Origin of the sequence: Nocardia anaemiae NBRC 100462 (genome assembly GCF_001612725.1) — a bacterium.
Classification (GTDB): Bacteria; Actinomycetota; Actinomycetes; order Mycobacteriales; family Mycobacteriaceae; genus Nocardia; species Nocardia anaemiae.
This window is the reverse complement of record NZ_BDAZ01000041.1, coordinates 57,672-113,971: the sequence shown is the minus strand read 5'-3', so window position 1 is coordinate 113,971 and position 56,300 is coordinate 57,672. Positions and strand designations below refer to the sequence as shown.

Here is a 56,300-nt window from a genome sequence, read left to right as displayed (position 1 = left end):
CCGCGGCCGGACCAGCGTGCCCGCGCTCGCGCCCGCCGCATTCGAGGTCAGCGGAATGCCCGCGGTTTCGTCATCGATCCGATTCGGCGAACCGGTCGCGGTGGCCGCGACCACCGCCCGGTCCGCCTCGGCGACCGCATCCCTTGCCTCGGTTCGCTTGCGCTGCTTCAGCTTCTTGAACATATGGCCGACGGCGCGCTGCACCGTGACCGACGCCGGATCGTCCTTGTCCAACTGCCCGGCCTGCTCCAGCACCCGCAGGCAGATCGCCAGCTCATCGGGGTCGATGGCGGTGCCGCTCGGCGCTGGTGCGGTAGACGTCGACGCGGTTTTCTCGACCATCGGAATGCGGGTTTGTCCTTCGTGAACTGGAGGTTGACCCAGTAATTGTCGCATTCGAGTGTGGGCCGGTCGGCGCGGGCCGTCCGGCACCGATCGAATGCCACCTATTTGCGCAGCTTGCTCATCGTCGAGGTGGCCGTCTTCTTCAGCAGATCGGTGACCTCGGACGCGCTGAGGATCTTGCTCGAGGACTTCGACGAACTGGACGAATACTGCGACCAGCTGATGTGGTAGGTGGTCCAGCCGTCGCGCATGGCCAGTGAGACATCTGCCGTCGGATCGTCCGACTTGTGCTTACCGGTGATCACATACGCCTCGTCGCCGAGTCCGGAGATCTTGTCGACCTTCGCGTCCTTGCCGTATTCGCTCTGGGTCCAGGTCTCGTACGACGCGGTGAATTCCGGTCCCGGATTGGTCTGCTTGTGCACCTGCGCGCTGGTGTAAATGGCGGCGTAGTCGTACTTCTCGGTCGAACCGGGCGGGGTGAGGCGGACGTCGCACCCCATCGTATCGACGGCGGCGTGCTTGGAACCGTCGTGCTTCGGATAGGTCTTGCCCGAGGAATCGGTTTTCGACAGCGTGAAGCCCGCGCTGGTGTAGGGCGAGGTGTCGGTGAGGTCGCAGAGGTTGTCGACATACTTGTAGCCGCGCAGATCGGCATCCTTGCTGATATCGGCCTTGCCCGCGTCGAAGGCGCCGATCGCGAACATCGCGCCCGCCCACACCGCGGAGGTGACCACAACCGCGCCGAGCGCCCAAAGCCAACCTTTGCCACCGGATCTGGGCGGTTGCTGGTACCCGGGCGCAGGTTGGAATCCGCCGGGCTGCTGGTATCCGGGCTGTTGGAAACCCGGTGCGCCCTGCGGGAATCCGGGTGCGGGCTGCTCGAATCCGGGTTGCTGGAACCCAGGCTGCGAGAATCCCGGTGCTGATGCTCCGGCCTGCTGGAATCCGGGTGCGGCTTGTGGTGCTCCGGCCTGCTGGAATCCGGGTGCGGCTTGTGGTGCTCCGGCCTGCTGGAATCCGGGTGCGGCCTGCGGTTGCACCGGCTGTGGATATCCCGGCGAGGACTGGTGATGTCCCGGTTGCTGATATCCGGTCCCGGACGCGGTGGGCGCGGCCCCCGGCTGATCGAACGGCTGCCGCACCATCGTGGGATCGGCGGGCTGCTGCTCCGCCGGGCCTTGCGGTTCCACCACCGGAACCGAGGGCTGCGATGGCAGCTGATAACCCGGCTGTCCGACCATCGTCGGATCCGATTGCGAATACTGCGGTCCCTGCTGAGGCTGTTGCTGGGCCCACCATGCGTCGTTGGGCTGATTCTGTTGTTCCCCCGGTCCGGTCATGCGCGCAAAGTACCACCCCGTCGGATTTCCCTGCCACCCAACGCTGGTGGGACCTACGCGGTCATTGCGGGATGCTGGTGTTCGCCGCGCGCAGATCCTCGACGAAGTTCGCGATGGCCTCGGCGACGAGCAGCGGCTCGGTCACCGGCAGCCAGTGATCGGCGGGAATCGGGCAGCGCCACAACCGATCCACCCACCGTGCGCTGCCGTAGTAGAGGAATGGTGGCACCAGCACATCGGTGGTGTCCACGACGAGCTGCACCGGCACCGCGGTGCTGCGCACACGCGGCCACAGCAGATGATGCGGCAGATTGGCCACGGCGATCCGTGCGCCAGCGGCCAGATCCGTGCGCCAGGTCGGGGCGATCGGCGCGTATGCGCGGGCGACGCCGCCGAGCTGTTCGATCAACCAGGTACGCACCCGCGGCGGATAGGCGATCCGTCGCGCTGCGGTCTGGGCCGTTCCGACCCCGTGCCGCCAGAATTTCCGGTCGGCGATCAGCTCCAGCGCTCGGCGCGGTCGGCCCGCCAATTCGCGCAGTGTCATGCCGACGTGATCGAGATTCGGCCCCGCGACGGCGGTGAACGAGGCGATCCGGGTATTGGCGCGCGGATCACAGACCGCCTCCCATGCTTGCACCGCACCCCAGCCGTGTCCGCAGACGTGCACCGGCCGCTTCGGGCTGATCGCATCGATGAGCGCGAAGAAATCATCGGCCAGGTGATCGAGTCGATAGTCCTGCGGCACATCGGCTTTCGTCGATTCGCCATGTCCGCGCACGTCGTAGGCAATGACACGGAAGCCGTCGGCGAGCAGCGTCGCCACCGCGGACCAGACCAGATGGGTATCGGACAGGCCGTGCACCAAGACGAGCGGCTCGGCACCGCGCTCGCCCCATTCGAACACGGCCAACTCGCCATTCGCGCCAGCCACCGTGGACCGGCGGTGTGGGCGCTGGATGCCGGTCGGGTCGGGGGAATCGAGCTGTTCGGTCATCTGCTTGCCTCGATCGATGCGCTGGGTGCTGCGTGTACCGCCGGTACGTGATCCGATACTGACAGTACGTATTACCCGAATCAATGGGTCGAAACCGCCACCAGCTATGAGGTCGGTCACCCATATTCCGGCGAAGTCTCGGCTGAACATGGCGTACCGCCGGTACGTGTATGCTCCGCACCATGCCCCGTTCGGACAGATCTCCCAGATCGGCGCCGCGGACGATCACCCGGGAGGGGATCGTCGACGCCGCCATTCGGGTGATCGACCGGGACGGTCCGCGCCCGAGCATGGACGACATCGCCCGCGAGGCCGGGATCACCAAACCGCGCCTGTACCGCCAGTTCGCCGATAAGGCCGATCTCTACACCGAAATCGGTGACCGGATGGCCGGATCGGTTGCGGCCGGTGCGGGCAACGATCTGACGCTGATGCTGCAACCGCCGCGGGTCGCGCTGCGCCGCGTGCTCACCGGTTATGCCGACAGTATTGTCCAGCATCCCAATGTTTTTCGCTTCCTCGGGCAGGCGCACCTCACCCAGCAAGCGGACAGTTCGGTACCGCAGATCGATCTCGGCCGCGCGGCCGCCCGGCGAGTCGCCGGGCAGGCGCGTGAGATCGCCGAATCCATTCCGATCGATGCCACCGGCATCGATTACCTGGCTAGCGCGGTCGTCGGCGTCGTCGTCGCGATCACCGACCTCTGGCTGGGTGACGCGGATCCCCGCCATCCCGATGGCACGGCCGAATTCGTCGGCCAGGCAACCGAATTCGTCTGGGGTCTGATCGACGGATTCCTGCGCCGCCAGGGCATCTCGGCCGATCCGGACACCCCGATCTTCACCTCGCTCGCGGCCGTGAACCAGGCCCGGCGGCCGACCGGCTGATCCAGGTTCCATCCGGTACCGCCTCGTCCCGGAGCCATACCTGCACGTCGCTGCCCGCAACCACCGCAACCGTCGCACCGCACTGATGGCCGAAGTACGCCGACCGGCATGGAATCCCATCCATGCCGGTCGACGTGCGAGTCGTATGCCGCGAGGTGTCGATCGGTCACCGCGGTGGCACTGTGCGGATCACCCACCGTTGGGTGTCATCGGTCCATAGCAGAACGTCGCGGGTGACCGCGGCGAAGTCGTGCGACGACGATGTGTAGGCATCGACGAAGCGGCCGCTGTTCAGCTGTTGGATCGTGAAGGTGTCGTTGCTGAGCGGCCGGACCAGCCACCGCTGACTATCGTTGGCCTGCCGGGAACGGGTCACCAGCGCGAAATCCTGCTCCGCTGTGGTATACGCGTCGAGGAATCGGTCGTTGTGCTGATGTTGGATCGTGTACACGACGCCCACCTGGTCGAGGACCCAGCGCTGCGTGTCGTTGTTCTGGGCGGGCCGGGTGACCGCCGCGAAGTCCCCGGCGGTCTGCGCATCCAGAAAACGGCCGGTGCTCTTCTGCTGCAAAGAGTACGAGCCCCCGGCATGAGCGCGCAGGGTCCAGCGCTGGCTGTTGTCGGCCTGCTCCGGCCGGGTCACCGCCGCGAAGTCGTGCGTCGACTCGTAGGCGTCGAGGAAGCGACCGCTGCTCACCTGCTGGATAGTCACGGCGTCGGCATCGTCGGGGGTCCGCCAGAACACCCAGCATTGGGTGTCATTGAATTCCTTATTTCGGGTAAATGCCGCGAAGTTGTTCGCCGACGATTCGTGGGCGTCCAGGAAACGGTTGCCGCTCTTCTGCCGCACGGTGTACACCGTGCCGATCGGAGTCAGAACCCAGCGTTGGCTGTCGTCGTCCTGGACGGTGCGGGTCACGACGGCGTAGTTCTTGTCCCCGGAGGTGTAGGCGTCCAAGAAGCGGCGGTTGTACTTCTGCTGGATCGTGCAGGTCCCCCGCGGCGCGGTGCTGCCCCGGTTGGTGTCGTAACTGGGCGGGTAGACGACGGAGGGGTGCTTGTAGGTGAATGGAACTCCCTCCCGTTCCGGCGCGTACCACGGCCGTGTGAAGTGTTCCTGGTGGAGCGTGTCGACCGAGCGACCGGTCGACCATGGCTCGACGTGCTGGTCGGCGAAGCCCGCCGTCTCCGAGCCGTACACCTTGCCGGGTTCCAGTCGCTCTCGGTGCGCCGGGTCGGTCTGCCAGCCCGCGAACAGGCGATCGACATTGGAGTGCAGCAGAAATACGAACGGGTCGCGGAACGAGATATGGAAGCCGCCCATGGAGACGAACCCGTGCATTTCATCGTGGGTTCGCTCGAGCATCTCGCACATGTTCGGGTAATTCGGAGCGGCAAGGACATCCGCGTCCCGGCGCGCCGAAGCATGCGAGCCGAAGATCCGCCGGTTCAACGCCCGCGGCGGATCGGCTGGATTGTTATTTTGCGCGTCCACGCTGTCGTCGCGGAAGTGCACCGCATCCGGATCGTAGAAACCCGCCTCCCGCCACGGCTTGCCGACGGGTGCATAAGTTGAGCCCCCGTAGCCCATGAAATCGCTGGTGAACAGGTTGAGCGTCCCGGTCGATCCATTGCCGAGATTCGCGTTCGGGATCGCGCGCGGATCCTGTGTCCAATCCCAGTAGTGCAGCGACAGCAGGGGATTTATCTGTCGAAGCATTTTCTCCATTTCGTTGACGATCACGCGGTGCCACGGAAGGAATTCCGGGCCACCGTGCACATGTGTCGCCTGATGGATTTCATCCTGCTTGAACCACCAGCTCACCCCGCCGGGCGCCGGTGTATCCGTGCGGCTGCCCGCGAACTTGCGTTTGTTGAGTTCGATGAGCGCGTCGCGAAGCATTGCCCGTTCGGCGGGATCGACCGATGCGATATTGCGGCGGATGCCGTCTCCGAGTGCCACTGTGTCTCCTAGCGGTAGAAATGTGATGTCGGGAATCCGCCGATTTTCGGATACCCCGTTCGGGTGAATGCCGTTCGAATTGTCGAATCGACACCATTGATCCTCGTTTTTCGATAGCTGTCGCGACATCATCCGCGGGTGCGGACTCGGCGGCACGCAGGTGGCGCAGTATCAACCCCGACAGCTGATGAATCAGACGCTCACTTGTGCGCTGGTGTCGAAAATGTGGCGTGGACCAAGCCGTCCCGCAGCGCCCGTTCGGCAAGCCGCGCCCGCTTCAGTCGATTGGGCGCGTCATCGACGCCCAGCCTGCGAAATAGTTCCCGAAGATGCGATCTGACGGTTGCCTCGGTGAGCTGGAGTTCGTCGGCTATCTGTCGATTGGACGCCGGAACGGCGTGCGTGGCGGTCTCGAAATAGGGTCGGCACAGTGCCTGCACTACCCGCAGCTGCGCCGCTGTGATGGTTTCGGTAGCCGGCTCGGGGCCCGGCGCCTTCGTTGCGGGCTGGCAGACACCACCGGGGCATCGGAACCTCAGCACGGTATCGCCGACCGCGATGAGATCGTCATTGCGCAGCCGATGTCGTACGGACACGCGTCTGCCATTGACGAAGGTTCCATTGCGCGACAGCCCGTTGTCTTCGACCGTCCAGCAGATATCCATCCAGCGGATTACCGCGTGCAGTTTCGACACCGACTGATCCCATGTCAGCGCGAGGTCCGCGGCGGCAGCGCGCCCGATGACGATCAGCGATGCGTCCCGTGGCAGCGAAAATCTGCGGTCGATGCCCTGTCCGTCGACATAGCGGAGTTCCGGGGCAGCGACTCCTTCCATCGGCTTCCCAGTGGACATCGAGCTCCCCTCGGTTGTCCACGAAACGCGTCCCGCGCGTATTCCGATTGTGCTCCTTTTGCCAGCTCGATCGCGACTGCCCGGCCAGCCCGACACGACTACCATTTCCGTGTCGGGCAAACGAGGAGCCGATGGTGAAAAATCCCGATCACCTGGCACCGAGTAATACTCGAGCCGTTCCTGCCGATCGGGCGGTCGCCACCCAGATCGGACTGGCGGCGGCGATCGCACGATTCGCCGTCGCATGGGACGAAGCGGATTCGACACCGGATCTCGCCGCATACTTACCCGAATCCGGCACATCCGAATTCCGCAGAATCTGCCTCATCGAGTTGATCAAGGTCGATATGGTCAACCGGTGGGGGCGCGACGAATATCCCCGACGGCTCGCCGACTATGTCGCCGAATTTCCTGAGCTCCAATCCATTCCGCTACCACCGGATCTGCTGTACGAGGAATTCCACTGCTTGCGCCGCAAGGGTCTGCCGACCGATCGGGCGCAACACGCTGAAACGGCCGGGCCCGCACCGGATACCGGTGGCTACCGCAGCACGCTGCTCGCCAGTCCGCGGGCATATGGCACGCTCACCGGTCTCGACGTCGGAGACCGTATCGATGATTTCGACCTGCTGCTCAACCTCGGCAGCGGTGCCTTCGCGCGCGTATTCCTCGCCCGCCAACGGTCGATGGAAAGACTTGTGGCTCTGAAGATTTCGCATAATCATGGGAGCGAGCCGCAGATGCTCGCGCAACTCGACCACCCCTATATCGTTCGCGTATTCGACAAACGACTGCTGGCGGAGCGCGACCTCAAGCTCCTGTACATGGAATATGTCCCCGGCGGCACACTGTTGAGTCTGCTGCAACGCGCCGCCGAGACCGAACCTGGTCTACGCAGCGGCCAGTTGCTGCTCGATGTGGTCGACGAGGTGTTGGGCGAGAAGGGTATTCGTCCCACCGAGTCCGAAGCCAGGGACGCGATCGCCGCACTCTCCTGGCCGGAAACCGTTGCCTGGCTCGGCCGCCGACTCGCCGAGGCCCTCGACTACGCCGCACAGCGCGGGGTGCTGCATCGAGATATCAAGCCTGCCAACGTATTGCTGACCGTCGATGGGGTGCCGAAACTGGCGGATTTCAATATCAGCTTCAGTGACCACATAGCGGGTGCCAGCCCGGCGGCCTATTTCGGCGGATCGCTGGCCTACATGTCACCCGAGCAATTGGAGGCCTGCCATCCGCAGCTGCCGGGCCGGGCCGAGGATCTCGACGGCCGCAGCGACATCTACGCGCTCGGAGTCATGCTCTGGGAGCTACTGACCGGACGTAGACCGTTCGACGACGAGACCGACATCGGCGATTCGGCCACTTCGCTGGAACGTATGCTCGCCCACCGGCGACGCGGAATCAGGCACAGCGACCTCGATGAATTGCCCCTCGACTGTCCTGCGACATTGCGCCGCGTCCTAACGACCTGCCTCGCACCGCGGGCCGCCGATCGGTGGGCCTCCAGCGGCGAGCTTGCCCAGCAACTCGAACTGTGCCTCGACGCCCGCGCCCGAGATCTGGTCGACCCACCGCACGGCAGTGTGCGACAGCGACTGGCCCTGAAGCCCGTACCTGTCGTCACCACCGCCATCATCATCGGGCAGGTGCTGGCCCTGTTCTATTTGTACGGACACAATCTGACGCTGTTGAACATCCACCTGCCCGCCGCAGGTAAGCCGACATTCACCAGGATGGTGGCGATCGTCGGTGTGAGCTTCCACGTGGTCTTCCCTGGATTGATCATCTACCTCTCACGCAATGTCATCGCCGTGCCGTGGGGGATGCGCAAGGGTCGGCGGTACAGCACCGAATTTCTGGCGAGAACACGGTCGGACACCTTGGCCTGCGGCGAGCGGACCACGCGGATCACATGGGCCGGTTGGGTTTTGTCGCTGATCGTTCTCGGCACAACGGTGCTCATGGTGAGCGAACTATCCGCCGGATTGGTGGTCAACATTTTCACCACCCACCTGATATGCGGGGCCATCGCGGCGGTCTACCCGTACTTCCTCGTGAACTATCACGTGGTGCGCTGGTACTACCCTTCCCTGCTGCTGCGCGGCACAACAACCGCCGCCGACGCCGAACAACTCGGCAAACTGGCGCGGCAAGCAACCCGAAAGCTACTGGTCGCTGCCCTGATACCACCCGTGGGCGCGGCGCTCGGGACGATCTTCCTCGACCCGAGCGATCTGCGTCTGATCATCGGCTCGGTCATCGGGCTGACTCTCGGCGGCGCGATCGTCTTCGCCCTCTCCTTCGCGCTGTACCAGACCCTGCTCCGGGATCTCGAAGCACTCCGTCGGTCGGTCAGTCAAACCTGACGACCGGCGTCCGCCATCGGACCACCGTCACTAGGGGATTTGCATCGGATCGGTCATCTGGTCTGTTTCTTCGACTTGTTCGGCTTCTTCTTTGTCTTCGGCTTGTCATGGTCGGGCTCCCATTCGTAGCCCGCCAGATTCTGCTCGCAGCGCCAGTTTTCGACTACAGCATCATCTTGGTCTCGTTCGCACCAGCGCTCGGTCTTACCGCACGCGGTCAGACCGAGCCCGGCGGCTACCGCGATTGCCACGGTGATCCCGGTCGCCCGGAATCGAGTGTTATGCATTGGGATTTCTCCGTTTTCGTGACGTATGGCGCTAAGTATGGGTCCGTCAACCACGGGTCGCACCGCTTTCCGATACGTCCGGTACGAGCTCCGAAAATGGCGTTGCGACCGTTGAGCCGCAGATCACTCCGCCCGGGCAATCGTGGCTCGGTGCCCGCGGAGGCCGGGGCGGCCGAGATCATCGTGCCGCTCACGACTTGCCAAGTGTTCAGTACCGCCGCGGTGAGCGGGACCGCGCGGCGTATGACGTTGCGGCGGTAGATGATCCAGCCATTCCGTGCTGACGGATCTCACCGAAGCTCTTCGATCACTTTTGCGAGAGCGGTCATATGGGTCTCAGGGACGGCGTAATGCGTGACGGAGTACGCATCGCGGTAGTGCCGCAAAGTATCGGCGATGCTGCGTGCGGATCCGTGCAGTACACCGGGCAGATAACGCAATTGTGCGTCGGACAGGCCAGGATTGAACATGCGCGGCAGCGACAGGTCGCTGTCGCCGTGGCCGTGCACGTCCACCGCCTGTGCCATCAGCCCCAGCTCGATTTCGGAGAAACGTTCTCCGGCCGCGGCACGGACGAATTCGACCCGGCGCGCGAGCGCCGCAGTTCCGGCTTCCTCGGAAGCGATATCAGTACCAACCGGCACCCCGGCCAGCGCGACTGTGTCGGCGTGTTCGGCCGCCACGCGCACCAGACGGTCCCCGCGCCCGGCCACCAGCAGCGGGATCCGGCGGCGGACCGGTGGTTGGTGACCGTTCGCGAACAGTGTGCGGATCTCGCCGATGGTGTCACGCAGGTAGTCGATACGCTGCCGCCCGCCCGGGAACGGCAGCCCCGCCGCCTCGAACTCGGGCTTCGCGAAATCCGGTCCGGCACCGAGTCCGAACTCGAATCGCCCATCGGTGAGCTGATCCACGCTGGCCACCTCACGAGCCAGCAGCGCAGGCCGGTAGAAGCCCGCATTCAATACCATCGTGCCGACGTGCACACGGTTCGTCGCCTCCGCCATGGTGACCAGCGTGGGGAACGGTGCAGTCATACCCAGGTGGTCGGGAACCTGGACCACGTCGTAGCCCAAGTCTTCGGCTTGCCGCGCCTTATCCCGCCACTCGGCGCGCGACCCCGCGGCGGAGAATCCGACGGCGAACCGAAAAGGGCGCGGTGTCACATTATTTCGATCGTCTGCCACACTTCGCACGTTAGTCGATCGGGCGCTCTCAGCGCCCTCTGTTGGTCGCATGACGCACGCGCTGCCGACCGGTGATTCGCATTCCACCATGGTGAACCCGCCTCGACCTGCCGTGCGCCGCTTTGTTGACATCATGCCAATAGTGCGCCAATCTGATGACGAGACGCGGGTGCGACAGGCCCGCTCGATGAGCAAAGGATTTCTGCGATGGCACGCGCGGCATGGAGCGACGACGAGGTCGAGGCGGTCCGGGAATTGGCCAGAAACTTCTTCGAAAAGGAAGTCGTCCCGCATGAGGAGAAGTTCGTCGCACAGGGACATCCGGACCGCGCCCTGTACAACCGGGCCGGTGAACTCGGCCTGCTGTGCACCGCGATCCCGACCGAATACGGCGGCGGTGGCGGCACTTTCGCGCACGAGGCCGCCATCATCGAGGAACAGGCCTTCGCCGGTGACGGCTCGATGGGCATGGCCGTGCACACCTCGATCATCGCGCCCTATATCCACCACTTCGGCACCGAAGACCTCAAACGGCGGGTGCTGCCCAAGGCCGCGACCGGCGAGATGGTGCTCTCCATCGGCATGACCGAACCGGGCACCGGCTCGGATCTGCAGAACATCAAGACCCGCGCGGTCCGCGAGGGCGACGAATACGTCATCACCGGCTCGAAGATCTTCATCACCAATGGCTGGCTCTGCGAGGGCATCCTCATCGCCGCCAAGACCGATCCGACCAAGGGCGCGGCGGGCGTCTCGCTGATCTTCGCCGAGGTAGGCGGCGACACCCCTGGCTTCAAGCGCGGCCGCATCCTGAACAAGATCGGCGGCAAGGCCCAGGACACCGCGGAGCTGTTCTTCGACGGACTGCGCGTGCCCGCCTCGAATCTGCTCGGCGAGGCGGAGGGCCAGGGCTTCTATCAGATGATGCAGCTGCTGGCCCAGGAGCGCCTGGTCACCGGCATCATCGCGGTCGCCATGATGGAGAAGGCGGTGCAGCTGACCGTCGACTACACCAAGGGGCGCGAGGCCTTCGGCAAGCCGCTGTTCGCGATGCAGAACACCAAATTCGAAATGGCCGAATGCGCGACCATCGCCAAGGTGAGCCGGATCTTCCTCGACGACTGCATCGGCAAACATCTGCGCGGCGAGCTCGATATTCCCACGGCTGCGATGTCGAAGTACTGGCTCACCGACCAACTCGGTATTGTGGTCGATCGCTGCCTGCAACTGTTCGGCGGCTACGGCTACATGACGGAGTATCCGATTTCCCAGCTCTACACCGGTGCCCGCGTGCTGCGCATCCTCGCGGGCAGCAACGAGGTAATGAAGGATCTCATTGCCAGGTCACTCTGAGGTCACCGCCAGCGATCGCTTGCGGGTCGCTCGAAACAACACCGAGGCGCCGCCGCGCAGGCGCAGGCTGGAACCGGACGAGCGACGCGCACAGATCCTGGAGTGTGCGATCGACATGTTCGGCGAGCGGCCCTACGCGGCGGTCTCCACCGCGGAACTCGCGCAGCGCGCCGGGGTCGCGCGCGGGCTGATCAACCACTATTTCGGCAATAAGCGCGACCTGTATCTCGCGGTCGTGCGCCGGATGGTCACCCTGCCACGCCTGCACGATATGGTCGCGCCGACGGGCACCGATCGCGAACGTGTCGATGCGAGTGTGCACTGGCTGCTCGATGTGATCTCCGAGCACGGCAGCACCTGGGTCAAGGTGACCAGCCACGAGGGCGTCGGCGACGATCCGGAGGTGCAGCAGATTCTGGATCAGGCCGATGACGCGGCCGCCGAGCGGATGCTGCTGATGGTCGGACGCGCGGATTCGGCACACAGTGCGCAACTGCGTGCCATGGTCCGCGCATTCGGTGGTCTGGTGAAGGTGGCGGGCCGGGAGTGGATCACCCGCGGCACCCTCACCCGTGCGCAGGTGCACGTGCTGCTGGCCGACATGCTGATGACATTGGTGACCGAGACCATGCCCAAGGTGGATCCAGGGCGCTGATGCCGTGGCGTGGCTATTTCGGCGATTCCGAACGGCTTTCACCCGGCCCGAGTCTGCGTTCGGTGGCGCTGTAGCGGACGGGGCGGACATGGCCCGGCGCGTGCCCGGTGCGGCCGTACTTCTGCTCGATCACTTCCTCACGGTGATGCTCGACCAGCAGTGCACCGAATCCGGTGATCCACAAGGCGGCAGTCACTATCGCGCCGATCTGGGTCCAGCCGATGAAGCCGTAACCGGCCGCGGTGAGCGTGCACGCCATGCCGACGACGCCGAGCAGGCACAGAATGATGCCGGGGACGTTGTAGTCGTCACCGAGGAGGTCGCCCGCGTGGGAATGCCACCGGCGCGATTGTCCTGTCGAACCGGGCTCGCCGCGCATGGATTCCTCCTTATACCGAAGTCGCCCCATGGTCGGTCCCGGGACCAGCATGTACCTGGCGGGCGCGCCGCGCGAGTGGTGTTTGCCGGTTTGTTACTCCGGGGCTCGAACCGCACCGTGTCGAAACCGTCGCCGCGGTGGCGAGTAGACGCGAGTTGACATGGCGGCTTTCGCGATTACGGTTTGATGACGATCGATCGGCCGTTTCGGATGATGTTGCGGCCGTCGGCCCCTATCCTTTGTCGATATCGGGGCGGGTCCGGGCAGTTCGAGGTTCCTGCGCGGTTTGGTGGTGTGGAAGAGGGACCTGAATGGCACGGACGGACAACCGTGAGCGCGAGCGCTGGCCGGAGGCGCAGCCGGAGGAGTACGAGGCGGAGACGGGAGCGATCGGCCGGTGGCCGGATACCGATCCCAACGATCGCTGGCCGGAGGTGGAGCCGCCGACCCGGCGGGCGACCCGGGCCGGTCGACTACGGGTCGAGGTTCCGCCCATCGTCAATCCGTATGCGATCGTCGCCCTGGTGGCCGCCCTGCTCGGCCTCTTCCCGGTCGCGATCGTCTTCGGGTTCATCGCCTTCAGCCATCCGCGCGGTAAGACCATGGCGGTGTGCGCGCTGCTGCTCGGTGTGATCGAGGTGGTGGGTATCGCCGGATATGTCGTGCTGTCCGGCAGCAATTTCTCCGACGCGCTGTCCGGGGCGCACCGGTCCCCGGCGGTCTCGAGTGTCGCGCTGCCCTCCACCATCGCCCAGACCGCCGTCGTGCAGCCCTCGGTGGCGCCGACCGTGACGCCTCCGGCCACCTCGGCCGCCACGTCGACGAGCCAGGTGGCCCCGAAGAAGGGCACGGTGTGCACCGAGCCGGGCCGCATCGGTACCGGAGCGGACGGCACCACCCTGCTGTGCCTGGCCAGCGGCGGTGTCTATCAGTGGAACGGTCCGTACACCGTCGGTGGCACCGTCGCGGAGCCCGGCACCAAATGCGACGGTTCGACCAAGAGCGCCCGCACCGCGGACGGGCGCGCGGTCACATGTGAGAGCAAGGTGTGGGTGCTGTGGACCGAATAGCTGGTGGGAACGGAATAGCCTTCGGGTAGCTAGCCGTCCGTTTCCGGCTTCCTGGCTCGGCTCGGCTGTACCCGGGGCGGCTCGTTCGGCATCTTGGGATATTGCGGTGGCCACGGTGCGTCCATGAGTCCGGATGCCATATCGCGCTCGGACATCTTCAGCAGCGGCTCGATGGATTGGGTCGGTCGGTCCGCCCACGGATCACCGGATTCGGCCAACCGGGCGGGGACGGTGGCAATGGTCAATTCCTCCGGGACGACGGTATCCAGATCCGACCACGCGATCGGCGTGGAGACCTGCGCGCCGACCTTCGGTCGCACACACCACGCACCGAAAACCGTTTTGTGCGGGGCATTCTGGTTGAAGTCGACGAAGACGCGGTTGCCGCGCTCCTCCTTCCACCACTGCGCGGTGATCTCGTCCGGATGCCGCCGCTCCAGCTCCCGTGCCAGCGCGACCGCGGCCGCGCGCACCTGATAGCCGTCCCAGTTCGGTTCCAGCGCAACGTAAATGTGCAATCCGCGCGAGCCGGAGGTCTTGATGCGGGAGTCGATGCCGAGTTCGGTGAACAGCTCGCGGGTGAGCACGGCCGCATGTTTGAGATCGTCGAAGGTGATGCCCGGAGAGGGGTCCAGGTCGATGCGCAGCTCATCGGAGATATTCAGATCGTCGACGTGATTGGGCCAGACGTGGAAACCGAGGCAGCCCTGATTCACCGCCCACAGAATGTGTGCGAGATCGTGGGCGACAAGGGCATCGCTGGTGGTGCCGTTGGGCGTGACGACCTCGACGGTGTGCAGCCAATCCGGCGCGGATTTCGGTACCCGCTTCTGGAACCACGACTTACCGGACGCCCCATCGGGATACCGCTCCAGCAGCAGCGGCCGATCACGCACCACCCGCAGGAACGGTTCGGCAACGGCCTGGTAGTACCGCACCAGATCGAGTTTCGTCTCACCGCGTTTGGTGAAGTAGACCTTGTTCGGATTGCTGATCGCGACGGTTCTGCCGTCGACATCGATATCGACCGACTCGCCCATCATTGCCCCCCGGCTTCGGTGAAGATGGCGCTCAATTCGGCCGGTGCGACCTCGTCGAGCTGGGCGTAGGTGCACGATTCCGGTGTGCGATCGGACCGGAAGCGCACCAGCCTGCCGCCGTGGCGCAATCGGCCCGACTGCACATGTTCGTAGCGGACCTCGGCGACCAACTCCGGACGCAGCGCCTCCCAGGACAGATCCTTACCGCCGGTCCACCGGCTCACCCCGCCCGGCATCTTGCCATCGGCCTTCGCCTGGGCCGCCGCATCGGCCCATTCCCGCCACGGATGGTTCGCCAATGCGTTCTCCCGCAACGGTTTCAGCTCATCGACGAGCGACTTGCGTTTGGCCGCGGTGAAACTGCTCGCCACCCCGACATGATGCATATTGCCCTCCTCGTCGAAGAGTCCGAGCAAGAGGGAACCAATGCCCTCACCATCCTTGTGCCAGCGGAAACCGGCCACCACACAGTCCGCGGTGCGCTCATGTTTGACCTTGAGCATCACCCGCTTGTCCTGCAGATACGCCAGCTCGTTGGACTTGACCATGACGCCGTCGAAACCCGCGCCCTCGAAGCGGGTGAACCAGTCCTCGGCGACGGCGGGATCCTGGGTGATCGGAGTCAGGTGCACGCGGGCGAGTTCGGTATCGAGAATGGTCTCCAGCAGCCGTCGGCGCTCGACGAACGGTTCGCCGGTCAGATCCTTGTCGCCGAGGGCGAGCAGATCGAAGGCGACAAAGCTGGCGGGCGTTTCCTTGGCCAGTTTGTTGACCCGCGAGGCCGCCGGATGCAACCGGTTCTGCAGGGTGTCGAAATCGAGTCCCTCATCGGTGACCACCACGATTTCACCGTCCACCACGCATTTATCCGGCAGCGCCGCCTTCAGCAGTTCGGCGACTTCGGGAAAATAGCGGGTGAGGGGGCGGTCGTTGCGGGAACCGAGTTCCACTTCGTCGCCGTCGCGGAACACCACGCAGCGAAAGCCGTCCCATTTCGGTTCATAACTCAGGCCCGGCTCGTGCGGCACCGAGGGCGCCGTTTTCGCCAGCATCGGCCGCACAGGTGGCATGACCGGTAGGTCCACGCGATCTCCTCCTCGAGTTCGGTCCTCACCTGTGCCGACGTCGCGGGCGACGCGGATTCATCGGTGCGGGCTCGAGCTCGATCGTAAATCGCTGGTCCGACAAGATCGTGAACTTCGCCCGCGCGCTATTCCAGCCAGCCGTGCTGGTCGGCGAAGGCGGTGAGGCGGTCGCGGATGGTGAGGATCTCGCCAGCGGTGAGGGCGGGGCTTGCGTCCAGTAGTAGCTCGGTGATCAGGCGTTTGTGTTCGGTGGCGGTCAGCTGGCCGGAACCGGATCTGTCTTTTTTGTGCCGAGGAGCGGGTGGTAGCGGCTGACCGCCGACCACGGCAAGGTTGACCGCCTTCGGACCACGATCACCTTCGGTCACATCGAATTCGAACACCCGTCCCTGGCGCAGTTCGTCCTCGTCCAGTCCGATGTCGTTCACATGAACGAACACATCCGGACCACCATCGTCGGGCCGAATGAACCCGAATCCCCGCGAACTGTCGAACGACACCAATTTCCCGATGGACACCAACACCCGCTCCTCGCGCCGTCGCTACCCGGCCACTTTAGCCCGCATTATCCCCGTCGTTGGATGAAAGCGCCTTTTGTAACGAGTTGAATACAGTGAGGCCCTGACCGACCATTCCGTTGACCAATTCGCCGACACCGTCGGGTCCGTTGAGCACCGTCAGGTTGGCGTTGGCCAGGCCGTTGGAGGCCTGCTTGACGATTTCGGGCAGCTGCTCGATCAACAGCTGGTCCAATGCGATTCGGTTGTTCGAGGCCGCCGCCTCGGCTTGGATCCGAGTGCGATCTGCCTCGGCCACGGCGAGGATGCGCACCCGTTCCGCTTCGGCCAGAGCGGGTTTCACGACTTCGGCCTGCAGCTGCTGCTCACGCAACTCGGCCTCTTTGCGTGCCTGTTCGGCCTGCGCGCTGAGTACCTCCTGCATCGCCTTGGCCTCGGCCAGCGGACCGGCCTGCGCCGCTTCGGCATTGGCCTTATCGATGTCCTGCTGATATTGCGCCTGCAGAATGGCGGTCTCGCGCTGATATTCGGCTCGGCGGCGCAGTGATTCCTGTTCGGCCTGGGCGGCATGCTGGGCGGCCTGTGATTGTGCGATCTGCGCATCGCGCTGCACCGCGGCGTTGTGCGGTGCGGCCAGCGCGGTGATGTAGCCCAGATTGCCGTCATCGATGGATTGGATTTGGAACGAATCCACCCACAGGCCGATATTGCTCATCTCCACCTTGGAGGCCACCAGCACCTCATCGGCCAGCCGCTGGCGTTCCCGGATGATCTCCTCGACCGTCATCGAGCCGACGATCGAGCGCAGGTGTCCGGAGAAGATGCGCCCGGTCAGCACCGACATCTCCCGCTCCTGTTCGGACAGAAAGCGTTGGGCCGCATTGACGATCGATTGGGTGTCGTTGGCGACCTTGAACGCGATCACCGCGCGCACCTCGAGCTGGATGGCCTGCTTGGTGACGCAGCGTTCCTTGATCTCGGCCTCGAACATGGCCAGCGACAGATAGCGCACCTTGCGGAAGAACGGCATCACCCATTTGCCGCGCCCGATGACAACGCCGAAGGGCGCGTTGTCCTTGCTCTTCCCGCCGCTGACCAGCATCGCCTCGTCAGGATCTGGAACGTGATAACCCAGCACTGTGCCTCCCTAGCAGTTCATTACTTCGGTCGCGGTGTCAGATGTCGTCGACCGGGACGGGTTCCAGCGGAATCCACGGCACCACATCGACGATGCGGCCCGGCTGTACCGCGATGATCAGGACGGTTTCACCGGCCGAGATCGGCTCGGCCGCCCGCGCGATATATATCTCCGTGCCCCCACGAATCGCAACCAATACTTCGCCGAGCATTCCGGGGCCCCGGATCGGCGAGGTGAGCGTACCCGTCAAACCTTGCACGGGGTCGGTCATCGCGATGAACTCCTCGCACTCGGTGCCAGAGTTGCCAGCGTACGCGCGATTCGCCGATGGCTCCGGTCACGAGAGGGACTCGGCGATGATGCGTCCGACCGACTTCTTGGTGAGATAGTGCGCGGCATCGTGCGGACTGGAACCGTTGTCGAGCTCGGGGTGGGTTGTCGGCACTACGCGGCGTCCGGGTGCTGGCCGGAAATACGGTGCCAGGTCCAGATGTGCCGCGACGATATCGTCGCGATCGGCCAGATTCTCCCAGCGGGTGAGCGCGGCGGGCACCGTGGGCGGTTGCGGGCGCAGCAGTGGATAGATGATGGACTGCATGGCCAGTGGCGAACCCAGCGTGACCAGCGCCGCGGGCTGCTCGGTCCGGTGCAGCGCCTCGTAGGCGACCACCGAGCCGAGCGAATGTCCGATGACGAGCCGGGTCTCGGGACCGATCAGGTCCAACACCTGTTGCTGTGCAAAAGTACGTACTTCCTCTTCGGCCAGGTATCTGCTGACCTGGGCCAGCGACCGGTTGACGAACTTGCTCGCCATCCCGAAACCGAAGGGCGCGAACCACTTCAGCTTGGTCAGCGCGTTCGCGGCCGGTCTGGCCTTGCGGCCGAAGCCCTGTGCGCCTTCGGCGCCGAGCGCGGAATTGTCCAGGTAGCGTTGCGCTTCCAGTCGATCGCGCTGGTCGCCCGCCTGCTCGGCCGCCGTGGCCAACCACGCCCGCGCGATCCGCTCGGTGAGTTCGTCGTCCTCGATACCGACCGGTCCGCCGCTGCCTTGCGCACCGGGATCGAGAAAGGCGTTGCCGTAGAACGCCATTCGCACTTCGAGAACACCGGGCCGCTGGCCGCGCCACAGTTGATCTGCGAGTTCGCCGTAACCGGCTGTGCGAACCCCGGCCGCCAGCGCCGGAAGCCATTGCGCTTCCAGCAGATCCGCGCCGTATTGCTCCTGTGCGATCCCGTGCACCAACACGATCGTCGCCATCAGCCGCCCCCGTTGTCGCTTGCCCCGATGTGTGTTCGGGTACCTTCCTACCACGCATGGCGGACCCCTTTCGAGCGACTGCGAGCAGTCGCTGCGTGGTGCGGAGGTCGTCGGGGAGTCGATGGTGGGAAATGGTGGTGCTGATATGGGAGGAAGGCTCGCCCTGGTGGTCGGGTCCGAGTGTGCGGCACTGGGGGAACTGGGGTTCACCGCTGAATTGGCCACGGGTCTGTATGGAACATTGACCGAATCCGGCGGCTGGCGGGCGGCGACCGAGGTACCGGGGCCGGTGCTGAATCCGACGGTGGCACAGCTGGTTACGGCGGTGGACGAGGCATTCGAGGCGGCCGCGCGGGCGCAGGCGACACTGTTGATCGGGTTCGTCGGGCACGGCACCGCGACGAGTGCGGAGGACTTCTTTCTACTCGGCCGTGATTCGCCCGCGGTGCCGAATTCGCATACCGCGTTCCATCTGACACAGGAGATTCGGGAGCGGTTGAACCGATCGGCACTGGACGGGCTGGTCGTATTGGTCGACGCGTGTGAGACCGAACAGGGCGTACTCGGCGCGGCCCGGCGTTGGACCGACCTGTTGTCGCGGGCGGCGGGCCGGATGGAGTTGCTGGTAGCCGCCGGTGACGGGCCCGCCTATGCCGGATGCTTCACCCGAACGCTGCTGTCCACCTTTGCCGCCGGACTGCCCGCGCGCGGGGAGAATCTGCTGCCGTCGGATCTGGTGGATCCGATCGCCGCGGCGTGCACCCGGCAGCAGCCGGAACATCTGTCGTTCACCTCGGGTACGGTATCCGCGGCCGAGGGCGGTGATCCCGGACTGTGGCTGGTGCCGAATATCGCCCGTCGCCGCGATGCCGTAACCGGCCGCCCGGCAGCGGGTTTCGTCGATCAACTCACCCGCAGACTGCTGCTGACCGCGGCCGTGCGCGAAACCCTGGACGATATCGTCGGATCCGGCAGTTACCGGTTGCGCGGGGTAATCGGACCGCCCGGCGTCGGCAAATCGACACTGCTGGCAATGCTCATCCGGCCGAGCCTGGTCGATACCCTGCCGGTTGAACCCGAATACATCACGGCGGCAGTGTTTTTGACCGTCAGCAGTGCCATCGAGGCGGTCGCCGCGGAACTGTCCGCGCAATTGAGCACCCGGCTGCCCGGCTTCCGCGCCGCGGTCGCGGCGGCGCGGAGCCTGGCCCGCCACAGCGTCACCGCACCCGATGTCTTCGATGTCGAGGTGCGACAACCGCTGGCGGACCTGGGCGGATGGGGACGTCGGGTCACCATCGTCGTGGACGGACTGAACGAGCCGGAACAGGGCACCCAGCGACTGCTGGTGGCCGCCGTCGCAGGGTTGACCCGGCGACCGGAGCTCGCGCATGTCCGGGTGATCGTGGGTATCCGGGAGGGTCTCGGCTTCGAGAACGACCCGCAGCTGCGGCATATGCATCGGATCGTTGTCGCCGAGCCGGTGGCCGAGGATATCGCCGCCATTGTGGAATCGGCCGGATATGAGCGTGCCGCCGTCGATGAGCAGGAATGGGTCGGCTGGATCGATGCGCGGCTGGCCGAAACGCCGACGGCGCGTGACGATTCCGCGGCGGCTGCGGCGGGCTGGCTGCTCGCCGGATTGCTGGCCGAGGTCGCTACCGACGTCACCGATCGGGTGGTCGCCGAGGATATCGGCGTCGACGGTCTGGTGGCGCTGCGGGTAGGCGCGGCTATCCGGGCCGCGGCGGGCGATGGACCGGATATCGCCCCGAATGTCGCAGATGCCTGGGGGATCGGCGCGCTGCTCGGTGTGCTCGTCGCGGCGGGCGTCGGTCCGGTGCTGCCGCTCGAGTTGCTCGATGCGGCCATGCGTGAACTCGGGGCCGAGGTGAGCATAGCCGGAATCCGCGACCTCACAGTGGGTTTGGGTGTGCTGGTCACGCGTAGCCGCCCTGGTACGGCCGATGAATCGCTGGGTATCGCGCACGCCGCCCTGATCCCCGGACTGACCGAGGAATGCGACCGACTCGGCGTGCACAGCGAGGATGCGCACCGCGCGGTGATCGCGGCCATCGAGGCGGGCGCCACCGAGCGTGTCGCCGACTATGCCCGCGGTGCGGCGGTACGCCACTACTTGGCCTACGGCGACGCGGCGGCCGCCTTCGGATACCTCGAATCGTTGGAAACCGCACGCGTGGTGGACAATCGGGATCTGTGGGCGGCCTGGCTGCCGAGTTTCACCGCCGCCATGGGTCCGGACCATCGCGTCACACTGCTGGTGCGCAATCATCTCGCGAACTGCCGTGGCCGCAGCGGCGAATTCGACACCGCTATCACCGAATTGGAAGAGCTGGCCCGCGACCAGACGCGCGTACTGGGCGCGGATGATCTCGATACCGTCACCACGCGCTACGACATCGCGGATTGGCGCGGCCATATGGGCCAGCTCGAGCGGACTGTCGCGGACTTCGAACGACTCGTCATTGATCACGCCCGCATCCTCGGCACCGACCATCCGTGGACGCTGCGCGCGCGAAACAGCCTGGCCTACTGGCGCAGTGAACGCGGCAGTCTGCGCCGCGCGGTCATCGAATTCGAACAGCTGATCGCCGATCAGGAGCGCATCCTCGGCCCGGTCGACCCGCAGACCCTGCGCACCCGACTGCATCTCGCGCGTTCCCGCGCCATGGCGGGCGAGTTGACCCGCGCCTTCGCCGAATTCGACCTGCTGCTCGGCGACCAGGTCCGCATCCTCGGACCGGATGATGCCCAGACCCTGCGCACCCGCATCAGCATGGCGCGCTGGCGGCGGGAGAGCGGCGAAACGGCCAGGGCCATTACCGAATACGCCGCCCTGCTGACCGATCAGTTGCGCATTCTCGGCCCGGATCATCCGGACACCTTGCACACCCGCAATTGCCTTGCGGGCTGTTACGGCGAGGCAGGTGACGTCGGTGCCGCTATTGCCGAATTCGAGCCACTGCTCGCCGATCAGATCCGCGTGCTGGGGCCCGACCATCCGCATACTCTGCTCACCCGCAGCAACCTGGAGTATTGGCGGGCGCGGTTCGGTGCGTAACGTTCTTGCGGGCCAGCGGCTGGCCCAGTCGTGAGGAGTGCGACGATGGCCGAAATGCGGGCGCAATTCGGTGTGCTCGGGCCAGTGCAGCTGTCGATCGACGGTATCGCGCAACCGGTCGGCGGGCCGAAGCAGCGCGCGGTGCTGGCGTATCTGGTGATCAATGCCAATCATCCGGTCTCGGTGGACGCACTGGCGCAGGCGGTGTGGGAGCAGAGCCCGCCCTCGGATGTGCGGGCGAGCCTGCACGCCATTACCTCGAATCTGCGTAAACCGCTGCGTGCCGCCGGACTCGACGCTCGCGGCGTCCTCGCCCAGGTAGGCACCGGTTACCGCATTACGGTGACCGACGGGGCAAGTGATGTGCAGCGATTCCGGGCACGCAAGGAGGCGGGCCTGCGGGAGCTGTCGGCGGGTCGATTCACGGCGGCCGCCGAAGCGCTGTCGAGCGCGCTGGAGCAGTGGCGCGGCCCGGTGCTGTCGGATCTGCGCGGGCTCGGATTCGCCGACGCCTACGCCGCCGCGCTGGACGACGAACGTGTCGGTGTCATCGAGGCGCGGGCCGCCGCCGATATCGCGCGTGGGCGCGCGGACACCGTCGCCGCCGAACTCGCCCTGCTCGTCGGTTCGCATCCGCTGCGAGAACCATTGTGGGAGAAGCTGATCACCGCGCTGTACCTGAGCGGACGGCAGTCCGACGCGCTCGGCGCGGTCCGGCAGCTACGAACCACACTGGCCGATGAACTCGGCATCGACCCGGGCCCGGCGATCCGGGAGTTGGAGGCGCGGATCCTGCGCCAGGATCCGCTCAGCGTCCGGGCGGTCGCCGATGTGACGATGACCCGGGCGACCACCATTGTCGAGCAGGCCTCGGCGGGGGCGCGGGCCGAATTGCGTGATCGGCGGGGCGAGGTCTACCCGATCACCGGCTCGGTGACGCGGATAGGGCGGCTGCCCGATAACGATATCGTGCTCGAACACGGCAAGGTCAGCCGCCAGCATGCGGTGATCGTGGACAACGGACTGAGCTTCGTGATCAAGGATCTTTGGTCGTCCAACGGGGTGTACCTCGACGGTGTGCGCATCATCGACAGTGTCACGCTCACCGACGGCGCGGTGATCCGTATCGGCGAATTCGAATTCGTCTTCACCCTGATCTGATCTGCTGGGCGATATGCCAGCCGACACTGGTCACCGACGGCTCCAGACTCAGCCGACTCACCGCCGATTCCATCTGTCGGTCGTCGCGCTGATCACCGACGAGTTCGGCGCGCACCTCGACCCGACCCGCGATATCGGTATTCGCACTCGCCACCGAGATCAGCCGAAAGTCGGTGCGGGTCAACGACTGGACCAGCAGTGCCCGCACATGCGCTTCCTGCTCATCGCTGGTCACCGCGACGAACACATAGGATGCGGGTTGTTCGGCTGCGGCATCGGGCTGGCGATCCACCGCACGTCCGGCGGCACGCAGCGCGATATTGACCACCATCACCGCCGCCGCGCCCGCGGCAGCCGTGGTGAACATGCCGGCACCGGCCAGCGCGCCGACCGCGGCCGAACACCACAGTGTCGCAGCGGTATTGAGCCCGCGGACGTTCAAACCGTCGCGGATGATCACACCCGCGCCGAGGAAACCGATGCCGGAGACGATCTGCGCGGCCACCCGGGTCGGATCGGCGGCACCGCCATGGAAGCCGTGCGCCGAGAGCAGAACGAATAGCGTGGCACCCGCCGCCACGAGCGCATTGGTGCGCAGCCCGGCCATCCTGGCCCGATACTGCCGCTCGAATCCGATCACCGCGCCGAGACCGACACCGGTCAGCAGTCGCAGGATCATCTCTACGGTTGGCATTACGCACTCCTGATTACGTCGAGCGCACCATCGAACAGCAGGCTACGGGCTGGTCCCGTTCCGGAGCGCCGCTGCGGAGGTGTCGCCGGGTGAATATTCGGCTAACAGGGGTAGGGGACTATTGCCGCCGGACATCCGGCTCACCTCCTTCCGTCGATCGGACGCACGGCACCGCCGCGCATCGTGTGTCATCGTGCGCCGAGCACGCCAGAGTTATCCGACAAACCGCCGGTCAAAGCCTCTCCTGGTAAGACCTTTGGCACTTCACGGCGTGAACCCGACTACATCGGGAGCCAATCGGGATCACCCCTTAGGCCGGGGAGATCTGTCCTGACCCGGGGCGTCTCTCGACGTTCGGGGTCGCTGGCCTATATCCGTGAAGGAGCCTCAGCGAACGATCGGCACCTTGCGTTGGCAAGTAAACACCCGCATCGCCGACCTCGCAACCCGGTGTGAGCCGCGCAACGGTGAATCCCGCTGGGCGCGAGTCGAATGCGGGTCGATTCAGTACTGGTACAGCGAGCGATAGGCGGCCAGCGTCGCCACGCAGTGGTCGATCACCTGCTCGCGGGTGGCGCGCAGCGATCCGTTCAACCAGGCCGAGAACATGCCCGCATTTCCGCTGGCCATGGTGAGTGCGGCGAGTCTGCGGCGCACCGGATCATCGATATGGGCGAACAGGTGGTCCTGCAGGACCTTGGTGAAGACCGGCATGACCGCGATGGTGGTCTGGCCGAGTCCGGTACTCGAGTACGGTTCGACCAGGAACAGCCGGGACTTGCGCGGATCGGCGAGCACCTTGTCGACCAGGATCTCCGACAGCACGCGGTCGCGGGAGGGATCAGCGGCGGCGAAGGCCGTCATCGGTTCCAGGAATTCGTCGGCGATCTGCCGGTAGAGCACATCAAGCAGTTCGTCGCGGCTGGCGAAGCTCTCATAGAAATACCGGTCGGTGAGATTGGCGCGTCGACATACCGCGCGCATGGTCACCCCACCGGCACCCGATTCCCCGATCAGGTCGAGCGCGGCCTCGAGCAGCGCGGCGCGGCGCGCCTCCCGACGTTCGGTGAGCGTGGTACCGCCCCAGATCCGCGGACCGGCATCGTCAGCTGATTCCTGGCCTTTCTGCACCCGCCCACACTAATGCCTGGCCGCAATGACCGGGTCAGCGCCGGTGCCACACTCGGATTCGAGGTTTCAGCCGCCGCGTTCGAGTGTGAATCCGGCATCACGCCATGCGACGATTCCGCCGCCGAGGCTGCTGGCGTCGAAACCGTCCTGGCGGGCGATCGCGGCGAAGCGCAGCGATTGCTCGCCGACCGGACAGACGAAGACCAGGGGGCGCGATCGGGAGAACGGGATACCGTGGGTGAACATGTCGTCGAGTTGGTCGTCACGGATATTGATCGCACCCGGCACGTGACCGATGCGGTAGGCCATCGCACCGCGGGTGTCCACGATGGTTGGCCGGGCCGTGCGGTCCAGTTCGGCCAATTCCTGTGCAGACACCGCCGGTGTCGCGGCGAGTTCGGCCGGAGTGGGTGCGCGGCGGCGATCGGCGCGGTCGAAGAGTTCCGGCCTGCGCTTTTTGATGTAGGACAGGTACGGCTCGAGTCGATCGCAGACGACGACGACCGCGACCACCGGTACATTCGACGAAACCGCTTGCTCACCAAGGGTTTCCAGGGCGGCGGCATAGCTCGCACCGCTGGTCGGACCGGCCAGGATGCCGTACCCGGTGGCCAGCGCGAGGGTGGCATCCACCGCGCGGGCGGAATCGATGGTGACGATGCGGTCGTAGAAATCGGGTTGGAACAGTCCCACATCCCACATCTCGCGCTCCGAGCGGATACCGGGTATGAAATCCGAGCGATCGGAAACCACGGCGATGCAGCGCAATTCGGGATTGTGTTTGCGCAGGTAGGTAGCGGTGCCGCGGGTGGAACCGGTGGTGCCGAGCCCGCCGATCAGGTAGTCGATGCGGGTGATGCCGTCGGCCGCCAGATCCTCGTGGATCTCGCGGCCGGTGCCGTGGTGATGTGCCTCGATGTTCTTCTCGTTGGTGTACTGCGAGGCGTGATAGTAGGCGCCCGGATCCTTGGCCATGGTCGCCTCGATCACCGAATACACATCATTCGGTGTGGTCGGGTCCGGACATTCGGACAGGCCGGGTAGCTCCACGATCTCGGTGCCGAAGAGCTGCAGCAGCTCCCGCACCTCGGTGACCTTGATCCGATTGGTCACCGCGCGCAGGCCGATACCGTGTATCGCACCGAGAATGCGCAGCGCCTTGGCGGTATTGCCACTGGACGCCTCGATGAGTGTCTGCCCGCCCGCGCGGATCTCGTCCAGATCGTCGCGAATCATGGCCCAGGCCACCCGATCCTTGACCGAGCCGAACGGATTGTGCGACTCCAGTTTCGCGTACAGCTCGACATTGGTCAGTCCGTGTACCGCCGGATCCAGGCGCAGCAGCGGCGTATTGCCGATCAGCTCGGTGATGTGGTCGTAGCGCATTACGGCGCCCCGGAGGGTCGGCGCGGCAGCGGCGGTCGACGCGGGCCGCGCGGGGGAGTACGGCGCGGTGGCGGCAGACCGACGGGTATGAGCGGTTCGTAATCGGTATCGCGGTAGACCTGGAAACTGCCCGCGCGGTGCACGACAGCGAGTTTCGCCGGCAGTGCGTGCATCGACGCCGAGGCCGCGGACAGATCCATGTGGTAGGCGCCGGTATTCGGGAAGACCACCAGATCACCCTGGCGCGGGCACTCGGGCAGCCACACCTTGTGATTGGTGATCAGATCGCGCTCCAGGCACAGGCGCCCGGCGAAATACACACCGACCGGCCCGGATTCGAGCAACGGACGCGAAGTCGGCATGGTGTCGGCGGCGCTGCGCAGCGGCGGCACAATATCGCCCGGGGCGACATCGCGCACGGGAGCGCTGCTCGGCATATGCGCGACACTCGGCAAGATCACCGGATCGACCATGACCTCCTGATCCGCTGGCGTCACCTGATCCCGGCTCAGATCCAGATTCACCAGCAACGTGCCATCGGCGAGTTCCTTGACGAACTCCACCCGCGACACCGTCACCCCCGCATGATCTACCAGCGCCTTACCCGGCTCCAACCAGATATCGAGCATATTGTCCCCAGCCACCTGGGCCACGGTGCGGCCACCGTGCCGCTCCAGCGGCGCACTCAGCAGATCGTCCAACATCCGTGTCGCCGGCACGGTGTTCGCGTACTTGTGGAAGACCGGAATCCCTTGCACCGCACCGCCATCCACGTGATAGCCGAAGGTATTGTTCGACCAGCTCATCGATTCGCCACGGCCGAGCAGTGATTCACGCAGTGCCCGTACGTATCCGTCGAAGCGGTCCGCGTCGTCGGTGAACACCTGCCGGAAGCCGCCGCCGATATTCAGCACCGAGGGGCCGAGTCCCCGGTCGTAGGCGCGCTCGACCAGCTCGAGGCAGGCATCGATGGCTCGGACGCGTTCCGCGGTATCACCGGAGTCGATATGAAAGGCGAAGCCCAGGAACGTGATTCGCCGACGATTGGCCGACAGCAGGTCCAGGGCCTGGTCCATATGGGCAAGCGGTACACCGAACCGGCTCACCGCGGTCGCGTCGAAACCCGAAACCCGCAGCAGCACCGGAACTCTCGCGCGATCACCGGCCAATTCGGTGATCCGCCGCAGCTCCCACAGATTGTCGACATTGATGGTGACGCCGCAATCGATCAGATCACGCAGGAACGCTTCGCCTTTCGGTCCGGTTACCTCGATCCGCATCGGACCGAATCCGGCCCCGATGGCACTGGCCAGCTCATGCGCGGAGGCCACATCGATGGCGATACCGGCATGTTCGGCGGTGCGCACGAAGGCGCGCGACTGATTCACCTTGTGCGCGTAGCAGATTCGATAGCGCGCGTTCGAGTTGTCGAGTACGGCGCGCAACCGTTTCAGGTTCTCCGCGTAGACCTGCGGAAACAGCAGGTGGATCGGTGATCCGAAGCGAATCAGCGTCTCTTCGACGGCATCGCGGGTATCGAGAAAGGCGCGCACCAGCGGATGGATCTTCGCGGGTAGCGCCGGTAGCGGTGCCGTCATACGGTGGTTTCCGTGGGTTGGGACCGGTTGGGCGCCAATGCGGTTCGCGCGGGTTTCTCGGTCACCGGGTTGTAGCCGCCGTCGCGGAGCGACTCGAAGGCGCGGGCCCGATTGCGCGGACTGCGGAATTCGGCGACCACCCGTTTACTCGGCAGATCGATCTCGATCACCTTGATGCCCATCGTCTCCAGCACCCCGGTAATCGTGCGGACACAGTGCTGACAGCTCATATCCGGCACATAGAAGACGCGATCCTCGGCGCTGGCGGGCGCGTCGGCGGTCAGTTCGTCGAGTTCGGCACTCACCTCGGTGATCCGGATCCGCTCGGCGAGCTGTGCGAATATTTCCACGAACTTGTCGACCACCAGGGGCAACAGGGTGTAGTGGCCGCCGCCGAGATGATGTGGCATGGCGGCCAGGCAGGCGGGTCGGGTATTGGCGGGCAGCAGTGCGTATTGGCGGGAGATGAGATCGAGATCGTCGTGGTATTTGGCGATGGCCGCGTCGACGCTCAGTCCCTCGACGCGGGTCGCGCGCCGCATCACCGTGTGCGCGTCCTCGATCGTCGCGTCCTTCATCGCGCGCAGTGTCGCCACCGTATCGGCGGTGTAGCGCACCGTGCCGTCGGGTTGGGCGGCCAGTGTCACCGCGATCATGCCGCGCCGATAGGTGGAGGCCTGCAGCTCCCAGAACCAGCGCGTGGCGACCGCCGAGAAGATACCGGAATCGTGGATGCCCCTGGCGAATTCGGCCGCACTGCGATATTGGGTCTGCCGCGCGAGCAGTGCGTGCTGGGCCAGTGCGCGCCCGGTGGCCTCGATGCCGACGCGGAAGATTTCGATCGGATCATGATCGGTGGTGGTGCCGTCGAGCACCGCGTGCTCGCGCGGGCCGAGGCCGTCGACTCGCTGTGTCAGTGCGGAATTCGCGGCGAGTGCATGCCACAGCACCAGTACGGTTTCGCGCATGGCGATGGGTACCAGCGGGCCGAGGCCGTCGGATCGGAAGTGTCCCGTGTTGGGTACGCCGTCGCTGTCGGTCCAGGCGAGGCGGTGCGTCGCGCTGGTGACCTGCGCGGGTTGGCACGGCCGCATGAACTGCTGCAGGTACAGCCGCTGCGAATAGGTGAGGTGACTGCCGGGCTCGGGACGCAGTGCGGCACAGGTGTATTCGATATGTCGACTCGACGGGACCGCGATGGGAGTGGCGAACAATCCGGGTTGGGCCAGGCCCGCCAGCACCCGGGACGCGGCCCGACGGTCGTAGCGCGGGGTGTCGTCCATTCTCATGTGACCTCCTCGGCAATCGTCTTGACGCAGGCCGCGAACCGGTCGATCTCCTCGACGGTGTTGTAGATGTGCGTGCTGACCCGTACCGAGTCCGTGGCCTCGTCGCCAGCCCGGGGTGAGCAGTGTAAGCCGGTGCGGACCAGAAAACCCAACTCGCCCAATACGAATCCGAGATCGGTCGCGGAAATGCCGGCGAGCGTGAAGGACACGATGCCGTAGCCGATGGCGCACGGCGCATGCGCCGGACCCGGTAGGAATTCCAGCCCGGGCACCGGACGCAGATTGTCGATCAGTCGCAGTGTCAGCGCGCGATTGTGCGCGGCGATCACGCCGACATCCAGCGACTCCAGCACCTCCAGCGCACTGCCAAGGGCCAGGATCCCCGGAATGTTCTGGGTGCCGCCCTCGAGCAGTTCCGGCATGCCGGTCGAGGTCAATCCGGCGTCGGTGAGGTCGACCCCGGTATTTCCACCGGGCAGGAACGGCAGCAGCCGATTGTGAACTCTGCGGTGGCAGTAGAGGATTCCGGTCCCCGGCGCGCCGAACATCTTGTGCGCGGCGAAGATCGCGAAGTCCGCGCCGAGTTCGGTCACGTCCAGCGGCATATGGCCCCCGCTCTGACTGCAATCGAAGCACAGCAGAATCCGGGGATCGAGTTTCCCGCGCAACTCCTCGAGCGTGGTGAGGCCGCCGAAGACGTGGTGCAGATGGCTGGTGGTGATCAGCCGGGTACGTGGGCCGACCTTGGCGAGAATATCGGCGGTATCGGCCTCGCCGAGTTCGGTCACCCGATAGGGGACCAGTTCGATGTGCCGCCCGAAGCGGGCGAGCAGCTGGCGCAGATGGTGCCACGGATGCACATTCGAGGCGTGATCGCGTGGGTTGTACAGGATTTCGTCGCCGTCATCGAGTTCGGCCAGCCCCCAGGACAGTGCGACGGCATTGAGCGCCGCCGTCGCGCCGCCGGTGAAGACGACCTCCGCGGCAGACTCGGCGCCGATGAACGCGGCCATGCGATCGCGGACCCGGACCAGGCGCGTGGTCAGCTCGGTGGCCCACGGATAAGTACCGCGACCGGCGTTGGCGGTACGCGAGGTGTGATAGCGGTGGATGGTCTCGACGACCGGCAGCGGCTTCTGCGTGGTGGCCGCGCTGTCCAGATAGATCTCGGTGGATTCGGCCAACGCCGGAAAAAGTTCGCGCACGGTGGCGAGGGGCGATGGCGCCGATATCCGGGTGGTGATCGTTCGGGTTGGGTGCGTCCCGGACGCAGGTGACCGCAACGTGCCCCTCCCTCCGAGAACCGCGCTGGACGTCACCAACGATACGCACTTTCCCGGGCGACTTCGAAGATTTCTCGTAGCCAACGTCTTTCGACAAGTCGCAGCTACCGCAGGCCCTGTCGCGGATATCCGCGACAGTTCAGTACTGCCCCTGTACGTACTCGACCAGATGCTGGCGTTCGGTGGCCAGTTCGGAGATCGCGCTCTTGACCACATCGCCGATGCTGACGATGCCGACCAGGCGCCCGTCGTGGACCACGGGCAGGTGTCGGATGCGGTGCTCGGTCATGGTGCCGCGCAGTCCGTCGACCCGATCGTCGGGTGCGCAGGTGCGCACATCGACGGTCATGATCTCCGAGACCGGCGTATCGAGCAGCGCGGCGCCGCGCGCATGCAGACTGCGCACCACATCGCGCTCGGAGACGATCCCAGCGATCCGGTTGCCGTCCGGTGATACCACCACCGCCCCGATATTGTGTTCGGCGAGCGTGCCGAGCAGGGTCCGTACCGTGGTCTCGGGCGCGACGGTCGCCACGTCGCTGCCCTTCCTGTGCAAGATCTCCGCTATTCGCATAATCCACCATCCAGAGGTCGCGGCACTACCAGGATGACGCCTTTGTGATCTCGTGACCAGCACGAATCCGCATCAGGCTGCAATCTACAGCCGTCGGGCCACGCTGCGGTCCAGATCGCGCGCGAGCAGTGCGATAGCGGCCTGGGAGATGCCCGCCGAGGTGGCCAGATCGATCGAGGTCAGCTGGGCGACGCGGCGCAGTCGGTAATCGACCGTATTCGGGTGCACATAGAGCTGGCGCGCGGTGAGCTGGCGATTCATATCGTTGCCCAGGTAGGCGCGCATGGTGTCGAAGAGTTCGGGATGGGCGTCGAGCGGATCGAGAATGGTCGCGATGCGTCGGGTGGCGGGCCCGCCGCGGGTGAGCTGGTACTCCACGGCCAGGTCGGCATCTGGTACAGGCCCGGATTGCGTCCGCCGACCCGCACCAGATTGAGGAGTTCGTGGGCCTGTTCTGCGGCATCGGGTATCTGATCGGTCTCGCTGGTGACCAGCGTGGCGGTCAGCGCGACCTCGGCGGATTCGGTGAGCAGTCGCAGTGTTTCGGCTGTCAGGACCGGTGCATCGTCCTCGATCGGGACCAGTAGCGTGCCGCCCTTGGTGCTCAGCAGCGCGAGCACCCGGGATTCGAAGGCGGTGGCCAGTTCCGATTGCAGTCGGCGCAGCTTCCTGCGGGCCGCCACATGGCTGTCGACCCGCGGATCACCCTCGTCCGGATGTTCGGGAATCGATAGCGCGACCACCTGATACGAGTCGGCGATCGGGATGCCCGCCTGGCGGGCGAGTGCGGAACTACCCCGACCGCTCAGCAGCGCCGAGGCCAGCGTCTGGGTCGCGGTCTGATGTTCGCGTGCGACCAGATGCTGCTCCTCGACGTAGGCGTCCGAAACCGCCGCGGTGATCGCCTCCAGGAGTTCGAGCATGAGGTCGGTGGCGACCAGCAGTTCATCGATATCGTCGGCCTTGGCCCGCGCGGTGACCAGTCCGAACGCGATGCGCAGTCCCTCGTGGTAGGCGCGCAGGATGGTGCCGAGCGGCACCGCCTCGCGGGCCCATTGCGCCGCCGCCTCCCTGACCTCGCCGAGCTGTTCCTCGCCGGGAACCGCGCGCTTGTCGAACATTTCGGCCGCCAGTGCCAGGCAGCTGCGGGTCAGCTTGGTGACATCGCCGCGCAACTGCTCGCCGGGCAACGTGCGACACGGCGCCATACAGGTCGCGAAGTAACCGACCATGCGCGAGGCGACGCGGTCGGTATTGAGTAGGGGAATCGACGCGGGCTGGCCGCCGATCTCTAGGACAGGGTCCGTCGGGTCGACGGACAGATCCAGCGCGGAGAAGGTCATACGCGTCGCTCCAGTGCCACATCGGACGTGATAGATCTGCGCCCGAATCGTTACATCACTATACGAAATAGTTATGAACCACGGAAGGCTACGCGAAATCTATTGTGGCGCGGCCACATTGTGGATTGTCCACCTGTGGGCCATGTGCAGTGGTGGGAAGCTCGAGCGCCCGGTGCGGGTTGTCGAAAATCCGTGATCACCCGTCTTAACGCTGCGCTATCCGCCTCCGGCAGCTCGCCGAGTGTAGTGAAATGGCGGTCGAATTCGCTGTGGGCGACCACCATTCGACTACGTTCGACAAAACCCTGGGCCCGAGCTCGATGCGGCAGGAGCTATCTGCACCCGGCCTAGGCCGCGCCTTGCCGATTCCGCAGCTCTGGATCGGCAATCATTGCGCCGCTACGGATTTCGCGTTCGATCGCGATGGCGGCGTAGTGCTGGCCGCTGGCGCGCAGTTCAGCGATGCGGCGCTGCAATGCTTCGATGCCGTAGGCCGCGGCGATATCGGCGATCCCGAGTCGACCGGCCGCGCGTGGATTCATGCGAGTGCCCCCTGTGGCTCTGGCGCCGAGAGATCCCGATGGCGACAGCGGCACGGGCTCTCGGATGCGAAACTCCCTTGTCGCGCACGAGTTTAGAGTGGTGCGTCGTGCAGATGCAAGTGCATCCGCACGAACATCGCTGCGTGCGAAGCGATTTGGGAGCGGTCCCGGTGGAGCCGTTGGGGTCGTACTGTTACTCGTCGTCCAGTCCGGCCGAGAGGTAGGCCGCGGCAGCGAGCCACTGGCGGCACTGCGGACCGTGCACCTCGTGCAGGTGCAGGATCTCGCGGGCTTGCCGATAGGTGAGGCCGCGCGGTTCGACACCGCAGTCGAGCGGCGCGTACTCCGGCGCCGAGTATTGCCGCAGGGTGTCGATCCCGGATCCGCCGGCGATCGTGGCCCCGCGCGGAGTTCGGAATGGCGTACTCATCTCGACCGCCCCTCGCGTCTGCCGGATGGGGAGGTGGATGTGGTGACGCCGGCGCGAACTCCCTGCGTACCTCCCCGATTCTGGTTCCGAGTTTAGGCCGTCGGCACTTACAGATGCAAGTACATTTGCACGAACGACCAACAGAAATATGAACGGCGGCCGTCGACCGGTTGGCCGATGACCGCCGTTGTGTCGCTTGCGCTTTAAGGCTTGCGCGCGACCGCGCCGTAGGCGGAGATCGGCCGGATCTCGCCGACCTCGGCGGCATCGGTGCGCCACTGGGTGATCGAGACGAATCCGGGCTCGACCAAATCCAAACCGTCGAAGACGGCACGGATCTCGGCCTGGGGTCGGGGAACATAGGGTACGCCGCCGGTGCCGGTGTAGTTCTCGCACAGCGTCACGTACTCCTTGCTGTCGTCGGTGCCGTCCCACATGACCAGGAAGCTGCCTGAGGGCACCGCGGCCAGCACCGTGCGCACGATGCGCAGCAACTCGTCATAGGACTTGGCATGGCCGAGCACGCCCATGAACATCACGCCGATCGGCTCATTGAAATTGAGCACGTTGCGGGCGTCGGCGATGATCTGCTCCGGATCGTGGTAATCGCAATCGACATAAGTGGTTACGCCCTCGGGGGTCGTGCTGGTGAGCAGCGCTCGTGCCATGGTGAGGACCAGTGGATCGTTGTCGACGTAGACGACCTTCGACTCGGGCGCGACGCCCTGGGCGACCTCGTGGGTGTTCTGCATGGTCGGCAGGCCGGTGCCGATATCGAGGAACTGGCGGATGCCCTCCTCGCCCGCCAGATAACGCACCGCGCGAATGAGGAACTGGCGCGACTGCACTGCCATGGTGGTGATGTCCGGATCCACCTCGACACCGGCATCACCTGCGATCCGGTCGATTTCGTAATAGTCCTTGCCGCCCATCCAGTAGTTCCAGATGCGCGCGGAATGGGGGATGTCGGTCCGGATGAGCGGGGCTTGATTGTCGGACATGGGGCTGGACTCCTCGGCGAGCTGATAAACGGTGAACCGGACTGCTCAGGCGGCGGGTGTCGCGATTGGCTGGCACGGCCGATGTGCACTGTGACAGTACAAGATTCGCGTCGACTCGACCTGTGGGATCGAGGAGTCGATCGCGCATTTTCGGGCGCGTCGCACGCAGTCCGCGTACAGCACTCGCGTAACGCGTTGAACAGACGTCACGAACAGGACCGGCAGGTCTGAATCCTTTTGTGCCACAGGGGGGAGCTTCGTGATATCTTGCAGATGTTGGTGCAAATGCAAGAACGTTTGAGCGCACATCTGCAAAGCCGCTCGAGCGTACATCTCACACTGGAAGCAGCCGAGGAGTGGGGAAGATGTTCGACACCGGTACACCCAAGATCACAGGCGCGTGGCGCAAGAGCTCGTTCAGCGGTCCGTCGGGCGGTAACTGCGTCGAGGTCGCCGAGGCGTCGGATGGTTCGATCGCCGTTCGCAATTCACGCGACCCGGAAGGTGGCATCCTGTTCTACACTCGACCGGAGATCGACGCGTTCGTGCGCGGCGCGAAGGCCGGGGAGTTCGACGACCTGACTAGCTGAGCGGTAACATAGGCGATCGGTGCGGTGTGTTTCGACGTGGTGTTTGTGACACACTGTGGTCAAACCCGAGTATCGGAGATGACTTCATGATCGCAGAACCCGATGACGACGGTCGTGTGCAATCGGTTGTAGTGGAACGTGGTCCGACCGTATTGCGGATCGCACTGGGCGGGCAGTTGCGTGACCTCCGGGTGAAGAACGGCATCACCCGTGAGGCCGCAGGTGACGCCATCCGCGGTTCACACGCCAAGATCAGTCGTCTCGAGTTGGGGCGCACCGGTTTCAAGGAACGCGATATCCGCGACCTGCTGACCCTGTACGGCGTCACCGACGCCGAGGAGCGGGAGCGTTTCCTTGATCTGGCCAGGCAGGCGAACGAACCAGGCTGGTGGCATCGCTACAGCGATCTGCTGCCGTCCTGGTTCGGCACCTACCTCGGCCTGGAGCAGGCCGCGACCAAGATCCGTACCTACGAGGCGCATCTGGTGCCCGGGCTGCTGCAGACGCCCGAATATGCCAGGGCCGTAATGTCACTCGGGTACGAGGACGCCGATATGGACCGCCGCGTGCAGGTCCGCATCCGTCGGCAGGAGGTGCTGCGCCGGGCCGATCCGCCCATCGTCTGGGCGATCATCGATGAGGCCGCGCTGCATCGGCCGGTCGGTGGCTCGCGGGTGCACCGCGAGCAGATGGAGCACCTCATCGAGTTGGCGGAACTACCGAATGTCACGGTGCAGGTCCTGCCGTACTCGGCGGGTGAGCACGCGGCGGCGGGCAGTTCGTTCAGTATCTTGCGTTTCGCCGAGACCGAGCTGCCCGACATCGTCTATCTCGAACATCTGACCAGTGCGCTGTACCTGGATCGGAAACAGGATCTGGCGCTGTACCTCTCGGTCATGGACCGCCTGAGTGTGCAGGCCGAAGCGCCCGGCGAGTCGCTGAAGATCCTCGCCGAGTACGCCAAGAGGGCCTGAGTATCGCTATCGACCCGGCTCGTTCGGGTCGATAGTGCTTGTTTCGGCTGCGAACGCGTCCGCGGCGGCGAGATCGAAATCGCCGTGGTCACTGCCGAGTCCGCGGGCGACCAGTGCGGCGACCGCATTGCCGAGTACCGCGGCGGCACGCAGATTCCGGCCGAGTGCGACCGCCCGGATGAAACCGGCGGAGAAGGCGTCGCCGCAGCCGGTGGTGTCGACGACGTCGACGGCGAATGCGGGGATGCGCTGATGGTTGTCTGGGCCGACGAGTAGGGCGCCGTCGGCACCCCGGGTGATCGCCAGAACGCTTGCGCCCGCGTCTTTGAGCACTTCGCAGCCCGCCATCAGATCGGTGGTGCCGGTGAAGCCGAGCACCTGTTCGTCATTCGGAAGAAAGTAGTCGGTATGCGGAAGGACCTCGGCGATGGCGTCGAGGCTGCCCAACACGCCGGGCGCGATGAGATCGACCGAGGTGCTGACACCATTGTCCTTGGCGTGGCGCAGGATTCGCGCGGCATCGGCCGCGCCGATCAGCTCCGGACCGCCGAGGTGCAGATGGTCGGCGGCGGCCAATGCGGCCCAATCGATATCGTCGAGGGTGTAGAACGGGTTGGCGCCCAATAGATGCAGGCTGGGACGCTCGCCATTGGGACGGATCGGCAGCACCGACGAGGAGGTGGGCTGATCTTCCTTGCGCACCACCAGTTTCGTGTCGATGCCCGCCTTGGCGAGCAGCCCGAGCAAGATATCGCCGGAGGTATCCGCGCCGATCGCACCCGCGGTTCGTACGCTCGCGCCGAGTTTGGCCAGTGTCAGCGCGGTGCCCGCGGCCGTCCCCGCCGGGGTGATGCGAATGTCTTCGACCAGTGCGGTCTGCTGGCCTTCGGGTATGGCCGCGACGGGTCGGACTAAAATATCCAAAACATGTGCGCCCAAAGCGATTACGTTCATTCGGTGTCCTTCTCCAGCGGTTTGCGGGTGCCGTATCCGGTGCGCAGTGCCACCTCGACGACCGCGGCCTGCTGCTGTTCGGTGAGTTCGCGCGGCCTGCCGATCGTCATCGCGTCCAGATACAGCGCGCAGGCCCACTCCAGCAGCAGCGCGGATTCGACGGCTCGGTCCAGCGACGCGCCGACGGTGACCGCGCCGTGATTGGCCAGCAACGCAGACTGCCTGTCCCGCAACGCCGTTCGCACCGCACCCGCGAGTTCGACGGTGCCGAAGGGATGGAACGGGGCGACCCTCGTCGCACCGCCCAGCAGCAGCTGCTGGTAATGGATGACCGGCAGCTCGTCGAGCACACAGGCGATGGCCGTCGCCTTGGGTGCATGGGTGTGCACGACCGCCTGCGTGGTGTAGGTGCGATAGATATCGAGATGCAAACCCAATTCGGAGGTGGGTGCGTAGCGTCCCGCGACCACCTGGCCGGACAGATCGACCACCGTGACGTCCTCGGCGGTGACCTCCGCGAGCACCGCGCCGGTCGCCGTGATGGCGACCAGATCACCACAGCGCAGGCTCACATTGCCCGCGGTGCCGATCAGCAACCCGTGCGCGGCCAAGCGCTGACAGGCCGTCGCTACCTGGGCGCGTTCGCTTGGTGCGATGGTGGTCATCCGGATACTCTACCTAAACCTGAATATGATTCACATTACGTTCGGAGGTAATCCGTGCCGATCCGTGCACTGCCCGAGGCGAGCCTGCGCCGCGTGCCGATTCAGGCGCGCAGTCGGGAGCGGTTGGCGCGGGTGCTCGAGGTGGCCGATCGACTGATCGCCACGGAGGGCGTCGAGGCGCTGACCATGATCAGAGTGGCTGCGGAGGCACGCATTTCGGTGGGCTCGCTGTATCAGTACCTGCCGGATCGCGAGGCCGTCATCGAAACCCTCGCCGCGGCCTATATCGAGCAATTGGAGGCCAAGGCGGCCCTGCTGCTCGAACTCGCGCGCGGCCAGCGCTGGGACGATCCGATCGGCGTCCTGGTGGACGCGTTCGCCCAGGTCTACCGGGACGAGCCCGGCTTCCGCGCGCTGTGGTTCGGCAAGGATTTCAACGAGGCCGCACGGGCCGCCGATCGCGAGCACAAACGCCGGATGGCGGTGACGCTACGCGATGTCATGCTCGCCCAAGGCGCGGTGGCCGACATCGAAGGACTCGATATCGCCTGCCGCGCCGCCCATCTCATGGGCGATGCCGTCCTCCAGGAGGCGTTCCGATCTGATCCCGACGGCGATCCGAATCTGTTGCGCGAGGCCAAGGTCGCACTGCGGGCCTACACGGCACAGTGGGCATCGCCGACTGGGGCGTAACGCAATTCGGTTGCGCTGCTACATCATTGGACGCGGTGGTCGGTGTTTACCGATCACTGCTTGATGAAGCTGGAGGCGATGCGCCAGAACGTCGCTGGCTGCAGGTTCTCTAGATCCCAGTCGTCGGCCATCGCATGCGCGGTGGTGACGATCCGGTCGATATCGAAATCGTGTCGAGTGGCCGCACCGGTCGACTCGACGGCATCGATGACGAAAGCGACTGCGGTTTCTCGCGAGTACGCGGTACTGCGCTGTCCGCTTCGGGTCGACGGTGTGCTCATAGTTGTTATACCGTTCGCTGGCTGGTCGGCCAGTGCGGCTTCGGCGATCCCGAGCCGGCCGCCGTGAAGTGGTTGGTCCATTCGAACACCCCTTGCGTCTGGCGGCAGCAAACCTCTGGCGACATCGGCCCTTGGTTCACCCACGCGGCCTCCCCTGGTTGTCCCCTGTAATGCCTTGCGGGACTGAGTTTAGGTCGGTGTGCCTTTCATATGCAAGCACATCTGCACGATCGATTGTGCGTTCGCAGTTGGGTTTTCGCATCTGCTAATCATCCGCGAACCGGCGCGGATGCGTGGCGAATTCGGCGCGATCATTTCGCATTGACCACCACATCGGTGCTGTAGTGAACCTGAGTCCCTGGCTCCACATATCGGTCGGCCGCACAGCGCCAGGCCAGGAAATGCTCGGTGAAACGGTGCGCTTCTGCGGCCTCCTCATCGATATAGACCTGGTAGAGGAAAAACCGATGCGGATCTACGCGGTCGGCACACACATCGAATCGCAGGCAACCGGGTTCCTCGCGCACTGATGCGGCGGCACTGCGACTTACCACATCGAGGAATTCGCCACGGGATCCGGGTCGCAGCTTCAGGGAAGTGATACGGCTGAACACGGTTATGTTCTCCAATCTAGCGGCGAAAAATATCAATCGGTAAGGGCGGCACCGCCTTCGGCGACCGGCTGGCTACCAATTTCCGAGACCGCGCGCGTTACCGGAGTGTCACCCGCGACGAGCTCCAAGGTGGTGTGCGTGGCCTGTGACGCGGACAGAATTTCGGCGAGCACGGCGGCGACATCGGCACGGGCGACGCTGCCGTAGGGAAGTGGCGGCGTGCTCAGCAGGATCCGGTCGGTCGCGGCGGTATCGAGCAGGCGGCCGGGGCGCAGGATCGTCCAATCCAGATCGCGGGCGCGCAGATCGTCCTCGGCCTGGGTCTTGGCGTCGATATAGGCGGCCCAGACCTCATCGGTGCCGGGTGCGGGCGGCTTACCCGCGCCCATGGTGGAGATCTGCACGAACCGCCGGACCCCGGCCGCCTCGGCGGCATCGGCCAACAGCACCGAACCGTCCCTGTCCACCGTGTACTTGCGGGCCGCCCCACTGCCCGCACCGGCGCCCGCGGCGAAAACCAAGGCGTCGGAGCCTTTTACGACGGCGGCGAGCTCGGCCACCGTGCTGTGCTCGAGATCGAAGACGACCGGCCGTGCGCCGGTGGCCGCGACCTCGTCCGCATGGTCGGCATTGCGGATGAGGCTATCGACCTCGTCGCCGCGCCCAGCGAGTATTCCGCCGAGCAGTAGGGCGATCTTCCCGTGTCCGCCTGCGATGACGACGCGCATGTGGGTCCTTTCGGGGCCGTAGCGATTGCGTGCAGATCGCTCGAAATGGTCAGCGTTCGGGTCCTCCGGGGTTACACGACGCCTGCACGGTGGCCTGATAGCCGACCGCCGGACGCCAGGGTTCCAGATTCCAGCTCTCCTTGTCGGGCTGCACCATGCGCGCCCAGACCCAGTGACACACGAACTGGTCACGCATTCCGGGCGAATCCGCGTCAGGGGAGTCAGTGAGTACTTCCTGCCAGGCCCGTTCCTCGGTATTCGGAAAGGTCTCGCGCCGCCCGGCCGCGGTGGGGTACACCAGCAGGCGTGGGCCGTCGATGCTCTCGGTCCAGGTGGTGTGGTCGATGAGCGGCATACCGGCGTAGGGATCGACGCTCGGTGGTGCGGCAAGGGGCGTGGTGGTTACGCGTGCGGCCGTAGTCGTCGGCGTAGTCGTCGGCGCGGCCGACGGTGTCTCGTCGGCGCCGCACGCCGCGACAGCCGGGACCAGCGCGCCGCAGCACAGCAGCACGGCACCCCATTGTGCCGGTCCGGTAGTCCGTTGGGTCAACGTCGATCCTCCCGCATGGTGTCCACCATCCGAGAGTAGTCATCGCGCGGCGGCACAACAGCCATACCGCCGAAGGCCGCCCAGCGGTTACGGCAGCGGTGCCACGGCCGCCGTCAGTGCCACAGCGAGCGGCAAGGCAGTCGGCGCAGTTCTGGACGCACCTTGCTGTCGACCGTCACGGTGAGCCCGGCGTTGACCGCGGCCGAGGTGAATTCCCAGGCCTCGGTCCGGGTGGCGGCGTACTCGAGCACGAGTGCGTCCTCGGGGGTCGGGCCGTCGAAGTAGACGGTGACCCGGCGCGTCGGTGGATCCTGGAGATCCGTCGGATACACCGAGTTTCGCACGGTGGAGTCCGTTCCAGTTTTTACAGTGCCGTCCATGCCACCGTCTCCTTCCGACCCGGCTATCCGTGTCGATAGGTGTGACGGTAAGTCACGCGCCATGGTGGAGAACATGGTCCGGCCGATCGGCTGGACATGTCACAGGCACGACACCTCGCGATCGGAGACAGTCACGAAGGCGCCCGGCCATCGACCACTGTCTTGCACGGCGAGAGTTGTGATTTCTCAAAACATTTCGCTTGCCCTTTGCCTCCTCGACAAGCACGGTCGACTATGTTCGCAACGTTGGACCAAACTCTCCCGGAGGCAATACGTCGATGAGACCGGCCCTACGTAGACCGATTCGCGGACTCCGCGCCCTGATTCGAACGACCGGCAAACAGTCGCTGGCCATGGCGATCGGTCTGCTGATGGTGCTGACGGCGGCAGCAGGCGTCGCCCACACCACACCTCTGTATCCCACCCCTGATCCCGACCCCTTCTACGCGACCCCGCCCGATCTGGCGGGTATGAAACCCGGTGATGTGATCGCGACGCGGATGATGCCGCCGCTGGCGATCTTCCCGGATACCACCGTGACCGTCGTGCGCTTCCGCTCCACCAGCTCCGAAGGCCAGCCGATCGCGGCGACCACCACGGTGCTCACCCCGAAGGCGCACGCCCCCGACGGCCCCTTGCTCTCCTACCAGCACATCATCAACGGCCTCGGCGCCGAGTGCTCGGTATCGCGGGTGCTCTACACCGGCGATCCGAACCTCATCGTCCGGGAGGCGCCGGGCTGGAATGTGTTGCTCTCGCGCGGCTGGAGCGTCGCGCTGCCGGATCACCTCGGACCGAATTTCGCCTACGGCGCCGCCAAATTGGGCGGCATGATCACCCTCGACGGCATCCGTGCGGTGCGGCAGGTGGCCGAATTGCAGGTGCGCAATAGTCCGGTATCGATGGTCGGGTACTCCGGCGGCGGCATGGCGACCGCATGGGCGGCCGCGCTCGCGCCCGAGTACGCGCCGGACCTGGAGATCGCCGGGGCCGCGATGGGCGGTGTGCCGATGAATCTGGTGACCATGCTGGAGACCCTCGGCCTGAATTCGCATCCGGTTTTCGGGCTCGCGCTGGCTGCCGGACTCGGGCTGGAGCGGGAGTATCCGGACCGCTTCCCGCTCAGCGACCAACTCAACGAGCGCGGCCTCAACGCACGGGCCGCGATCGCCAACAGCTGCACCAATGACATCCTGGCCACGGGTGCGGGGCGCGGGGCGCTGGACTTCGCCAAGTCGACCTCGATGATCAACGATGCCACCGCACGCGCGGTGGTCGAGGAGAACAGCCTCGAACTCTACGACGGCGTGCCGAAAACGCCGATCTTCGAATGGCATTCGCCGATCGATGGACTCATTCCCGTCGATGCGGTGGTGAACACCGATAAGCGCTGGTGTGCTGCCGGGGCGCGGGTGCAGTCCGAGCAGATCCCGGTACCCGACCATCTCACCGCCGCGGTCCTGGGCATTCCGGCGGCGCTGACTTGGTTGGACGCGCGATTCCGAGGGGAGGTCGCGCCGAGCAACTGTTGACCCGCATTGCCGGACAAGCGGATTCGGCTCGGATTATTGCGATTCGGCGACGTGACACACACAACTCGGGCACGGCGGGGTCTCCGGACGAGTCGCCTCGGTTAGCCTGACTTCCTGGCCTCGGCACTCAGGGGCATTTCGGGGGGCGAAGGCACCATAAACCCGGGCGCCAGGGAACCCGACTTCCACCCTGGGGCGTGTGTTGATGAGCTGCCTGCGTGTCATTGTTTTCGCGCTGTTACTGGTGTGTCCGGTCGCGATGGGGGAGGCGGCGGCCGAACCGCCGCCCGCACCGGCCCCGCCCCCGATTCCCGGTCTGCCCGCATTGCCGATTCCGACCGATGCCGCTTCGATACTTCCGGATCTGCAGCAGTGGATCGATAGCGTCATCCCGCCGCCACCGATCGCTGCCGGGCCGCATCTTTCCGGTCCGATGCAGGAGGCCACCACCCTGTCCCCGGCCTTGGTCGCCCTGCGTCAGGCCTCGGCGCCGAGCGCCATCGGCGACCCGATCTTCGACGCCTGGCCCGCCGATCTGGACGATTACGCGCCGGGTGAGCTCGTCGAGGTGCGCGATGTCAGCGCCACGGCCGCGCCGTTGGTGCTGGTGCCGATGCGGCAGGCGCTGCTGCTGAAATACCGCACCACCGATTCGCAGGGCGCGGCCTCGTATGCCACCGCCACATTGATCATTCCGGCAACCGCATGGCCCGGTCCGGGTAGCAGGCCGGTGGTTGTGAACAACCTGCCGATCGATGCGCTCGGCCGGGACTGCACGCCGAGCTACACCTTCTCGCACGGCTGGTCACGCAATACCAGTATCACCGACTTCCTGCCGCCCACAACGCAATTGGCGGCATTGCGCGGATACGCGGTGCTGATTCCGGACCACGAGGGGCCGTGGATGGCCTACGCGGAGCCCTACGTCGCCGGACATGCCGTGCTCGATGCCATTCGCGCGGTGCGCGGCCTGCGCCCCGACGAATTCGGCGACAGCCGGTTCGGTATGACCGGCTATTCCGGCGGCGCCATCGCCACCAAGGGTGCGGTGAAGCTGATCGACAGCTACGCGCCGGAGTTGGCCGGATCGATCGTCGGCGCCGCGCTCGGCGGTGTGCCCGCCGACTACGAAATCCTCGGGCGCAGCATGAACGGCAACCTCGCCTCGGGTGTGTTCCTGGCCGCGACCTTCGGCGTCGGCCGGGAGCGTCCGGCGATCCTGGCAAGTATGAACAATCTGGCGCAGTGGGCGGCGACCTCACCGCTGAAAGATCTGTGCGGCAGCGTTTTCGGTGCGGTCGGGTTGCTGATGCTGCCGATCGATATCGCCGCCAAGATTCCGGATCCGCTGCACTCCGAGGTCGCCACCGAGATCTACGACGTGACGCGCATGGCGGACATGAAGTCCGCGACACCGCTCTACATCTACAACGGCGAGCAGGAATTCTGGATTCCGGCCGAGGGTGCGCGCAACCTCTACCAGGAGCAGTGTGATCTCGGGGTCTCGGCGATGTATCGCAGCGTCCTCGGTGAACACATCATCGCCGGGGGACTCGGCTATCCGGAGGCGATGGTCTGGCTGGATCAGCGCCTTCAGGGCGTGCCCGCGCCCGATGAATGCTGAGGAACTTATGGCGATCAGCTATTAGTGTTGCACCTGGTGGTGGGGAGGCGATGTATGACACGTGACGTATTTGAGTGGATCCGAACAGGCAAGCGCGATGGTGGGGCGCCACTATCGGATGTCCGACCATTACGAGGTCGGGCGGGAGAAGATTCGCGAATTCGCCAGGGCGGTTCGCGGCTTCCATCCCGCACATTGGCATGAAGAGGCGGCGTGGGCACTCGGCTACGACGGGCTCATCGCACCGCCCACCTTTTCCTCGATCATCTTGCTGCTGCTCCAGCACAAGATGTTCGATTCGGTGCTGACCGGTTACGACATCAGCCAGGTGCTGCAGACCGAGCAGAGCATCCGGGCGCACCGGCCGCTCGTCGCCGGTGACCAACTGCGCTGCGACACCTATGTCGAATCGTTTCGGCAATTCGGCGATATGGATTTCATGGTCATCCGGAATGTGTTCACCAACCAGTACAAGGAGCTGCTGCAGACCGCGCACACCACCGTGGCGGCGAACACCGGCGCCGAGGTGGCCACCGAACTGGTCACCGCTGTCGACGGCGTCATCATGAGCGGCGAGGCGCTGTCCCAGCGGCAGCACGCGACCCGGCGGCCGGAGCATGCCTTGGACGGTGGCATGGTCGAATGCTTCGACGAGGCGTTGCCCGATGGCGGTGTGGACGAGACCCCGGTGCGGATGCCGTGCGGCATGGAGTTCGACGAGCTGCGCGTCGGTGCCGAACTGCCCACCCGCGTCCTGCCGCTCTCGCGCGGTGATCTGGTGAATTATGCTGGGGTATCGGGTGATTCGAATCCGATCCACTTCAGCGAGCATGTCGCGGTCGCCGCCGGACTGCCAGGTGTGGTCTCGCACGGCCTGCTGACCATGGGGCTCGGCGCGAGCTATCTCACCGACTGGCTCGGCGATCCAGCCGCGATCAGCGAATACGGTGTGCGGTTCGCCGGATTCGCCCCGGTCTCGGCGACCCGGCAGAGCGAGATCGAATTCCGCGGCCGCGTCAAGGCATTGGATCCGGATCGCCGCGCGGCGACCATCACGCTCACCGCGATCTCCGACGGTCGCAAGCTGTTCGGCCGGGCAACCGCGGAGGTGCTACTGCGCTGAACCGACGATGCCGGACCGAAGATATTTGGAAATGTACTTGCAGATGTGCGAATGTTTGTGGAAATGGGGCATTTTGGTTCTAGTCGGTTGCGGCAATTCCATGGCAGACTTGTCGAATGCGTGCTTCGGAAGTGCGGCATTCATTTTCCGGCAAGAACCCTGCTGCCGACGGTGGGCCGACGGTACTGCGGATGATGCTCGGCAGTCGGATGCGACGGCTGCGCGAGGCCTGTGACATCTCCCGCGAGGATGCGGGCGAGGCGATTCGCGGTTCGCATTCGAAGATCAGCCGACTCGAGTTGGGCCGCACCGGTTTCCGGGAACGCGATCTACTCGATCTGCTTACGCTCTACCGGGTCACCGACCCGGAAGAGCGCGAGGAGTTCAAGGAGCTCGCGCGCCAGGCCAACGCCTCGGGCTGGTGGCATCGCGATAGCGACTGGTTGCCCAAGTGGTTCGACACCTATCTCGGACTCGAGCAGGCCGCCAAGCTGATCCGCGGCTACGAGCCGAGGGCGGTGCCCGAACTGCTGCAGACCGCCGACTACGCGCGGGCCTTGCTATCGATGGCGCATCCGACCGAATCGGCGGAGGCGATCGCCCGGCGCGTCGCACTGCGGTTGCGCCGTCAAGAGATCTTGCGTCGCCCGCATCCGCCGCAGTTGTGGCTGATCGTCGAGGAGGCGGCGCTGCGCAGGCCGATCGGCGGGTCGACGGTATGGCGTGCCCAGCTCGAGTATTTGCTGCGCATCGCCGAGGAGCCGCACATCACCTTGCAGGTGCTGCCCGATCATGTCGGCGGTCCGGCGTTGGCCGATGGCGCGTTCACCATGTTGCGCTTCACCGAAGCCGATCTGCCCGACATCGTCTATCTGCAGCAACTCACCAGTGCGCTGTATCTGGACAAGACCGCCGACCTCGACGCGTATCGCGCGGTGGCCAATCAACTGTCGGTTCATGCCGCGCCACCCGAGTACACTCCTGGATTGCTGCGCGCCCTGTGTGAACGGCACCCCGAGACGCTCGATCATCCAGCGGCGCCCGGCGATTCGCGGTGATCCGTCGAAACAATAAGCGGGACAATCGAACTCGGCGTGCCACGCCTGGTTCGTCAAGTGCGTACGGTGTGATGCCGGGTCTCATACGATAGGAAACGCACAGGTCCCGTGGACGAAGGTGTTGACAATGACCGACGATGCTGCGCCCCCGACTCGGCTCGACCGGGAGATTGATCAGAGCAAACCGAGTATCGCCAGGGTCTATGACTATCTGCTCGGCGGTAAGGACAACTATCTGGTCGATCAGGAGGTCGGTGACCACTTCAAGGTGAACCTGCCCGGTTCGGTGGCGATCGCCTTCACCAGCAGGCAGGCGTTGATCCGCGGGGTGCGCGATATGGCCCGCACGGGTATGCGGCAGTTCATCGACTTCGGCAGCGGCCTGCCGACCGCCGACAATGTGCATCAGGTAGCCAAGCGGCATGCCCCCGACGCCCGGGTGGTGTACGTCGACAACGATCCGATCGTGCTCGCACACGGCCGCGCCCTGCTGGCCACCGATGAGAACACCACGGTGATCCAGGCCGATGCCCGCGAGCCCGAATCCATCCGCGATCACCCGGATGTCACACGGCTGATCGATTTCGATCAGCCGGTCGGCGTCATCTTCAGTTCGATCCTGCACCACTTCAACGACGACGAGGATCCGGCCGCCGTGGTGCGCTTCTGGAACGACCAAATCCCTTCCGGCAGTTACGTATTCATCACGCACTTCCGCTCCGGCCACAATCCCGAGACCGCCGCCGCCGAACAGAAGCTGCAGGCCACCTTCGGACGCGGCCGCTGGCGCGATACCGAGGAGATCCGCGGCCTCTTCGGCGATCTGGAAGTCCTCGAACCCGATATCGTCCCGTCGGCGTTGTGGCGACCGGATGCGCCCGCGGGTGAGGCGGCATCGGTCGGCACCGTCGGCCGCGAGCTCACCGTCTGGGAGCAGCTCATCGTCACCGGGCTGGCGCGAAAGCCCTGATGCGAATCACAGCGAACTAATGTCCCGATGGGACAATAGGGCGTAGACTGCCGATATGGGTATCGACGACGAAGTCGACCTCGACGGCCGTCGGCTGCGTACGCTCCGCAGTCGCGCGGCAATGTCGCGCGCCGCATTCGACCTGCTCAACGAGCGCGGGTTGGATTCGGTGGCCGTCGAGGACATCGCGGAGCGCGCCGGGGTCACCAGGCGGACCTTCAGTCGTCATTTCTCCTCCATCGAGGAGGCCGTGCTCGGTGAAATCGACCAGGACGTACACCTGTTCAACGAGGCGCTGTGCCGCCGCCCCGCGGGCGAATCGCCGCTGGTCGCCTACCGCAATGCCCTGCACGATTGGCTGGCCGCCGAACATACCGGACCGAGGGCGGCGCGCCTGGCCCGGCGCTGGGCCCTATTCCAACGCTTCGAGGCGGAACCGACACTGGCCGCGGGCTATCAGCGCATCCGGCTGGACGGGCAGCGCGAATCCGTGCGGATCATCGCCGCCAGACTCGGCGTCGATCCCGCCGTTGACCGGCGCCCGGAGGCGGCCGTCGCGGCCGGGACCGGGCTGCTCATCGCCGCCCTGCAGGCTTGGGGCGCGGGCACCGACACCGACGGATTACCCGATCTCATCGACACATTCTTCGACACCCTTCACGGGCTGACAGCTGAATTCCAGAGCGAGGTGTCATCGTCATGACCGCAGCAACCGGGTCACCGAGCGTCGTCCGCCGCACCTGCCGCCGGGTCGGCCTGGACCGAAATCCGATGCGCCGCCGCGAGGATCGTCTCCAATTGGCGGTCGCCGCGATGCTCACGCTGTTGTTCCTGATCATCGCCCCGCTGCTGTCGATGGCGGTGGGCGGCCGGGTCTATCAGACCGAAGACCGCATCGCGCGGGCCGAGGCGGCGCGGTTGCACGAGGTCGACGCGACCGTGATCGAGGTCGGCAAGGCGCCGCTCTACGCGCCCATCACCCCGGCTCGGGTGCAGTGGCGCGACGCCGCCGGTGTCACCCACACCAGCGACTACCAGGCCACCGGATTGGTGAAAGCCGGTGCCTCGGTGAAGATTTGGCTCGACGGCTCGGGCAAGGTCACCGAGCCGCCGTCGAGCACCCGGGCGCTGAGCAAGGCATTGCTGATCAGTACCGGCATGGTCTTCGGGATCGCGGTCTGCTTCGGCTGCGGCTACGCACTGCTGCGCCGCGCGCTCGATCGACGTAGGGCCCGGTTGTGGGAGACCGAATGGGCCACGGTGGAACGCATCTGGGGCAACCACGGGACGCGTCCGGATCAGGCCTAGTGTGCGAGTGCGGCGCGCCCACCCGGAGTGGGTAGGGACACTCCCGATGGGCACGCCGCGTACCCGGCTGTCGTGCGGCGAACACGGGATCGGGCACCGATGACGTTAGGGCACAGCGGTATCGGGCCGCGCGTCGTGCGACCCAACATCGGACATCGCACGACCGCTAACCGTTTGCGCTGTGACACGACACAAATGGGGCACTAGACCGGGAAGAGGCTGTGCTTGCGCGGATTGTGCTTGCGCACCGCGCCCTTGTCCCGAAGCAGGCGCAGCGCCCTGCGGATCTCCAACCGGGTCTGCGAAGGCTCGACCACGGCATCGATGTAACCGCGTTCGGCGGCGGTCCACGGGGTGGCCACGGTGGCGTTGTAGAAATCGATCATTTGCTGGCGCACGGTGGCGCGCTGGTCGGGCGGGGTCGCCTCCAGCTGCCTGCGGCCGATGATGCCGACCATGCTCTCGGCGCCCATCACCGCGATCTGTGCCGTCGGCCAGGCCAGGGCCAGGTCCGCGCCCAGCGGCTTGCAGCCCATCACCGCGTAGCCGCCGCCGTAAGCCTTGCGCGTCACGATCGAGACGATCGGCACGGTGGCCTCGATGACCGCGCGGAAGAACCGGCCACCGCGCTTGATGACGCCATTGCGTTCCTCTTCGAGACCGGGCAGCACACCGGGGGTGTCGACGACGAAGATCAGCGGCAGACCGAAGGCGTCGCACAGCCGGATGAAATATGCCGCCTTATCCGAGCACAGTCCGTCCAGTGCGCCGCCGAGCACCTGCGGCTGATTGGCCACCACGCCGACACTTCGACCGTCGACCCTGGCGAATCCGGTGATCAGATTCTGGGCGGTACCAGCGCTGACCTCGTGGAAATCGCCGTCGTCGAAGATGCGCAGCAGCACCTCGTGCATGTCGTAACCGGACCGATCGGAATCCGGAATGATCGAGTCCAGCTCGAGGTCGTGGGCGGTGGTCTCCGGTTCCAGGCCCGGATTCACCACCGGAGCCTGCTCGAGGCAGCTCGACGGCAGGTAGCTCAGATAGCTGCGGACCCAGTCGAAGGCGGCCTGCTCGTCGGCGGCGACGTGGTGCACAGTGCCGTTGGCCTGCAGGGCGGCGGCGCCACCGAGATCGTCGGCGCTGACCACCTCGCCCGTCACGCCCTTGATGACCTCCGGGCCGGTGACGAACATGTACGACTTCTCGGTCGCGACCAGCACATCCATATTGACCGGGCCATAGACCGAACCGGCCGCGCATTTGCCGAGCATGACCGCGACCATCGGCACGAAGCCGGACAGATCCTCCTGGCGTCGGCACATCAGTGCGTACCAGGCCAGCGAGGTCACCGCCTCCTGGATGCGAGCGCCGCCGGAATCGTTGATCGACACCACCGGGCAGGCGTTCTCCTGCGCGAATTCCATTGCGGCGGCGACCTTTCGGCCGAACATCTCGCCGACCGAACCGCCGTATACGGTCTGGTCGTGGGCGATGACGACGACCGGTCGGCCGTCGATGTAGCCGCGGCCGGTGACCACACCGTCGCCGTACATGCCCTCGGTGCTGCCCGGCTGGCGCACCAGCGCGCCCATCTCCACGAAGGAGCCCTGGTCCAGCAGCATGCGCACGCGCTCGCGCGCACTCGGTATGCCCTTGGTCTTGCGTTTCGCGATACCGGTCTCGCCAGCGGGTTCCTCGGCGAGCTCCAGGATATCCCTGAGTTCCTCCAGCTTTTCTCGCGTGCCGCTCATATGGTCGTATGCCATCCTTCGAACTCGTCGCCATGCGCCGTCCGGGGTCACCGAACGGTACAAGGCGCTCGATGCTATCGGGCACACGACCCGCAGCACTGGATACAAAACTTTGTCCGGGACAGCTCACCGGTGCTGTCCTCGATGCCGTCGGTGGATCGTCGTCGGGCGTTACAGCCGCTGAGCCGGGTGGCGCACCCACGTCGATGTCCCCGCCGGGAACACGGCCGCACCGACCATATCCGATCAACTGAATTACCGGAAATATTGCGACCGAGAAACGCTCCGCTGCTTGTGATTTCGCCCAAGCTTGTCGGCAGAGTGTGATGACTTTCCTAATTACCGGCCAGGTATGCGATTTGTCCGCCGATCACCGCTAGCCTTTCAGAGTCATGGTAGGCAAACAGGCTGGTTCGGGCAGCGAGAGCCTGGAATCGAAACTGGTCGAATATTTGATTTTTCAGGCCGGGCGCACGCAGCGTGAAGATCTCGGTACTATCACGCGCACCTGCCTGGCGGAGGCCGCTCGAGTATTGGAACCGCGGTTGGCTCCGGTCCCCGATCTGCCTGCGGTGATCACCGGATCGGCCGCGCGGTGGGCACGGGAGGGGGTAGCGCTGGAAACCGTGCTCGACGCCTATCACGACGGTGTGCACGTCGGGCTGGAATTTCTCGCCGAACACGCGGCGGACCAGGATGCCAACCAGGTGGCGGCCGCGGCGGGATTGATCGTGCGGGTGTTGGAAATAGTGACGACGGCGACCTCGACGGCTTATCTGGACGAACACCGCCAGGTCGCCCGGGAACAGCAGACCGCCGCGCAGACACTGGTATCAGCGCTGCTCAGTGGGCACGGCGTCGCACGGCTGGCCGGACGCGCTGGTGTCAGCGTCGCCGCGTCGTACCAGGTCGTCGCCGTCGCGATTCCCGCGCATCCGGACGAGCGAAGACCCGGACTCGGTGCACCGTCCGCGGCTCGCCGGAAGCTGCGCCGGGTGCAGGCGGCGCTGGCGATGCCGCTCGGTTCCCGGGCGCTGTCGCTGCTGTCCGACGACGGCGGCACGGTCCTGGTGCCGATCGACGAGATATCGGCCATGACACCGCTCGCGCTCACCCCGGACGTGCTCGAGCTGGTCAGCGAGGCCGCCGAGGTGCCGCTGACCGCGGTGGTGGCCTCCGGTGAGACCGCCCGGATTCCCGAATTGGCCGGGTCCGCGCAGGAACTGCTCGCCCGACTCCTCGCCGAGGGCCGTCCGCCGGGGCTGTATCGGCTGGCCGATCTGCCGAGTTGTGACGGCTTCCAGCCTGGTCGTCGACCCGTCGTCAGCTCGCCCAATGAACGACGAATCACTCGATCGGCCTGAACCAGCCCGCCTATCTTCGGTTCAGAGGTAACAAAGGAGCACGTGTGACGACCGCCATGACCGATCTCGATATTCTGCGCGAACTGGAGCCCGTCGCCGAATGTCATCTCGATGAGCACCTGCGCAAGGCCAAGGCGTGGCACCCACACGATTATGTGCCGTGGGACGACGGTCGGAATTTCGCGGCCATGGGCGGCCTCGATTGGGCTCCGGAACAATCGAAGCTGTCGGAGGTCGCGCGGATCGCCATGGTGACCAACCTGCTCACCGAGGACAATCTGCCATCCTATCACCGGGAGATCTCGGAGTCGTTCTCGCTGGATGGTGTCTGGGGCACCTGGGTCGGGCGCTGGACGGCGGAGGAAAACCGACATGCGATCGTCATGCGCGATTATCTGGTGGTCACCCGCGCGGTGGACCCGATGGCCCTGGAACAGGCCAGAATGGCGCACATGACATCGGGTGTCGCGAAACCGGAGAAAGGCCCGCAGTTCCTTCGCTCGGTCGCATATGTGACACTGCAGGAACTGGCGACCAGAATAAGTCACAGAAATACCGGCGCCGCCTGTAATGAGCCCATCGCCGAGCGTATGCTGCAACGGATTGCCGCCGACGAGAACCTGCATATGATCTTCTACCGCAACCTCAGTGCCGCCGCCCTCGACCTCGCACCGAACGAGGCCGTGCGCGCGATCACCGATATCGTCACGCGGTTCCAGATGCCCGGACTCACCCAGCCCAACTTCCGGCGAAACGCCGTCGTACTGGCCAAGAACGGTATCTACGACTTGCGCCAGCACCTCGATGTCGTGCTGCGGCCGGTGCTGCGCGCCTGGAATGTCTTCGAGCGCACCGATCTGTCCGACGACGGCGAACGCGCCCGCGACGAGCTCGGCGCCTTCCTCGACGAGTTGGCAATCAAGGCAACGCGTTTCGAGGAGCAGCGCGACCGCGTCGCGGCCAGACAGGCCGAGCGGGCCGCCGTCGTACCATGAGTTTTCGAGCGCCGATCACCGCGGCGGCGATGGCCCTCATCGCCGCGCTGACAACCGTGCCCGCACTCGCGGATCCGCCCGCGGTCGATCCGGGCATGACACGGACCGGAACGATCAGCATCGAGTCGGTCGGGCCGCGGCACGAGCGTTTCGCCATCGCGTCGGCCGCCATGCGTCGGGTCATTACGGTGGATGTCTTGCGCGGCAGCGGTTCTGGACCGCGTCCGGTGCTGTATCTGCTCGATGGCGTCGACGGCGAGGCGGTATCCGGCTGGCTGAGCAAGGGGCGTGCGGCGGAGTTCTTCGCGGATAAACCGGTCGATGTGGTGTTGACCAGCGGTGGCACCGGGAGCATGTACAGCGACTGGATGCGGCGCGATGCCACCCTCGGACTCAACCGGTGGGAGACTTTTCTCACCGCCGAGCTGCCGCCGATCATCGAGTCGTATTTGAAAACCGATGGGCGGCGGACGATCGCGGGTGTGTCGATGGGGGCGCAGGCGGCCATGATGCTGGCCCAGCGATATCCCGGGCGATACCTTGCGGTCGCGGGGATGAGTGGATGTTATTCCACCGCGGACGATCTCGGTCGGGCGGTCACCACTATCACCGTCGCCTCGCGCGGCGGCAATGTCGAAAATCTCTGGGGTCCACCCGGATCGCCGGAGTGGAGTGCGCACGACAGCCTGCTCGGCGCTGCACAGCTGCGCGGCACCACGATCTATCTGTCCGCGGCGACCGGCCTGCCGACCGATGCCGACCTCGTCGGGGTTTCGCGCGCGTCCGACCTCGTCGAAGCCTTGAAGACGGCGGGCGGGGGTCTGGCTCTCGAAGCCGGTGCGCGCTCGTGCACCGAGCGCTTCGCCGCACGATTGGCCGAGCTGAATATCCCGGCCGACGTCGACTACGCCCCGACGGGCATGCACACCTGGCCCGACTTCGAGGCCCAACTGCCGCGCGCGTGGCGCGTGCTCGCACCGGCGCTCGGCCTGCCCGACCCGCACTGATTCGCGACACTTGTCAGCTGGTGAGTCTTGCCTCGGTGTGTCGCGTCGGTAGGGTTGGGGCAAATCGACGCCAACGGAGATTCGATGCTGGAAGTCGCGCACCTGGTGCGCCGGTTCGGGGACAAGGTGGCGGTAGACGATGTGTCGTTTCCGGTGCTGCCCGGTGCGCTGACCGGATTCGTCGGCGCCAATGGCGCGGGTAAGACCACGACGATGCGAATGATCATGGGGGTATTGGCGATTCACGGCGGGGAGGTCCGGTGGCGGGGGCGGCCGGTGACCGTCGCGGATCGACGTTCGTTCGGCTATATGCCCGAGGAACGCGGCCTGTATCCGAAGCAGCCGGTGCTCGATCAGCTCGTCTACCTCGCGCGGCTGCGCGGACAATCGGCCACCGAAGCCAAGAGGCACGCGGCCGAACTATTGGATCGGTTCGCGCTCGGGGATCGTGGGAAGGACAAGCTGGAGTCGCTTTCGCTCGGTAACCAGCAGCGCGTGCAGATCGCGGCGGCGGTGATCGCCGAACCGGATGTGCTGATACTCGACGAGCCGTTCTCCGGTCTCGATCCGGTCGCCGTCGATTCGATGGCGTCTCTGCTGCGGGAATATGCGGCGCTGGGGGTGCCGGTGCTGTTCTCCTCGCATCAGCTGGATCTGGTCGAGCGGTTGTGCGATCAGTTGGTGATCCTCGCGGCCGGTCGGGTGGTTGGGCAGGGTGCGGTCGAGGAGTTGCGCGCGGCGGGCGGGACGCGCTACCGGTTGGTGCTCGGCGGGGATTCCGGGTGGCTCGATGCGTTCGCCGGGGTGCGCGTGCTCGAGCGCAATGGGTCGGGTGTGCTGTTGGAACTGACCGATGCGAGCACCGATGAATTGCTCACCGAGGCGTTGACGCACGGTTCGGTCCGGGAGTTTGCCGAGGTACGGCCGTCGGTGGCGGAGATCTATCGGGAGGTGACGGCATGAGGGAGGAGTCCGCGCCGCGCGGGGTGTGGCGGATCGTCGCCGAGCGTGAGGTCGTGGTGAAGTTGCGCGATCGGAACTTTCTCATCTCCACCGTCATCACCATTGTCGCGATTGTGGTCTCGCTGGCCATCAGCGGATACGTCAGTAGCCGAACCGACAAGGTCGAGGTCGCGAGCACGGGCGCGGGGGCGGATCAGATCATCGCGACCGCGAACAGTCTTGCCGAAAGTGCCGATAAGAAGGTCACTTTCACGCCGCATCCGCAGGCCGATGCGGCCGCCGTGGAGCGACAGGTGCGTGAGGATGCGGTCGATGTCGGTTTGGTGCCCGCCGGGTCAGGAGAGTGGCGACTGGTCGGCAAGGCTGGGCAAGACGACAATGCCGCGACATATCTGACGGCGGCGGTCCGGCAGATTGCGGTGCAGCGCAATGCGATTGCCGCTGGCACCTCGATGGAGGCTTTGAGTCGCGGTGGCGTGGTCGCCTACGATCTGCTCGAGCCCTCCGCAGTCGATCCCGGTCTGGCGAAGGTGGTTTCCATTGTCTTCGCATTCCTGTTCTATATGGCCTCGTTGCTGTTCGGCATGTCCATCGCGCAGAGCGTGATCGAGGAGAAACAGAACCGCATCGTGGAAATCCTGGCCAGTGCGATTCCATTGCGGCAGTTGCTGATCGGGAAGGTGATGGGTAATACGGTCATGGCCTTCGGACAGCTCGCGCTCTTCGTCGGCGCCGGGCTGATCGGTTTGGAATGCACAGGCAAGGGCGACCAGGTGAGCGAAATCGCCGCTGCCGCAGGCTGGTTCATCGTCTTCTTCGTCGTCGGGTTTCTGGCTCTTGCCAGCCTGTGGGCGGTCGCCGGATCGCTGGCGACCCGCAGCGAGGACATCCAGTCCACCGCGACACCGTTGTCATTGCTCATCATGGCGGTGCTGTTCGCCGGAATCTTCCTGTCCGGCACCGCTCGGGTGGTCGCGTCCTATGTGCCCTTGGTCTCCATTGTCGCCATGCCCGCCCGCCTGGCCGAAGGCACCGCGTCCTGGTCGGAACTGCTGATAGCCCTGGCCCTCATGGCGGCCGCGACCTACGGGATCGTTGTCATCGCGGAGAAGATCTACCGCCGCTCCCTGATGCAAACCCAAGGGCGACTGACAATCCGACAGGCGCTGAAGATACAGGACTGACCGCCGAGCGTTGCCCACGGCATGTCCTTGGACAAATGACCACCATGTGCTGGTGTTATCGGTCTCTCGGCCGATGCCGCCACCGATGCATGGTGATCATCGGACCAGCTGTGCCCCAAGGATCTGGGTCAGGTTCGGGGGCCGGTGATTTCGAGTTCTCGGAGGGTGGGGTGAGGGGTGGGGGTCGTGAGTTCTAGGCGGATGTAGCGGGTGGAGAGGGTGGTGGGGAGGGAGCCGGTGGCTGGGTCGGGGGTGATCGGGGTCCAGGTGTGGTTGTCGGGGGAGGTGGTGAAGGTAGTTGGGGTGGGGGTGGTCCAGTGCGGGAGGATGCGGTCGATATGGGTTTCCTGGCCGAGGTCGACGGTGAGGGTGGCGGTGGCGGATTTGGGGGACCAGCCGGTGGCTGGGGTGCCGTCTACGGCGGCTTCGGCGTATTTGCCCGGCTCGTCGGAGCTGGTGGTGACCGGTTTGCAGCGGGCGAGGTTATCGGTGGGGATGCGGTCGGGGCGGCGGGTCGGGATGGTCAGTTCGCTGTCGAGGAGGTGGGTTTCGGTATCGGTTCGGACCGGTAGCGGTTGGCCGTCAGTCAGGGTCAGTTCGGTTTCGTCCGGGCCGATGGTGGCGTCGAAAGTTCGGCCTTGCCAGTGGATTCCATGGATGGTGAGGCCGTCGGGGAATTCCGGTGGCAGGGTTGGCGCGATGCGGACCGCGTCGGTGTCGAAGCGCAGGCCGAGTAGGCCGTTGGTG

At 65.4% G+C, this 56,300-nt stretch carries 57 protein-coding genes and 1 riboswitch (2 of these 58 cut by a window edge); of the genes, 22 read left to right on the top strand and 35 right to left on the bottom strand.

Going from position 1 to position 56,300, the window contains the following annotated elements; all coding sequences use genetic code 11:
• From NA5_RS23590 to NA5_RS23580, 3 genes are all read right to left on the bottom strand, one after another.
• Positions 1-342, bottom strand: the beginning of a protein-coding gene (locus tag NA5_RS23590; protein WP_062989642.1) for an SDR family NAD(P)-dependent oxidoreductase. It extends 1,128 nt beyond the left edge of the window; 342 of the gene's 1,470 nt are visible here — the first part of the coding sequence; it begins with the start codon at positions 340-342; its stop codon lies beyond the left edge, outside the window.
• 104 nt (positions 343-446) lie between these two features.
• The gene (locus NA5_RS39480) at positions 447-1,688 is read right to left on the bottom strand and encodes a hypothetical protein (RefSeq protein ID WP_062989640.1); all 1,242 of its coding nucleotides are present in this window, start codon (positions 1,686-1,688) and stop codon (positions 447-449) included.
• 61 nt (positions 1,689-1,749) lie between these two features.
• Entirely contained in the window at positions 1,750-2,685 is a 936-nt protein-coding gene (locus NA5_RS23580; protein WP_062989722.1) for an alpha/beta fold hydrolase, read from the bottom strand.
• Between the two features lie 182 nt (positions 2,686-2,867).
• Between NA5_RS23580 and NA5_RS23575 the strand changes: the two genes are divergently transcribed.
• On the top strand, positions 2,868-3,572 hold the full coding sequence (locus NA5_RS23575; RefSeq protein WP_062989720.1) for a TetR/AcrR family transcriptional regulator: 705 nt from the start codon (positions 2,868-2,870) through the stop codon (positions 3,570-3,572).
• Positions 3,573-3,738: 166 nt separating this feature from the next.
• Here the strand turns inward: NA5_RS23575 and NA5_RS23570 are convergent, their stop codons facing one another.
• Together NA5_RS23570 and NA5_RS40570 are read right to left on the bottom strand one after the other, a co-directional pair.
• Complete coding sequence (locus NA5_RS23570) at positions 3,739-5,535, bottom strand: RICIN domain-containing protein (RefSeq protein ID WP_157110587.1); 1,797 nt, start codon at positions 5,533-5,535, stop codon at positions 3,739-3,741.
• A gap of 200 nt (positions 5,536-5,735) precedes the next feature.
• Complete coding sequence (locus NA5_RS40570) at positions 5,736-6,389, bottom strand: FHA domain-containing protein (protein WP_169811349.1); 654 nt, start codon at positions 6,387-6,389, stop codon at positions 5,736-5,738.
• Positions 6,390-6,523: 134 nt separating this feature from the next.
• On the opposite strand from NA5_RS40570, the gene NA5_RS23560 reads away from it, so the two are divergent.
• Positions 6,524-8,758, top strand: coding sequence for a serine/threonine-protein kinase (locus NA5_RS23560; RefSeq protein WP_245672363.1), 2,235 nt, complete (start codon positions 6,524-6,526; stop codon positions 8,756-8,758).
• A 53-nt stretch (positions 8,759-8,811) separates the two neighbouring features.
• Here NA5_RS23560 and NA5_RS23555 read toward each other — a convergent pair whose 3' ends face one another.
• Both NA5_RS23555 and NA5_RS23550 read right to left on the bottom strand, forming a co-directional pair.
• Positions 8,812-9,045 carry a hypothetical protein gene (locus NA5_RS23555; RefSeq protein WP_062989632.1) on the bottom strand — a complete coding sequence of 78 codons (234 nt, stop codon included), beginning with the start codon at positions 9,043-9,045 and terminating at the stop codon, positions 8,812-8,814.
• A 290-nt stretch (positions 9,046-9,335) separates the two neighbouring features.
• Positions 9,336-10,232 carry a TIGR03621 family F420-dependent LLM class oxidoreductase gene (locus NA5_RS23550; RefSeq protein WP_245672362.1) on the bottom strand — a complete coding sequence of 299 codons (897 nt, stop codon included), beginning with the start codon at positions 10,230-10,232 and terminating at the stop codon, positions 9,336-9,338.
• A 207-nt stretch (positions 10,233-10,439) separates the two neighbouring features.
• Here NA5_RS23550 and NA5_RS23545 point away from each other — a divergent pair, with 207 nt between their 5' ends.
• Together NA5_RS23545 and NA5_RS23540 are read left to right on the top strand one after the other, a co-directional pair.
• Positions 10,440-11,585, top strand: coding sequence for an acyl-CoA dehydrogenase family protein (locus tag NA5_RS23545; protein ID WP_062989630.1), 1,146 nt, complete (start codon positions 10,440-10,442; stop codon positions 11,583-11,585).
• 19 nt (positions 11,586-11,604) lie between these two features.
• Positions 11,605-12,240, top strand: a complete 636-nt coding sequence (locus tag NA5_RS23540; RefSeq protein ID WP_062989628.1) for a TetR/AcrR family transcriptional regulator — start codon at positions 11,605-11,607, stop codon at positions 12,238-12,240.
• A gap of 13 nt (positions 12,241-12,253) precedes the next feature.
• On the opposite strand, the gene NA5_RS23535 is transcribed toward NA5_RS23540, so the two are convergent.
• Entirely contained in the window at positions 12,254-12,619 is a 366-nt protein-coding gene (locus tag NA5_RS23535; RefSeq protein ID WP_062989716.1) for a hypothetical protein, read from the bottom strand.
• 311 nt (positions 12,620-12,930) lie between these two features.
• Here NA5_RS23535 and NA5_RS23530 point away from each other — a divergent pair, with 311 nt between their 5' ends.
• Positions 12,931-13,689 carry a DUF4190 domain-containing protein gene (locus NA5_RS23530; RefSeq protein ID WP_062989627.1) on the top strand — a complete coding sequence of 253 codons (759 nt, stop codon included), beginning with the start codon at positions 12,931-12,933 and terminating at the stop codon, positions 13,687-13,689.
• Positions 13,690-13,718: 29 nt separating this feature from the next.
• Here the strand turns inward: NA5_RS23530 and ligD are convergent, their stop codons facing one another.
• From ligD to NA5_RS23500, 6 genes are all read right to left on the bottom strand, one after another.
• On the bottom strand, positions 13,719-14,729 hold the full coding sequence (gene ligD, locus NA5_RS23525) for a non-homologous end-joining DNA ligase (protein WP_084484368.1): 1,011 nt from the start codon (positions 14,727-14,729) through the stop codon (positions 13,719-13,721).
• Positions 14,729-15,814, bottom strand: a complete 1,086-nt coding sequence (locus NA5_RS23520; RefSeq protein WP_218020143.1) for an ATP-dependent DNA ligase — start codon at positions 15,812-15,814, stop codon at positions 14,729-14,731. Before NA5_RS23520 ends, ligD begins: the two co-directional genes overlap by 1 nt.
• A 125-nt stretch (positions 15,815-15,939) precedes the next feature.
• The gene (locus NA5_RS23515) at positions 15,940-16,338 is read right to left on the bottom strand and encodes a cold-shock protein (RefSeq protein WP_062989623.1); all 399 of its coding nucleotides are present in this window, start codon (positions 16,336-16,338) and stop codon (positions 15,940-15,942) included.
• Positions 16,339-16,369: 31 nt separating this feature from the next.
• Positions 16,370-17,470 carry an SPFH domain-containing protein gene (locus NA5_RS23510; protein ID WP_062989621.1) on the bottom strand — a complete coding sequence of 367 codons (1,101 nt, stop codon included), beginning with the start codon at positions 17,468-17,470 and terminating at the stop codon, positions 16,370-16,372.
• Positions 17,471-17,507: 37 nt separating this feature from the next.
• Positions 17,508-17,741 carry an NfeD C-terminal domain-containing protein gene (locus NA5_RS23505; RefSeq protein ID WP_040690061.1) on the bottom strand — a complete coding sequence of 78 codons (234 nt, stop codon included), beginning with the start codon at positions 17,739-17,741 and terminating at the stop codon, positions 17,508-17,510.
• Positions 17,742-17,807: 66 nt separating this feature from the next.
• Positions 17,808-18,728, bottom strand: a complete 921-nt coding sequence (locus NA5_RS23500) for a hypothetical protein (RefSeq protein ID WP_062989619.1) — start codon at positions 18,726-18,728, stop codon at positions 17,808-17,810.
• 145 nt (positions 18,729-18,873) lie between these two features.
• On the opposite strand from NA5_RS23500, the gene NA5_RS23495 reads away from it, so the two are divergent.
• Complete coding sequence (locus NA5_RS23495) at positions 18,874-21,810, top strand: tetratricopeptide repeat protein (protein ID WP_062989617.1); 2,937 nt, start codon at positions 18,874-18,876, stop codon at positions 21,808-21,810.
• Positions 21,811-21,855: 45 nt separating this feature from the next.
• Entirely contained in the window at positions 21,856-22,971 is a 1,116-nt protein-coding gene (locus NA5_RS23490; protein ID WP_062989615.1) for a BTAD domain-containing putative transcriptional regulator, read from the top strand.
• Here the strand turns inward: NA5_RS23490 and NA5_RS23485 are convergent.
• The 12 genes from NA5_RS23485 to NA5_RS23435 all read right to left on the bottom strand — a co-directional run bounded on the left by NA5_RS23485 (position 22,958) and on the right by NA5_RS23435 (position 34,242).
• Positions 22,958-23,665 carry an MgtC/SapB family protein gene (locus NA5_RS23485; protein WP_062989613.1) on the bottom strand — a complete coding sequence of 236 codons (708 nt, stop codon included), beginning with the start codon at positions 23,663-23,665 and terminating at the stop codon, positions 22,958-22,960. The two genes, NA5_RS23490 and NA5_RS23485, sit on opposite strands and share 14 nt — an antisense overlap.
• A gap of 234 nt (positions 23,666-23,899) precedes the next feature.
• Positions 23,900-24,071: riboswitch (M-box (ykoK) riboswitch) on the bottom strand.
• A gap of 98 nt (positions 24,072-24,169) precedes the next feature.
• Entirely contained in the window at positions 24,170-24,796 is a 627-nt protein-coding gene (locus tag NA5_RS23480) for a TetR/AcrR family transcriptional regulator (protein ID WP_062989611.1), read from the bottom strand.
• Between the two features lie 66 nt (positions 24,797-24,862).
• A complete protein-coding gene (locus tag NA5_RS23475; protein ID WP_062989609.1) occupies positions 24,863-26,182 on the bottom strand; it encodes a pyridoxal-phosphate dependent enzyme in 1,320 nt (439 codons plus the stop codon).
• The gene (locus tag NA5_RS23470) at positions 26,182-27,780 is read right to left on the bottom strand and encodes a type III PLP-dependent enzyme domain-containing protein (RefSeq protein ID WP_062989607.1); all 1,599 of its coding nucleotides are present in this window, start codon (positions 27,778-27,780) and stop codon (positions 26,182-26,184) included. Before NA5_RS23470 ends, NA5_RS23475 begins: the two co-directional genes overlap by 1 nt.
• Positions 27,777-29,069 (bottom strand): heavy-metal-associated domain-containing protein, encoded by a 1,293-nt coding sequence (locus NA5_RS23465; protein WP_062989605.1) that lies wholly within the window; start codon positions 29,067-29,069, stop codon positions 27,777-27,779. Before NA5_RS23465 ends, NA5_RS23470 begins: the two co-directional genes overlap by 4 nt.
• Positions 29,066-30,274, bottom strand: coding sequence for an aminotransferase class V-fold PLP-dependent enzyme (locus tag NA5_RS23460; protein ID WP_245672361.1), 1,209 nt, complete (start codon positions 30,272-30,274; stop codon positions 29,066-29,068). Before NA5_RS23460 ends, NA5_RS23465 begins: the two co-directional genes overlap by 4 nt.
• 217 nt (positions 30,275-30,491) lie before the next feature.
• Complete coding sequence (locus NA5_RS23455; protein ID WP_062989603.1) at positions 30,492-30,926, bottom strand: CBS domain-containing protein; 435 nt, start codon at positions 30,924-30,926, stop codon at positions 30,492-30,494.
• Positions 30,927-31,010: 84 nt separating this feature from the next.
• Entirely contained in the window at positions 31,011-31,211 is a 201-nt protein-coding gene (locus NA5_RS42385) for a helix-turn-helix domain-containing protein (RefSeq protein ID WP_245672360.1), read from the bottom strand.
• Positions 31,184-32,269 carry an RsbRD N-terminal domain-containing protein gene (locus NA5_RS23450; protein ID WP_245672359.1) on the bottom strand — a complete coding sequence of 362 codons (1,086 nt, stop codon included), beginning with the start codon at positions 32,267-32,269 and terminating at the stop codon, positions 31,184-31,186. The genes NA5_RS42385 and NA5_RS23450 overlap by 28 nt, the downstream gene beginning before the upstream one ends.
• Before the next feature lie 347 nt (positions 32,270-32,616).
• Complete coding sequence (locus NA5_RS23445; RefSeq protein WP_062989601.1) at positions 32,617-32,811, bottom strand: hypothetical protein; 195 nt, start codon at positions 32,809-32,811, stop codon at positions 32,617-32,619.
• Positions 32,812-33,004: 193 nt separating this feature from the next.
• Positions 33,005-33,241, bottom strand: a complete 237-nt coding sequence (locus NA5_RS23440) for a hypothetical protein (protein WP_062989599.1) — start codon at positions 33,239-33,241, stop codon at positions 33,005-33,007.
• A gap of 203 nt (positions 33,242-33,444) precedes the next feature.
• Positions 33,445-34,242, bottom strand: coding sequence for an SAM-dependent methyltransferase (locus NA5_RS23435; RefSeq protein ID WP_062989597.1), 798 nt, complete (start codon positions 34,240-34,242; stop codon positions 33,445-33,447).
• Between the two features lie 365 nt (positions 34,243-34,607).
• Here NA5_RS23435 and NA5_RS23430 point away from each other — a divergent pair, with 365 nt between their 5' ends.
• Together NA5_RS23430 and NA5_RS23425 are read left to right on the top strand one after the other, a co-directional pair.
• Positions 34,608-34,832: a DUF397 domain-containing protein gene (locus NA5_RS23430; protein WP_062989710.1), complete on the top strand. Its 225-nt coding sequence runs from the start codon at positions 34,608-34,610 to the stop codon at positions 34,830-34,832.
• Positions 34,833-34,918: 86 nt separating this feature from the next.
• A complete protein-coding gene (locus NA5_RS23425; protein WP_062989595.1) occupies positions 34,919-35,806 on the top strand; it encodes a Sco1979 family transcriptional regulator in 888 nt (295 codons plus the stop codon).
• A 6-nt stretch (positions 35,807-35,812) separates the two neighbouring features.
• Here NA5_RS23425 and NA5_RS23420 read toward each other — a convergent pair whose 3' ends face one another.
• Positions 35,813-36,760, bottom strand: coding sequence for a carbohydrate kinase family protein (locus NA5_RS23420; protein WP_062989593.1), 948 nt, complete (start codon positions 36,758-36,760; stop codon positions 35,813-35,815).
• Positions 36,757-37,425 carry a class II aldolase/adducin family protein gene (locus NA5_RS23415; protein WP_062989591.1) on the bottom strand — a complete coding sequence of 223 codons (669 nt, stop codon included), beginning with the start codon at positions 37,423-37,425 and terminating at the stop codon, positions 36,757-36,759. Before NA5_RS23415 ends, NA5_RS23420 begins: the two co-directional genes overlap by 4 nt.
• Before the next feature lie 54 nt (positions 37,426-37,479).
• Between NA5_RS23415 and NA5_RS23410 the strand changes: the two genes are divergently transcribed.
• Positions 37,480-38,118: a TetR/AcrR family transcriptional regulator gene (locus tag NA5_RS23410; protein WP_062989589.1), complete on the top strand. Its 639-nt coding sequence runs from the start codon at positions 37,480-37,482 to the stop codon at positions 38,116-38,118.
• A 53-nt stretch (positions 38,119-38,171) separates the two neighbouring features.
• Here NA5_RS23410 and NA5_RS23405 read toward each other — a convergent pair whose 3' ends face one another.
• The 5 genes from NA5_RS23405 to NA5_RS23385 form a co-directional block, all read right to left on the bottom strand.
• Entirely contained in the window at positions 38,172-38,480 is a 309-nt protein-coding gene (locus tag NA5_RS23405) for a hypothetical protein (RefSeq protein ID WP_084484365.1), read from the bottom strand.
• 230 nt (positions 38,481-38,710) lie between these two features.
• Positions 38,711-39,013: a putative quinol monooxygenase gene (locus NA5_RS23400; protein ID WP_062989587.1), complete on the bottom strand. Its 303-nt coding sequence runs from the start codon at positions 39,011-39,013 to the stop codon at positions 38,711-38,713.
• A 32-nt stretch (positions 39,014-39,045) separates the two neighbouring features.
• Complete coding sequence (locus tag NA5_RS23395) at positions 39,046-39,741, bottom strand: SDR family oxidoreductase (protein WP_062989585.1); 696 nt, start codon at positions 39,739-39,741, stop codon at positions 39,046-39,048.
• Between the two features lie 49 nt (positions 39,742-39,790).
• Positions 39,791-40,291, bottom strand: coding sequence for a DUF2599 domain-containing protein (locus NA5_RS40565; protein WP_062989583.1), 501 nt, complete (start codon positions 40,289-40,291; stop codon positions 39,791-39,793).
• A gap of 113 nt (positions 40,292-40,404) precedes the next feature.
• Positions 40,405-40,671, bottom strand: coding sequence for a hypothetical protein (locus NA5_RS23385; protein WP_245672358.1), 267 nt, complete (start codon positions 40,669-40,671; stop codon positions 40,405-40,407).
• Between the two features lie 353 nt (positions 40,672-41,024).
• Between NA5_RS23385 and NA5_RS23380 the strand changes: the two genes are divergently transcribed.
• The 7 genes from NA5_RS23380 (at position 41,025) to NA5_RS23350 (ending at position 48,286) form a co-directional block, all read left to right on the top strand.
• Entirely contained in the window at positions 41,025-42,203 is a 1,179-nt protein-coding gene (locus NA5_RS23380; RefSeq protein WP_062989581.1) for a lipase family protein, read from the top strand.
• 205 nt (positions 42,204-42,408) lie between these two features.
• Positions 42,409-43,827, top strand: a complete 1,419-nt coding sequence (locus NA5_RS23375; protein ID WP_062989579.1) for a lipase family protein — start codon at positions 42,409-42,411, stop codon at positions 43,825-43,827.
• A 61-nt stretch (positions 43,828-43,888) separates the two neighbouring features.
• Entirely contained in the window at positions 43,889-44,950 is a 1,062-nt protein-coding gene (locus NA5_RS23370) for a fused (3R)-hydroxyacyl-ACP dehydratase subunits HadA/HadB (protein WP_245672357.1), read from the top strand.
• A 116-nt stretch (positions 44,951-45,066) separates the two neighbouring features.
• The gene (locus NA5_RS23365; RefSeq protein ID WP_062989575.1) at positions 45,067-46,008 is read left to right on the top strand and encodes a Sco1979 family transcriptional regulator; all 942 of its coding nucleotides are present in this window, start codon (positions 45,067-45,069) and stop codon (positions 46,006-46,008) included.
• Between the two features lie 127 nt (positions 46,009-46,135).
• A complete protein-coding gene (locus tag NA5_RS23360; RefSeq protein ID WP_062989573.1) occupies positions 46,136-46,978 on the top strand; it encodes an SAM-dependent methyltransferase in 843 nt (280 codons plus the stop codon).
• Positions 46,979-47,033: 55 nt separating this feature from the next.
• On the top strand, positions 47,034-47,681 hold the full coding sequence (locus tag NA5_RS23355) for a TetR/AcrR family transcriptional regulator (RefSeq protein WP_063813535.1): 648 nt from the start codon (positions 47,034-47,036) through the stop codon (positions 47,679-47,681).
• A complete protein-coding gene (locus NA5_RS23350) occupies positions 47,678-48,286 on the top strand; it encodes an Rv1733c family protein (protein WP_062989571.1) in 609 nt (202 codons plus the stop codon). The genes NA5_RS23355 and NA5_RS23350 overlap by 4 nt, the downstream gene beginning before the upstream one ends.
• Before the next feature lie 203 nt (positions 48,287-48,489).
• On the opposite strand, the gene NA5_RS23345 is transcribed toward NA5_RS23350, so the two are convergent.
• Positions 48,490-50,040, bottom strand: coding sequence for an acyl-CoA carboxylase subunit beta (locus NA5_RS23345; protein WP_062989704.1), 1,551 nt, complete (start codon positions 50,038-50,040; stop codon positions 48,490-48,492).
• Positions 50,041-50,432: 392 nt separating this feature from the next.
• Here NA5_RS23345 and NA5_RS23340 point away from each other — a divergent pair, with 392 nt between their 5' ends.
• The 5 genes from NA5_RS23340 to NA5_RS23320 all read left to right on the top strand — a co-directional run bounded on the left by NA5_RS23340 (position 50,433) and on the right by NA5_RS23320 (position 55,553).
• On the top strand, positions 50,433-51,404 hold the full coding sequence (locus tag NA5_RS23340) for an RsbRD N-terminal domain-containing protein (RefSeq protein WP_062989569.1): 972 nt from the start codon (positions 50,433-50,435) through the stop codon (positions 51,402-51,404).
• A 44-nt stretch (positions 51,405-51,448) separates the two neighbouring features.
• Positions 51,449-52,399: an acyl-ACP desaturase gene (locus NA5_RS23335; protein ID WP_062989567.1), complete on the top strand. Its 951-nt coding sequence runs from the start codon at positions 51,449-51,451 to the stop codon at positions 52,397-52,399.
• Positions 52,396-53,406, top strand: a complete 1,011-nt coding sequence (locus NA5_RS23330; protein ID WP_062989565.1) for an alpha/beta hydrolase — start codon at positions 52,396-52,398, stop codon at positions 53,404-53,406. The genes NA5_RS23335 and NA5_RS23330 overlap by 4 nt, the downstream gene beginning before the upstream one ends.
• 84 nt (positions 53,407-53,490) lie before the next feature.
• Positions 53,491-54,369, top strand: coding sequence for an ABC transporter ATP-binding protein (locus NA5_RS23325; RefSeq protein WP_062989563.1), 879 nt, complete (start codon positions 53,491-53,493; stop codon positions 54,367-54,369).
• Positions 54,366-55,553, top strand: a complete 1,188-nt coding sequence (locus NA5_RS23320; protein ID WP_062989561.1) for an ABC transporter permease — start codon at positions 54,366-54,368, stop codon at positions 55,551-55,553. The genes NA5_RS23325 and NA5_RS23320 overlap by 4 nt, the downstream gene beginning before the upstream one ends.
• Before the next feature lie 128 nt (positions 55,554-55,681).
• Here NA5_RS23320 and NA5_RS23315 read toward each other — a convergent pair whose 3' ends face one another.
• On the bottom strand, positions 55,682-56,300 hold the 3' end of the coding sequence (locus NA5_RS23315) for a discoidin domain-containing protein (protein WP_245672356.1). 2,111 nt of this gene lie beyond the right edge of the window; the window shows 619 of its 2,730 coding nt (coding positions 2,112-2,730); its start codon lies beyond the right edge, outside the window; its stop codon occupies positions 55,682-55,684.

Excerpts from the sequence above, each read along its gene's own strand:
- NA5_RS23395 (WP_062989585.1), bottom strand. The coding sequence starts at position 39,741 with ATGCGCGTCGTCATCGCAGGCGGACACGGGAAGATCGCCCTACTGCTC.
- NA5_RS23360 (WP_062989573.1), top strand. The coding sequence starts at position 46,136 with ATGACCGACGATGCTGCGCCCCCGACTCGGCTCGACCGGGAGATTGAT.
- NA5_RS23445 (WP_062989601.1), bottom strand. The coding sequence starts at position 32,811 with ATGAATCCACGCGCGGCCGGTCGACTCGGGATCGCCGATATCGCCGCG.
- NA5_RS23580 (WP_062989722.1), bottom strand. The coding sequence starts at position 2,685 with ATGACCGAACAGCTCGATTCCCCCGACCCGACCGGCATCCAGCGCCCA.
- NA5_RS23330 (WP_062989565.1), top strand. The coding sequence starts at position 52,396 with ATGAGTTTTCGAGCGCCGATCACCGCGGCGGCGATGGCCCTCATCGCC.
- NA5_RS23325 (WP_062989563.1), top strand. The coding sequence starts at position 53,491 with ATGCTGGAAGTCGCGCACCTGGTGCGCCGGTTCGGGGACAAGGTGGCG.
- NA5_RS23530 (WP_062989627.1), top strand. The coding sequence starts at position 12,931 with ATGGCACGGACGGACAACCGTGAGCGCGAGCGCTGGCCGGAGGCGCAG.
- NA5_RS23490 (WP_062989615.1), top strand. The coding sequence starts at position 21,856 with ATGGCCGAAATGCGGGCGCAATTCGGTGTGCTCGGGCCAGTGCAGCTG.
- NA5_RS23375 (WP_062989579.1), top strand. The coding sequence starts at position 42,409 with ATGAGCTGCCTGCGTGTCATTGTTTTCGCGCTGTTACTGGTGTGTCCG.
- NA5_RS23545 (WP_062989630.1), top strand. The coding sequence starts at position 10,440 with ATGGCACGCGCGGCATGGAGCGACGACGAGGTCGAGGCGGTCCGGGAA.
- NA5_RS23470 (WP_062989607.1), bottom strand. The coding sequence starts at position 27,780 with ATGACGGCACCGCTACCGGCGCTACCCGCGAAGATCCATCCGCTGGTG.
- NA5_RS23465 (WP_062989605.1), bottom strand. The coding sequence starts at position 29,069 with ATGAGAATGGACGACACCCCGCGCTACGACCGTCGGGCCGCGTCCCGG.
- ligD (WP_084484368.1), bottom strand. The coding sequence starts at position 14,729 with ATGGGCGAGTCGGTCGATATCGATGTCGACGGCAGAACCGTCGCGATC.
- NA5_RS23575 (WP_062989720.1), top strand. The coding sequence starts at position 2,868 with ATGCCCCGTTCGGACAGATCTCCCAGATCGGCGCCGCGGACGATCACC.
- NA5_RS23420 (WP_062989593.1), bottom strand. The coding sequence starts at position 36,760 with ATGAACGTAATCGCTTTGGGCGCACATGTTTTGGATATTTTAGTCCGA.
- NA5_RS23320 (WP_062989561.1), top strand. The coding sequence starts at position 54,366 with ATGAGGGAGGAGTCCGCGCCGCGCGGGGTGTGGCGGATCGTCGCCGAG.
- NA5_RS23555 (WP_062989632.1), bottom strand. The coding sequence starts at position 9,045 with ATGCATAACACTCGATTCCGGGCGACCGGGATCACCGTGGCAATCGCG.
- NA5_RS23495 (WP_062989617.1), top strand. The coding sequence starts at position 18,874 with ATGGGAGGAAGGCTCGCCCTGGTGGTCGGGTCCGAGTGTGCGGCACTG.
- NA5_RS23430 (WP_062989710.1), top strand. The coding sequence starts at position 34,608 with ATGTTCGACACCGGTACACCCAAGATCACAGGCGCGTGGCGCAAGAGC.
- NA5_RS23500 (WP_062989619.1), bottom strand. The coding sequence starts at position 18,728 with ATGGCGACGATCGTGTTGGTGCACGGGATCGCACAGGAGCAATACGGC.
- NA5_RS23415 (WP_062989591.1), bottom strand. The coding sequence starts at position 37,425 with ATGACCACCATCGCACCAAGCGAACGCGCCCAGGTAGCGACGGCCTGT.
- NA5_RS23345 (WP_062989704.1), bottom strand. The coding sequence starts at position 50,040 with ATGAGCGGCACGCGAGAAAAGCTGGAGGAACTCAGGGATATCCTGGAG.
- NA5_RS23365 (WP_062989575.1), top strand. The coding sequence starts at position 45,067 with ATGCGTGCTTCGGAAGTGCGGCATTCATTTTCCGGCAAGAACCCTGCT.
- NA5_RS23385 (WP_245672358.1), bottom strand. The coding sequence starts at position 40,671 with ATGGACGGCACTGTAAAAACTGGAACGGACTCCACCGTGCGAAACTCG.
- NA5_RS23475 (WP_062989609.1), bottom strand. The coding sequence starts at position 26,182 with ATGCGCTACGACCACATCACCGAGCTGATCGGCAATACGCCGCTGCTG.
- NA5_RS23485 (WP_062989613.1), bottom strand. The coding sequence starts at position 23,665 with ATGCCAACCGTAGAGATGATCCTGCGACTGCTGACCGGTGTCGGTCTC.
- NA5_RS23450 (WP_245672359.1), bottom strand. The coding sequence starts at position 32,269 with ATGACCTTCTCCGCGCTGGATCTGTCCGTCGACCCGACGGACCCTGTC.
- NA5_RS23425 (WP_062989595.1), top strand. The coding sequence starts at position 34,919 with ATGATCGCAGAACCCGATGACGACGGTCGTGTGCAATCGGTTGTAGTG.
- NA5_RS23440 (WP_062989599.1), bottom strand. The coding sequence starts at position 33,241 with ATGAGTACGCCATTCCGAACTCCGCGCGGGGCCACGATCGCCGGCGGA.
- NA5_RS23380 (WP_062989581.1), top strand. The coding sequence starts at position 41,025 with ATGGCGATCGGTCTGCTGATGGTGCTGACGGCGGCAGCAGGCGTCGCC.
- NA5_RS39480 (WP_062989640.1), bottom strand. The coding sequence starts at position 1,688 with ATGACCGGACCGGGGGAACAACAGAATCAGCCCAACGACGCATGGTGG.
- NA5_RS23340 (WP_062989569.1), top strand. The coding sequence starts at position 50,433 with ATGGTAGGCAAACAGGCTGGTTCGGGCAGCGAGAGCCTGGAATCGAAA.
- NA5_RS23435 (WP_062989597.1), bottom strand. The coding sequence starts at position 34,242 with ATGTCCGACAATCAAGCCCCGCTCATCCGGACCGACATCCCCCATTCC.
- NA5_RS42385 (WP_245672360.1), bottom strand. The coding sequence starts at position 31,211 with ATGCGCGCCTACCTGGGCAACGATATGAATCGCCAGCTCACCGCGCGC.
- NA5_RS23350 (WP_062989571.1), top strand. The coding sequence starts at position 47,678 with ATGACCGCAGCAACCGGGTCACCGAGCGTCGTCCGCCGCACCTGCCGC.
- NA5_RS23405 (WP_084484365.1), bottom strand. The coding sequence starts at position 38,480 with ATGGACCAACCACTTCACGGCGGCCGGCTCGGGATCGCCGAAGCCGCA.
- NA5_RS23535 (WP_062989716.1), bottom strand. The coding sequence starts at position 12,619 with ATGCGCGGCGAGCCCGGTTCGACAGGACAATCGCGCCGGTGGCATTCC.
- NA5_RS23355 (WP_063813535.1), top strand. The coding sequence starts at position 47,034 with ATGGGTATCGACGACGAAGTCGACCTCGACGGCCGTCGGCTGCGTACG.
- NA5_RS40570 (WP_169811349.1), bottom strand. The coding sequence starts at position 6,389 with ATGTCCACTGGGAAGCCGATGGAAGGAGTCGCTGCCCCGGAACTCCGC.
- NA5_RS23505 (WP_040690061.1), bottom strand. The coding sequence starts at position 17,741 with ATGACCGACCCCGTGCAAGGTTTGACGGGTACGCTCACCTCGCCGATC.
- NA5_RS23455 (WP_062989603.1), bottom strand. The coding sequence starts at position 30,926 with ATGCGAATAGCGGAGATCTTGCACAGGAAGGGCAGCGACGTGGCGACC.